55 protein-coding genes and 1 tRNA gene (1 of these 56 running past the window's edge) are annotated in these 57,671 nt (G+C 54.8%); 25 read left to right on the top strand and 31 right to left on the bottom strand.

The genetic code is table 11. The features are described 5' to 3' along the window. Positions 1–261 precede the first annotated feature (261 nt). From infC to M1136_12495, 8 genes are all read left to right on the top strand, one after another. On the top strand, positions 262–774 hold the full coding sequence (gene infC, locus M1136_12460) for a translation initiation factor IF-3 (GenBank protein MCL5076436.1): 513 nt from the start codon (positions 262–264) through the stop codon (positions 772–774). Positions 775–1,030: 256 nt separating this feature from the next. Further along, positions 1,031–1,231 carry a 50S ribosomal protein L35 gene (gene rpmI / locus M1136_12465; GenBank protein ID MCL5076437.1) on the top strand — a complete coding sequence of 67 codons (201 nt, stop codon included), beginning with the start codon at positions 1,031–1,033 and terminating at the stop codon, positions 1,229–1,231. Positions 1,232–1,264: 33 nt separating this feature from the next. Beyond that, complete coding sequence (gene rplT / locus M1136_12470; protein ID MCL5076438.1) at positions 1,265–1,630, top strand: 50S ribosomal protein L20; 366 nt, start codon at positions 1,265–1,267, stop codon at positions 1,628–1,630. A gap of 64 nt (positions 1,631–1,694) precedes the next feature. Beyond that, a complete protein-coding gene (locus M1136_12475; GenBank protein ID MCL5076439.1) occupies positions 1,695–2,486 on the top strand; it encodes an RNA methyltransferase in 792 nt (263 codons plus the stop codon). 285 nt (positions 2,487–2,771) lie between these two features. Beyond that, positions 2,772–3,809, top strand: coding sequence for a phenylalanine--tRNA ligase subunit alpha (gene pheS, locus M1136_12480; GenBank protein MCL5076440.1), 1,038 nt, complete (start codon positions 2,772–2,774; stop codon positions 3,807–3,809). A 10-nt stretch (positions 3,810–3,819) separates the two neighbouring features. After that, positions 3,820–6,336 (top strand): phenylalanine--tRNA ligase subunit beta, encoded by a 2,517-nt coding sequence (pheT, locus tag M1136_12485; protein MCL5076441.1) that lies wholly within the window; start codon positions 3,820–3,822, stop codon positions 6,334–6,336. A gap of 14 nt (positions 6,337–6,350) precedes the next feature. Then, positions 6,351–8,717 (top strand): endonuclease MutS2, encoded by a 2,367-nt coding sequence (locus M1136_12490; protein MCL5076442.1) that lies wholly within the window; start codon positions 6,351–6,353, stop codon positions 8,715–8,717. A 135-nt stretch (positions 8,718–8,852) separates the two neighbouring features. Further along, entirely contained in the window at positions 8,853–9,275 is a 423-nt protein-coding gene (locus M1136_12495) for a zinc ribbon domain-containing protein (GenBank protein ID MCL5076443.1), read from the top strand. Positions 9,276–9,279: 4 nt separating this feature from the next. On the opposite strand, the gene pyk is transcribed toward M1136_12495, so the two are convergent. Both pyk and M1136_12505 read right to left on the bottom strand, forming a co-directional pair. Next, positions 9,280–10,728 carry a pyruvate kinase gene (gene pyk, locus M1136_12500; protein MCL5076444.1) on the bottom strand — a complete coding sequence of 483 codons (1,449 nt, stop codon included), beginning with the start codon at positions 10,726–10,728 and terminating at the stop codon, positions 9,280–9,282. Between the two features lie 10 nt (positions 10,729–10,738). Next, positions 10,739–11,608, bottom strand: a complete 870-nt coding sequence (locus tag M1136_12505) for a decaprenyl-phosphate phosphoribosyltransferase (GenBank protein ID MCL5076445.1) — start codon at positions 11,606–11,608, stop codon at positions 10,739–10,741. A gap of 378 nt (positions 11,609–11,986) precedes the next feature. On the opposite strand from M1136_12505, the gene M1136_12510 reads away from it, so the two are divergent. From M1136_12510 to M1136_12520, 3 genes are all read left to right on the top strand, one after another. Further along, a complete protein-coding gene (locus M1136_12510) occupies positions 11,987–13,453 on the top strand; it encodes a LysM peptidoglycan-binding domain-containing protein (GenBank protein ID MCL5076446.1) in 1,467 nt (488 codons plus the stop codon). Positions 13,454–13,766: 313 nt separating this feature from the next. Next, on the top strand, positions 13,767–14,003 hold the full coding sequence (locus M1136_12515; GenBank protein MCL5076447.1) for a DUF4160 domain-containing protein: 237 nt from the start codon (positions 13,767–13,769) through the stop codon (positions 14,001–14,003). After that, positions 13,984–14,223, top strand: coding sequence for a DUF2442 domain-containing protein (locus tag M1136_12520; GenBank protein MCL5076448.1), 240 nt, complete (start codon positions 13,984–13,986; stop codon positions 14,221–14,223). The genes M1136_12515 and M1136_12520 overlap by 20 nt, the downstream gene beginning before the upstream one ends. 126 nt (positions 14,224–14,349) lie before the next feature. Here M1136_12520 and M1136_12525 read toward each other — a convergent pair whose 3' ends face one another. From M1136_12525 to M1136_12550, 6 genes are all read right to left on the bottom strand, one after another. Beyond that, positions 14,350–17,010, bottom strand: a complete 2,661-nt coding sequence (locus M1136_12525) for a glycosyl hydrolase-related protein (protein ID MCL5076449.1) — start codon at positions 17,008–17,010, stop codon at positions 14,350–14,352. A 73-nt stretch (positions 17,011–17,083) separates the two neighbouring features. Beyond that, positions 17,084–17,644: a hypothetical protein gene (locus M1136_12530; GenBank protein MCL5076450.1), complete on the bottom strand. Its 561-nt coding sequence runs from the start codon at positions 17,642–17,644 to the stop codon at positions 17,084–17,086. 38 nt (positions 17,645–17,682) lie between these two features. Further along, positions 17,683–17,907, bottom strand: coding sequence for a YgiT-type zinc finger protein (locus M1136_12535; protein MCL5076451.1), 225 nt, complete (start codon positions 17,905–17,907; stop codon positions 17,683–17,685). After that, positions 17,904–18,245, bottom strand: a complete 342-nt coding sequence (locus M1136_12540) for a DUF4258 domain-containing protein (protein MCL5076452.1) — start codon at positions 18,243–18,245, stop codon at positions 17,904–17,906. Before M1136_12540 ends, M1136_12535 begins: the two co-directional genes overlap by 4 nt. Before the next feature lie 503 nt (positions 18,246–18,748). Then, complete coding sequence (locus tag M1136_12545) at positions 18,749–19,150, bottom strand: transposase (GenBank protein MCL5076453.1); 402 nt, start codon at positions 19,148–19,150, stop codon at positions 18,749–18,751. 175 nt (positions 19,151–19,325) lie between these two features. Further along, positions 19,326–19,402: transfer RNA gene (locus M1136_12550), tRNA-Pro, on the bottom strand. A 114-nt stretch (positions 19,403–19,516) separates the two neighbouring features. Between M1136_12550 and M1136_12555 the strand changes: the two genes are divergently transcribed. Genes M1136_12555 through M1136_12585 form a run of 7 tightly spaced genes read left to right on the top strand, consistent with a single transcriptional unit; the run spans position 19,517 to position 25,633 of the window. Then, positions 19,517–20,968, top strand: coding sequence for a menaquinone biosynthesis decarboxylase (locus M1136_12555; GenBank protein MCL5076454.1), 1,452 nt, complete (start codon positions 19,517–19,519; stop codon positions 20,966–20,968). A 38-nt stretch (positions 20,969–21,006) separates the two neighbouring features. Continuing rightward, complete coding sequence (gene ubiA, locus M1136_12560; GenBank protein MCL5076455.1) at positions 21,007–21,849, top strand: putative 4-hydroxybenzoate polyprenyltransferase; 843 nt, start codon at positions 21,007–21,009, stop codon at positions 21,847–21,849. A 19-nt stretch (positions 21,850–21,868) separates the two neighbouring features. Next, complete coding sequence (locus tag M1136_12565; protein MCL5076456.1) at positions 21,869–22,864, top strand: MetQ/NlpA family ABC transporter substrate-binding protein; 996 nt, start codon at positions 21,869–21,871, stop codon at positions 22,862–22,864. After that, positions 22,861–23,613 carry an ABC transporter ATP-binding protein gene (locus M1136_12570; protein MCL5076457.1) on the top strand — a complete coding sequence of 251 codons (753 nt, stop codon included), beginning with the start codon at positions 22,861–22,863 and terminating at the stop codon, positions 23,611–23,613. Before M1136_12565 ends, M1136_12570 begins: the two co-directional genes overlap by 4 nt. Continuing rightward, the gene (locus tag M1136_12575) at positions 23,597–24,343 is read left to right on the top strand and encodes an ABC transporter permease (GenBank protein ID MCL5076458.1); all 747 of its coding nucleotides are present in this window, start codon (positions 23,597–23,599) and stop codon (positions 24,341–24,343) included. The genes M1136_12570 and M1136_12575 overlap by 17 nt, the downstream gene beginning before the upstream one ends. Next, complete coding sequence (locus tag M1136_12580; protein MCL5076459.1) at positions 24,318–25,067, top strand: ubiquinone/menaquinone biosynthesis methyltransferase; 750 nt, start codon at positions 24,318–24,320, stop codon at positions 25,065–25,067. Before M1136_12575 ends, M1136_12580 begins: the two co-directional genes overlap by 26 nt. A gap of 8 nt (positions 25,068–25,075) precedes the next feature. Then, positions 25,076–25,633 carry a metalloprotease family protein gene (locus M1136_12585; protein MCL5076460.1) on the top strand — a complete coding sequence of 186 codons (558 nt, stop codon included), beginning with the start codon at positions 25,076–25,078 and terminating at the stop codon, positions 25,631–25,633. A gap of 170 nt (positions 25,634–25,803) precedes the next feature. Here the strand turns inward: M1136_12585 and M1136_12590 are convergent, their stop codons facing one another. From M1136_12590 to M1136_12650, 13 genes are all read right to left on the bottom strand, one after another. Continuing rightward, a complete protein-coding gene (locus M1136_12590) occupies positions 25,804–26,019 on the bottom strand; it encodes a hypothetical protein (GenBank protein ID MCL5076461.1) in 216 nt (71 codons plus the stop codon). 82 nt (positions 26,020–26,101) lie between these two features. Beyond that, the gene (gene ruvA / locus M1136_12595) at positions 26,102–26,686 is read right to left on the bottom strand and encodes a Holliday junction branch migration protein RuvA (GenBank protein MCL5076462.1); all 585 of its coding nucleotides are present in this window, start codon (positions 26,684–26,686) and stop codon (positions 26,102–26,104) included. Beyond that, positions 26,683–27,231, bottom strand: coding sequence for a crossover junction endodeoxyribonuclease RuvC (gene ruvC, locus M1136_12600; protein MCL5076463.1), 549 nt, complete (start codon positions 27,229–27,231; stop codon positions 26,683–26,685). Before ruvC ends, ruvA begins: the two co-directional genes overlap by 4 nt. 13 nt (positions 27,232–27,244) lie before the next feature. Beyond that, positions 27,245–27,994: a YebC/PmpR family DNA-binding transcriptional regulator gene (locus M1136_12605; protein MCL5076464.1), complete on the bottom strand. Its 750-nt coding sequence runs from the start codon at positions 27,992–27,994 to the stop codon at positions 27,245–27,247. 152 nt (positions 27,995–28,146) lie between these two features. Continuing rightward, positions 28,147–28,632 carry a (2Fe-2S)-binding protein gene (locus tag M1136_12610; GenBank protein MCL5076465.1) on the bottom strand — a complete coding sequence of 162 codons (486 nt, stop codon included), beginning with the start codon at positions 28,630–28,632 and terminating at the stop codon, positions 28,147–28,149. A gap of 17 nt (positions 28,633–28,649) precedes the next feature. Beyond that, positions 28,650–29,510 (bottom strand): xanthine dehydrogenase family protein subunit M, encoded by an 861-nt coding sequence (locus M1136_12615; protein MCL5076466.1) that lies wholly within the window; start codon positions 29,508–29,510, stop codon positions 28,650–28,652. Beyond that, positions 29,507–31,252 (bottom strand): adenine deaminase, encoded by a 1,746-nt coding sequence (gene ade, locus M1136_12620; GenBank protein ID MCL5076467.1) that lies wholly within the window; start codon positions 31,250–31,252, stop codon positions 29,507–29,509. Before ade ends, M1136_12615 begins: the two co-directional genes overlap by 4 nt. Beyond that, entirely contained in the window at positions 31,243–33,531 is a 2,289-nt protein-coding gene (locus M1136_12625; GenBank protein MCL5076468.1) for a xanthine dehydrogenase family protein molybdopterin-binding subunit, read from the bottom strand. The genes ade and M1136_12625 overlap by 10 nt, the downstream gene beginning before the upstream one ends. A gap of 35 nt (positions 33,532–33,566) precedes the next feature. Beyond that, positions 33,567–34,511 (bottom strand): ABC transporter permease, encoded by a 945-nt coding sequence (locus tag M1136_12630; GenBank protein ID MCL5076469.1) that lies wholly within the window; start codon positions 34,509–34,511, stop codon positions 33,567–33,569. Beyond that, positions 34,501–35,565, bottom strand: coding sequence for an ABC transporter permease (locus tag M1136_12635; protein ID MCL5076470.1), 1,065 nt, complete (start codon positions 35,563–35,565; stop codon positions 34,501–34,503). Before M1136_12635 ends, M1136_12630 begins: the two co-directional genes overlap by 11 nt. A gap of 23 nt (positions 35,566–35,588) precedes the next feature. Further along, positions 35,589–37,082: an ABC transporter ATP-binding protein gene (locus M1136_12640; GenBank protein MCL5076471.1), complete on the bottom strand. Its 1,494-nt coding sequence runs from the start codon at positions 37,080–37,082 to the stop codon at positions 35,589–35,591. A gap of 105 nt (positions 37,083–37,187) precedes the next feature. Next, positions 37,188–38,210 (bottom strand): BMP family protein, encoded by a 1,023-nt coding sequence (locus tag M1136_12645; protein MCL5076472.1) that lies wholly within the window; start codon positions 38,208–38,210, stop codon positions 37,188–37,190. 136 nt (positions 38,211–38,346) lie between these two features. Then, positions 38,347–39,081 carry a GntR family transcriptional regulator gene (locus tag M1136_12650; GenBank protein MCL5076473.1) on the bottom strand — a complete coding sequence of 245 codons (735 nt, stop codon included), beginning with the start codon at positions 39,079–39,081 and terminating at the stop codon, positions 38,347–38,349. A 119-nt stretch (positions 39,082–39,200) separates the two neighbouring features. Here M1136_12650 and M1136_12655 point away from each other — a divergent pair, with 119 nt between their 5' ends. The 3 genes from M1136_12655 to thiD are packed head-to-tail and all read left to right on the top strand — an operon-like array spanning position 39,201 to position 41,842. Further along, positions 39,201–39,578, top strand: a complete 378-nt coding sequence (locus M1136_12655) for a hypothetical protein (protein ID MCL5076474.1) — start codon at positions 39,201–39,203, stop codon at positions 39,576–39,578. Between the two features lies 1 nt (position 39,579). Further along, positions 39,580–41,031 (top strand): hypothetical protein, encoded by a 1,452-nt coding sequence (locus tag M1136_12660; protein ID MCL5076475.1) that lies wholly within the window; start codon positions 39,580–39,582, stop codon positions 41,029–41,031. Positions 41,032–41,041: 10 nt separating this feature from the next. Continuing rightward, on the top strand, positions 41,042–41,842 hold the full coding sequence (gene thiD / locus M1136_12665; protein ID MCL5076476.1) for a bifunctional hydroxymethylpyrimidine kinase/phosphomethylpyrimidine kinase: 801 nt from the start codon (positions 41,042–41,044) through the stop codon (positions 41,840–41,842). 28 nt (positions 41,843–41,870) lie between these two features. Here thiD and M1136_12670 read toward each other — a convergent pair whose 3' ends face one another. From M1136_12670 to M1136_12695, 6 genes are all read right to left on the bottom strand, one after another. Continuing rightward, entirely contained in the window at positions 41,871–42,638 is a 768-nt protein-coding gene (locus M1136_12670) for a glucose 1-dehydrogenase (GenBank protein ID MCL5076477.1), read from the bottom strand. Between the two features lie 44 nt (positions 42,639–42,682). Next, positions 42,683–43,111, bottom strand: coding sequence for a cupin domain-containing protein (locus M1136_12675; GenBank protein ID MCL5076478.1), 429 nt, complete (start codon positions 43,109–43,111; stop codon positions 42,683–42,685). Between the two features lie 58 nt (positions 43,112–43,169). Continuing rightward, positions 43,170–44,009 (bottom strand): ABC transporter permease, encoded by an 840-nt coding sequence (locus tag M1136_12680; GenBank protein MCL5076479.1) that lies wholly within the window; start codon positions 44,007–44,009, stop codon positions 43,170–43,172. A 21-nt stretch (positions 44,010–44,030) separates the two neighbouring features. Next, the gene (locus tag M1136_12685; GenBank protein MCL5076480.1) at positions 44,031–44,993 is read right to left on the bottom strand and encodes an ABC transporter permease; all 963 of its coding nucleotides are present in this window, start codon (positions 44,991–44,993) and stop codon (positions 44,031–44,033) included. 101 nt (positions 44,994–45,094) lie between these two features. After that, positions 45,095–46,783 carry an ABC transporter substrate-binding protein gene (locus M1136_12690; protein ID MCL5076481.1) on the bottom strand — a complete coding sequence of 563 codons (1,689 nt, stop codon included), beginning with the start codon at positions 46,781–46,783 and terminating at the stop codon, positions 45,095–45,097. Between the two features lie 119 nt (positions 46,784–46,902). Continuing rightward, entirely contained in the window at positions 46,903–47,076 is a 174-nt protein-coding gene (locus tag M1136_12695) for a hypothetical protein (GenBank protein ID MCL5076482.1), read from the bottom strand. Positions 47,077–47,593: 517 nt separating this feature from the next. On the opposite strand from M1136_12695, the gene M1136_12700 reads away from it, so the two are divergent. After that, positions 47,594–48,340: a hypothetical protein gene (locus M1136_12700; GenBank protein ID MCL5076483.1), complete on the top strand. Its 747-nt coding sequence runs from the start codon at positions 47,594–47,596 to the stop codon at positions 48,338–48,340. A 12-nt stretch (positions 48,341–48,352) separates the two neighbouring features. Continuing rightward, positions 48,353–49,429, top strand: a complete 1,077-nt coding sequence (locus M1136_12705) for an aspartate-semialdehyde dehydrogenase (GenBank protein ID MCL5076484.1) — start codon at positions 48,353–48,355, stop codon at positions 49,427–49,429. On the opposite strand, the gene M1136_12710 is transcribed toward M1136_12705, so the two are convergent. Genes M1136_12710 through ssnA form a run of 3 tightly spaced genes read right to left on the bottom strand, consistent with a single transcriptional unit; the run spans position 49,400 to position 52,662 of the window. Continuing rightward, on the bottom strand, positions 49,400–50,437 hold the full coding sequence (locus M1136_12710) for a polysaccharide deacetylase family protein (protein MCL5076485.1): 1,038 nt from the start codon (positions 50,435–50,437) through the stop codon (positions 49,400–49,402). The two genes, M1136_12705 and M1136_12710, sit on opposite strands and share 30 nt — an antisense overlap. Then, entirely contained in the window at positions 50,434–51,213 is a 780-nt protein-coding gene (yqeC, locus tag M1136_12715; GenBank protein MCL5076486.1) for a selenium cofactor biosynthesis protein YqeC, read from the bottom strand. The genes M1136_12710 and yqeC overlap by 4 nt, the downstream gene beginning before the upstream one ends. Before the next feature lie 15 nt (positions 51,214–51,228). Next, entirely contained in the window at positions 51,229–52,662 is a 1,434-nt protein-coding gene (gene ssnA, locus M1136_12720) for a putative aminohydrolase SsnA (GenBank protein ID MCL5076487.1), read from the bottom strand. Positions 52,663–52,961: 299 nt separating this feature from the next. Here ssnA and M1136_12725 point away from each other — a divergent pair, with 299 nt between their 5' ends. Next, positions 52,962–53,648: a class I SAM-dependent methyltransferase gene (locus M1136_12725; GenBank protein MCL5076488.1), complete on the top strand. Its 687-nt coding sequence runs from the start codon at positions 52,962–52,964 to the stop codon at positions 53,646–53,648. 5 nt (positions 53,649–53,653) lie between these two features. Here M1136_12725 and M1136_12730 read toward each other — a convergent pair whose 3' ends face one another. After that, the gene (locus M1136_12730; protein ID MCL5076489.1) at positions 53,654–56,119 is read right to left on the bottom strand and encodes a glycosyltransferase family 39 protein; all 2,466 of its coding nucleotides are present in this window, start codon (positions 56,117–56,119) and stop codon (positions 53,654–53,656) included. Positions 56,120–56,282: 163 nt separating this feature from the next. Here M1136_12730 and M1136_12735 point away from each other — a divergent pair, with 163 nt between their 5' ends. After that, on the top strand, positions 56,283–57,671 hold the 5' portion of the coding sequence (locus tag M1136_12735; protein ID MCL5076490.1) for an APC family permease. It continues 141 nt past the right edge of the window; only the first 1,389 of its 1,530 coding nucleotides appear in the window; it begins with the start codon at positions 56,283–56,285; the stop codon falls past the right edge of the window.

Raw genomic sequence — 57,671 nt, forward strand, 5'->3', positions numbered from 1 at the left:
AATCTTAGCCAGAACCACCGCTCGCTTGTTCTCCTTCTTGCTCAACGTCACCATCTCCGTATTCATACTTTAATGGTGACATATTCACTGAACAGTTAACAGGTGACAGAATCATAGACCATTCACACCCGCACACGCTGCGTTTGACTTTGGGGTGATTGTATGTTATATTTGTTAACGTAATTCTGTAAAATGCGAGGTGATGAACACATTTCTAAAGATCTGCGGACTAATGAAAAGATTAGGTCCAGAGAAGTCCGTTTGATCGGGGAAGCTGGTGAGCAATTGGGTGTGCTCCCATTGGCAGAGGCCTTACGGATAGCCCAGACACATAATCTAGATCTGGTCGAGGTAGCTCCTGGCGCTATCCCGCCCGTTTGTCGCTTACTCGATTATGGCAAATTCAAGTACGAACAGACCAAGAAGGAGCGGGAAGCGCGGAAGAATCAGAAGATGGCTGTGCTAAAGGAGGTTCGGCTTACCCCTAGAGCCGGCGAGCACGACCTCCAATTTAAAACACGTACCATCAAGCGATTTTTGCAGAGCGGTGACAAGGTTAAAATCACCGTAAGGTTTAAAGGACGCGAGATGGCTCACCCCCAACTTGGGCGACAGGTCTTAGATACAGTGACAGGGTATTTGAAGGGAATCGCGGCCATCGAGCGTATGCCGATGATGGAGGGGCGAACAATGACGATGATTCTTGGCCCTGTTGCTACGACCAAGGTCCAAGTTCCCCGTGTTGATGCACAGACAGCCGAAGCAGTAGTTTAAATAGCCGCGTTAGAATTCTCCTTCTATCTTTAGGCGACGGCCGCAGCGGTTTATCACGACCCCAGACGGTGTGAATGGGGTGGTCTAGCATTTAAGTGAAGAGGAGTCCCCCTCGTTCAGGGGATATTGTGTTGAGCCACTGACCAGGGTTGGTCGGTGGCTTGCCTTGTGCACGTCAGTAGCGTACCCCCTCACCAGGTGAGGGGTTATGGATTATTTTGGTTTATAGGATGAATAATATCTTGAGGGGAATATAATGCCTAAGATGAAAACACATAAGGGTACGGCCAAGCGTTTCGCCTTGACCGGTACCGCTAAGCTTATACGTGCCAGGAGTAATAAGAGTCATCTCCGCCGGAAAAAAACGGGTCGCACCAAGCGCGAATTTGATGAGATGTTCTCTGTGAGTACGCCAGACAGGCGTCGTATCAAGCGCCTGTTGCCCTACGGTGTTTAAGGAATACCCAGGGATAGCGAGGAGGTATCACCATTGCCAAGGGTAAAGAGGGGAGTAACTGCCCGCAAGCGCCATAAAAAGGTTCTTCAACTGACGAAGGGACATCGAGCGACGAAGCATTCCCTTTTTCGACGGGCACACGAATCTATGTTAAAGTCATTGACCTACGCTTATCGGGATCGACGAGCCCGCAAGGGGGATATGCGCCGCTTATGGGTCTCGCGGATCAATGCGGCGGCTAGGCTGTTAGGTTTAACATATAGTAAGATGATGCATGGGCTTCAGGTAGCCGGCGTGGCGGTGGATCGCAAAATTTTGGCCGATTTGGCGATTAAGGATAAAGGGGCCTTTGCTCGCCTTGCTGCGGTAGCAAGGGAGAATTTGGAACCAGCCACTTAAATCTGTGATCACCAGCGTCAGCAATGAAAGGGTTAAATGGGTCCGCTCGCTTTACCGGGGAGAGGTGCGGAGGCGCGAGAGGTGTTTCGTCGTTGAGGGTGTTCGACTTGTCGAGGAAACCTTTCAGGCCGGAATAACACCAGTAGCACTTTTCTTTAACAGGGAATTATTGGCGAGAACAGCACGAGGCCGCAACTTACTGGAGATCACCGAAACAGGCACTGGCCTGGAGGTGTCGGAGCGAGTTCTCCATGCTATTGCGGGTACAGTCGCTCCGCAGGGTATCGTGGCTGTATTACCTTTCCCTGCCTCCCATAGGGTCAAGGAAGACCTGGGAACCTTGGTGCTGGTTATCGATGGATTGCATGATGCGGGGAATTTGGGCACAATCCTCCGGTCAGCCCTGGCAGCTGACGTCCGAACCGTCATCCTTACGGCTGATACGGTCGATGTCTATAGCCCAAAGGTGGTCAGAGCAGCGATGGGTGCCCATTTCCACCTGGGGTTGTTGGTCGACTGGGAGTGGGAACAGATCGCTACACTATTATGCGGATGGACGCTCTTAGTGACCAGCGCCCAAGGGGGGAGACCTTATTATGAAGTAGATTGGGCGCAGCCTACGGCTATGGTTATCGGCAGCGAGGCTGAAGGTGTTAGTGCGGAGGCATTGCGGCATGCCCATGGATCGGTACACATACCGATGGCTGGACAGGTGGAGTCGCTGAATGCGGCGGTGGCAGCAAGCATTATCTTGTTTGAAGCCTACCGCCAGCAATCGAAGCAAAAACAGAATAGAGAGGCTGTGACGAAGAGGGTAGACGGTAAGGCCGGGCAGGGAGAGCGGATCATCGACTGAAAGTTCGCTTACGTGACCTCCGTTGAAGTTCACTTCTGAGCCGACAGTTGAACAGTCTCTGGTGCCCAGCCGCTGGCGCCAAGACTGAGTAGGCTGCTCTGGAGGCTCACCATTATCGAGCAGTACACGCAGTACACAATGAGCGGATCCGGTCGTCTGGAGAGCAAGCGCTATATCCAGGTGGGGGATCAAGCAGGGTGGTACCACGGAGTAAGAGGGCTGTCACTCCGTCCCTGATGGAGTAACAGCCGTTTTCATTTTCAGCTATTTGCGTGGGGTGATTCTATGTTAGATGAGCTAATATCGCTCAAGGAACGAGCCCTGGCTGATTTGGCCCGTGTCAGCGAAGCGAGCCAGGCTGAGGCGTGGCGAATAACTTATCTCGGTAAGAGAAGCCGCCTAACCGGAATATTGCGCTCCCTGGGATCCCTGCCGGCGGCTGAACGCCCCAGGGTTGGTCAGGCGGCCAATGCCTTGAGGGCAGAATTAGAGCAAGAATTGAGGGGAAGGTTAGATCAACTCGAGGAAGTGGCACGGGCTAAGGCAGTGCTTGCCGAACGAATTGATGTAACCTTGCCGGGACGTCCGGTCCAACTCGGTCAAATCCATCCGATCACCCGTATCATCCAGGAAATCTGCGCTGTATTCGTCCAAATGGGCTTTCAGATCGTCGAGGGGCCGGAGGTGGAATGGGATTACTATAACTTTGAGGCGTTGAATATCCCTAAAGACCATCCAGCCCGGGACATGTGGGATACCTTCTATATCGCTGCAGAGGTCCGGCCTGGGGAGATGCTCTTGCGCACTCATACGTCACCGAACCAAATTCGGGTTATGGAGAAGACAAGACCACCGGTGCGGGTGATCGTGCCGGGCAAATGCTATCGCTATGAGGCGGTAGACGCCTCCCACGAAAGCATGTTTTATCAAATAGAGGGATTGGCTGTTGACACCGCCCTCACCATGGCCGATTTGAAAGGGACGCTCACCACTTTTGCCCGCGCCATCTTCGGCGAAGAGCGGCGTGTTCGCTTTCGCTGCGACTACTTCCCCTTCGTCGAACCTGGGGTGGAGATGTCTATTGATTGTTATCTATGCCAGGGAGCCGGCTGTCGCCTCTGTAAACAATCGGGCTGGTTAGAGATCTTGGGAGCGGGCATGGTTCATCCAGGGGTATTGGAAAGGGTTGGTTACGATTCTAAGACGTATAGCGGCTTTGCTTTTGGAATGGGACCGGAGCGAATAGCCATGCTGAAGTATGGCATAGACGATATACGTCTATTCTATAGCAACGACCTCCGCTTCTTGCGGCAATTCAGATAGGAGGGGGGCAATGAAGATCTCCTGGAAATGGTTAAGCGACTATATAGACCTTGTACTTACTCCTGAGGAGCTAGCCGAACGGTTGACAATGTCTGGAACTGAGGTGGCTGCGGTGACCCGCTTGGGTGCCACCTGGGATAAGATTTACGTTGGCCGCATCGTTGAGTTGGTACCGCATCCTAATGCCGATCGCTTGCAGCTGGCCACGGTGGATTATGGTGGGCGAAGTCTCACCGTGGTAACGGGAGCGTTTAATATTAAGGTTGGTGATAAAGTGCCCCTGGCCTTGCCCGGCGCGAAATTAATCGATGGGCATTCGGCGGAGTATCGCCAGCTCATCTTAGAGCCAACCAGCATTCGTGGCATCTTCTCCGAAGGTATGGTCTGTTCGGGGAAGGAGCTGGGACTATCCGAAGATCACGAGGGGATCCTCATTCTTGATCCTCAAGCCAAAGTTGGGGCTGAACTCAGCGAAGAGCTGGGCGATATCATCCTCGATTTGGAGATCACCCCCAATCGTCCCGACTGTTTGTCGGTGATCGGGATTGCCCGAGAGGTAGCTGCCCTGACGGGGCAAAGTCTACAGGAGCCTAGAGTGGAGATAAGGGAGACGTTAGGGCCCATAGAGGGGTTCGTCAATGTTGAGATCGCCGATCCGGACCTGTGCCCACGTTATGTGGCCGGTCTGATCGCTGAAGTTCATATCGCCCCTTCTCCTCGGTGGATGCAGGATCGTTTGCGGGCAGCAGGGCTAAGACCGATAAACAACATCGTCGACATCACCAATTACGTTATGTTGGAATGGGGACAACCTCTCCATGCTTTCGACTATGAGAAGATCGCTGGGAACAAGATCATTGTCAGAAGGGCCAAGACAGCAGAGCAGTTGGTGACTTTGGATGGTGTAGAGCACCTGTTGACTGCGGAGATGTTGGTCATTGCTGACGCTGAGCGGGCAATAGCCCTGGCCGGCGTAATGGGTGGAGCCGATACTGAGGTTACCGAGAAGACCTCAACCATCTTATTAGAATCAGCCAACTTCGATCCGCTGAGTATCAGACGAACTGCACGATCCCTGCGCCTGTCGAGCGAGGCTTCCAGACGTTTCGAAAAAGGACTATCCCGAGAGCAGCCTTTGCCGGCCTTGCGCCGTGCCATCCAACTAATGCAACAGTTGGCCGGGGGTCAGGTAGCTAAGGGTGTTATAGACAGCTATCCCGCTAAATCTGCACCCAAACAGATTCTACTCACAGAGGATGAGATAAGGCGCATCCTTGGACTCAGCTTCGGTTTGGAACGTACCGCAGCAATTCTGCATTCCCTTCAGTGTGAGACCAGCGTACAAGGACAGGGGCTACTTGTTACAGTGCCGAGTCATCGTACCGACATCTCTCTGCCGGCCGATCTGATCGAGGACGTGGCGCGCATAGTCGGCTACGAGGCTATCCCAAGCGTGATGCCTGCCGGTCGTTTGCCAGACCCATCCCAGAACAGAGCGCTATATTGGGAAAACGTTGTACGTGATGTACTGGTTGGCTGTGGCTTTACGGAAGTGATCACCTATTCCCTAACCAGTCGGAGGCGCTTGGAGAAACTTGTCCCCACCGAGCCAGCGAAGATGGCGGTCCCGGAATGGATGACCGATTTACGCTCTCAGATCGAGAGCAGGGTAATGCCGCTGCATATGGAGCCGCTGTCCTTAGTTAATCCTTTGAGTATAGAGATGGAATGCCTCCGTACGACAGCGATAGTCAGTCTCCTGGAGACTTTGAGCGATAACTTGCGCAATATCGACAGAGATATATTCCTTTTTGAGGTTGGCCGTATCTATCTGCCCCGCCCTGCTGATTTGCCCGAGGAAAGACGTGTACTTACTATGGTCATGGGTGCTTACCGCTCCGGACGGGATTGGGGCACACGCGAGGAGATAGACTTCTATGATCTGAAGGGAGCCGTTGAGACACTTTTGAGCCGAGTGGGCCTGACTGATTACGGATTTGTTCCAGTCATCCAGCCCACGTTTCACCCTGGGCGGACAGCTGCGATCATATCGTCATGGGGAGATGTCGCCTCAACGAGGAGCATAGAAGAACACCAGGTGATAGGTGTTCTGGGAGAGGTGAGTCAGGAGGTACAGCGAAGATTTGATCTCTCACAACGTACTTTCCTCTGTGGGATCGATTTGGATCGTGTGTTTGCCATTGCTTCTCCCATGCGGATGTATCGACCACTGCCCAAGTTCCCACCGGTAGTGCAAGATGTAGCCATCGTCCTGGATCGAGATATTCCGGCGGGACGTGTTGCCGCGCTTATCAGCGAGGTTGGCGGCGAACTGGTGCAGGACGTCGGACTATTCGACGTTTATGAGGGCGAGCCGATCCCTCCAGGTAGGAAGAGCCTGGCTTACCGAATCACATATCAAGCGAGCGATCGGACGCTTACTGATGAGGAGGTAAAGACGGTACATGAACGGATCGAGAGAGCGCTGATTAAGAATCTTGGGGCAGAGCTGCGAGCCCCATCGTAGGGATCCAGTGCACCATGGATGAGCGAACACTGGAAATATTAGAGTTTCCTAAAATTAAAGGCTTATTGGCGCGGCACACCTCCTTCTCAGCGAGCCGTGAGCTGGCCCTTCATTTGCACCCATCCACCGACCTCGTGCTGATCGAGCGTTGGCAAAGGTTGACCGGAGAGGCTCGCTACATCTTAAATCTACAGACCGATTTGCCAATCGGCGAAGCGCGCGATGTGAGAGAGCACATACGCCGTGCCTCGCTAAGCGGCGTCCTTACCCCGGCTGAACTTCTGGATATATTGGCTACTTTACGGAGTAGCCGACGAGTGCGGATGACGATCAGCAGGTTGTCTCTTAGATGCCCCACCTTGGCAGCCTTGGCCGCGCTACTGACGGATTGCCCCGCTTTAGAAGGTGAGATAAGTAGATCGATCGGTGAGAAGGGCGAGGTCCTTGACGAGGCGACGCCATTGTTACGGCAGATTCGGGCTGAGCTGAGAATTGCCCACGAGCAGGTTATACAAAGGCTGAACCAGCTTCTCCACTCTCCGAGCTATCAGCAGGTCATCCAGGAGCCAATCATCACCTCGCGGGATGGTCGTTATGTTATCCCGATCAAGACTGATTTCAAAGGGCGATTAAAAGGCATCGTCCATGATCAATCGTCCAGCGGTTTAACCCTTTTCGTTGAGCCACTCTCAGTCGTGGATCTCAATAATCGCTGTCGAGAGTTGTACCTAGAGGAGCAAAGAGAGATTGAGCGTGTCCTACGGCGCCTATCCGAACATGTGGCGGCTCACTCCCCCGCTTTAGAGGGTAATGTGGAGGCCTTGGCCGAGATCGACTTAGCTCTGGCTAAGGCCGAATATAGTGTTGAGATCGGGGGTGTTGAGCCGAAATTTATCCCTGGGGAAGCCAAGGATAGTCGGATAGCCTGCCAGCTTAGCAATGCGCGGCATCCTCTTTTGACCGGGACAGTGATTCCTATCACTGTGCGCCTGGGCGGGGATTTCAACGTGCTCGTCATTACCGGCCCTAATACAGGAGGGAAGACCGTCGCTTTGAAGACGGTCGGTTTGCTCGCTATTATGGCCCAGGCCGGGATGCATATCCCGGTGGATGAGGGGTCGCAGCTGCGCATATTTAACCACATTTTTGCTGACATCGGTGATGAGCAGAGCATTGAGCAAAGTCTTTCCACCTTCTCCTCACATATGACACATATCATCGCTATCTTACAACAATGCGACAGCAATTCCCTGGTGCTGCTAGATGAGATAGGAGCAGGCACTGATCCAGCCGAGGGGTCGGCTTTGGCCAGGGCGATACTTTCCTATTTGCTCAAATGTGGCTCGTTCACGATTGCTACTACGCACTATTCGGAGCTGAAGTCCTTCGCTCATGTCACACCTGGAGTCGAGAACGCCTGTGTAGAATTTGACCTAGAAACACTTGCTCCCACCTACCATCTGACTATTGGGCTTCCTGGTCGTAGCAATGCTTTGGCTATAGCGATGCGGCTTGGTCTGGCCCAGGGGGTGATCGAAGCAGCCAGGAGCTTTGTTAATCCAAGCGAGGCTCAGGTGGAGAGTCTGCTGGCAGAGATCCAAGGCGAGCACCACATGGCGAAAGCAGAGACCGAGGCCGCACGGACAGCCCTGAGAGAGGCAGAGAGGCTCCGTCAGGACCTCCTGGCCCAATTGGCATGTCTTGAAGAGGAGCGGACGAGAATCATCGATCAGGCCCGATCAGAGGCGATGGCTGAAATTCAGGAGGTCAGGGCCCATCTTCGTCTGATATTATCCTCCGCGGAACATCCCTCCAGGCAGGAGGCCTCCCTTGCTTTAGAAGAGGCGAAGCGTCTACAGAAGGGGTTAGAGTCCCGCCCACAGCCTAAAGTAATGGAGCAAACAGAGGGTGCGAAGGCATGGCAAAAGGGTGATAGAGTACGCGTGCGAAATCTAGGTAGGATTGGCGAACTGGTCTCAGAGATTGACGATGAGGGTAAGGTTACAGTGAGATTGGGGAGTTTCCATCTCCGCGTCTTGCCCTCCGATTTGGAGAGGGCAGCAGCGATGAGCGAGATGGTGGATAGCCACCCGTTGACTAAGAGGCTCATCATTGAGACGAAGCGAGAAGCGCCGTCACCCAAGCTCGATCTGCGTCGCTGGCATATAGACCAGGCGAAGGCTGAGCTTGAAAAATATCTTAACGATGCCTTCGTGGCTGGCTTGCCTCTCATACGTATCATTCATGGTAAAGGTACGGGGGCCTTGCGCCAGGCGGTGCGCGGGCAATTGACGGGGCATCCTTTAGTGAAAGATTTCACTTCCGCCAGTCCTCGTGAAGGTGGTGATGGAGTAACTATCGTCACCCTAGCCGATTATTGAAGATGGATCGCCACGCAGCCCTATTAAGCCGGGGCATTTGGAGAGCAGGGAGTGTTTCTGGAGGCGTTACGGTAGCCCTTGTCAGCTGGTTGGCGCTATGCTATATTGGGCTGGAATTTTTAAGGAGAGGTACCTATGCCTCAGGGGCTGGAAACGATCCTTCAGATAGTTGCGGCTATGATTGGCGCCTATATAACCGCCCTCTGGTTTTGCCTAGTTGTCTGGACCTTTCGCGATATACAAAAGCGAACCAATGACGTTCTGGTTCAGGTCCTGGCGACCCTCCTTGTTCTTCTCTTCAATCTTCCCGGGCTATTGCTATATATCATCCTGCGACCATCAGAGACGTTGGTGGAGGCCTACGCTCGATCAGTCGAGGAAGAAGCGCTGCTACAGAATATCGAAGAGCGGCAATCCTGTCCCCAGTGTAAGCGTCACGTTGAGCCCGATTTCCTGATCTGCCCTGCTTGTCAAACGGAGCTGAAGCGTCTTTGTACGAACTGCGGGCGACTGCTTGATCTCAGCTGGAAGGTCTGCCCCTATTGTGCTGGACGGTGAAGGCTCAATGGCTGTAGGCCGATTCTTCCCCTATCACGTGGACCTTAAGTAGATTGGTGCGCCCCATGCCTCCTAGAGGCACGCCGGCAGTGATAACGGTGAGGTCGCCTTCTGCCACAAGCCCCTCGGAGACGGCTGCAACAACGGCGTTGCGAATCAGCAGGTCCGTGGCCTCAAACTGAGTCACAGTCAGCGGTTCGACCCCCCAGACGAGGGCTAAGCGCCGTTGGGTGTGTAGATTAGGTGTAACAGCGATGATCGGGGTCTTGGGACGATTACGCGCCACCATGCGAGCAGTATAGCCAGACTCCGTCATCGTAATGATGGCCTTCGCACCGAGCTCAGCGGCGATCTCCACCGTAGCCTGGCTGATAGCGTCCGTCACTGTTTCTGCTACGGTGTCACCGACCATTTTCAGCCTCTCCGCAAAGGGAAAGACCTCCTCGGTTTTGGTCGCTATTGTGGCCATCATTTGGACAGCGAGAATGGGGAATTTGCCCAGCGCTGTCTCCGCGCTCAACATAACAGCGTCTGTGCCATCAAGGATGGCATTGGCCACATCGCTTGCTTCGGCGCGGGTGGGTCGGGGTTGTTCAGTCATCGAACTGAGCATTTGGGTCGCGGTGATGACCGGCTTGCCGGCTTGATTACATTCTCGAATGATCATCTTTTGGAGAAGGGGTACCTCTTCAGGGGCGGTCTCCACCCCCAGATCGCCACGGGCCACCATAACTGCATCAGCCGCAGCAAGAATCTCCTTGAAGTTCCTGATCGCTTCATGCTTCTCTATCTTGGCCACGATGGGGATATCGGCTCCTAAAGTGGAAAGATGGTCGCGGAGCTGGGCTATATCAGAAGCGGAGCGGACAAAGCTAAGGGCGATGTAGTCTACGCCCTGTTCAACGCCAAAGCGCACATCCTGGCAGTCCTTATCAGTGAGGGCGGGGATACTCAGGCTCACGTCAGGCAGGTTTATTCCCTTGTGGGGCCCTAGCGGCCCGCCATTTACCACCGAACAGCGTATGTCAGTATTCGTTGTCTCGATCACCTTAAGCTCCAACTGTCCATCGTCGATGAGGATAGTATCGCCAGTCTTGACGTGCTTGGGGAGATGCGGGGCTGCGACCTGTACAGCTGTGGCGTCGCCCGGCACCGGACGGGTAGTCAAAGTGAACTCGGCACCGTTGTCTAAGACTACCAAGGGTTGTTGAAGGTCGCCAGTACGGAGGCGTGGTCCTTGCAGGTCCTGAAGTATGGCCACGATGCGTCCTTCTTCGCCGGCCAGACGACGAATCAGGGTGATATTACGGGCGTGTGTCGCCAGGTCACCGTGAGAGAAGTTAAGCCTGGCCACATCCATGCCAGAACGAATGAGCTGCCGGAGGACATCCTCGGATTGCGAGGAGGGTCCGATGGTGCATACGATCTTGGTACGCTGTTTGAAAGAAAGCATTGTAGACCTCTCAGCGGACGATATATAGTATGACTATCACTGAGATCAACCATAAGGCTACGTCTATCAGCAATGGTTTATCCTTCAGTAACATTTCCTCCGGACTACCGCCAGCATTCTTGATATGGACAAGGTAAAGGTAGCGAAAAGCGCCGTACAGTACGAAAGGAATGGTGAGCATCATTGAGTTATCCTTGGGAAGGTTCTCGGCAGAGAAGGTGTATAAAGAGTAGGCCATCAGTGTTGAGGCCGTGACGATGGTGATTATCTGATCCAGCAGCTGGGGGCTGTACTCCTGCAGGATCGGGCGATGGTTCACAGCGGCGTTATTCAAAAGGATCAGCTCGTGTCGTCGTTTGCTGAAGCCGAGAAAGAGAGCCCCTAACACGGTGCAGACATAAAGCCAGGGAGAGATAGGCACATGGATGACGACGGCTCCAGCGGCCGCCCGTAGAACAAAACCGACCGCGATGGCTAAGACATCAACCAGGACCAGATGTTTGAGCACGAAGCTATAACCGAGCATCAGTCCTAAATAGATCGCCGCGATCAGTCCAAACCATAGGTCCAGAACAAAGGCGGAAGACAATGTCAGGAGGATGAGGATCAAGGCGGTGGTGGCCGCGGTGCGGGGGCTGAGCCGACCGGAAGCCAAAGGGCGGTGGCGCTTAAGGGGGTGGGCCCGATCCTGTTCAAGGTCGGCCAGGTCGTTGGTGATATACACGGCGCTCGATAGTCCACAGAAAATGATAAAAGCGGCCACGGTGGTGAGAAGCAGGCTGGGCTTGGAAAGGTTGAGAGAGAAGATAAGGCCAAAGAAGATGATGAGGTTTTTGGTCCATTGCTTAATCCGCATAGTTAGCAGCAATTCCTTAAGCATAGAAGACACCCCTAACATTATGGCTCGTCAAATATAGTCCAAAGACTGGGATAGGTCAATTACCTGTTGGCTGGATTTTCAAAGGATATAGACATCTCACCATTACTCCGCAGCTGCGGCTGTCTGTGGCGATAGTGCAGTGCCTCTGGGCAGAGACGCGGGTACTATGGTGCCTTGCTTGGCATCAAAATGATGATCTTTGTATATATACACTACTTAGTCACAAATTTGGGGCGTGGGGGGTTGACGCCGCCGCAAGGCTGGGCTATAATCCTGCCAACTTCTTAAAGGGTGACCTAGACGCTTTCCCCGGGTATTCTCAGCCAATGTGGCAGGGGAGGTGCCGTAATCGCCAGGCTATCTATAGCAGCAGACATAGTGGCGAATGCCCCGTCTGCGGTAGGGTACACGCTGGCTGTTGACTCCGTCGTTGCTCTCGTTCCACCACGTTACTTCTCACATATATTGGTGGTCATTGTCGCTGTGCTCATCACCATGGTGGGAGGACTCCAACGTTCGACCAGCCCCTTTGGCTCGCTGTCCCTCGCCCAGATGGCCAGCCTTCCTTCGGCCTTCATCGATCCTTCCTCTAAGGCGGAAGAGGCCTTAGTCAGGCCGCCCTCGCTGGTTACCAGCCTGGTTAATCGTCCGCGAGAGAAGATCATTACCCACAAGGTACAGTCCGGCGAGACGCTCAGCGGTCTGGCGGAACAGTATTCCATCACTGTCAACACAATTAGATGGGCCAATGGGTTAGGGGATGGTGATGAGCTCTCCGTTGGACAGGAGCTCGTCATTTTGCCTGTTTCAGGCGTCCTGCACACCGTGCAGCCGGCGGAAACCATAGAGGAGATCTCCTGGAAATACGAGGCGAGCGTCCAAAGCATCATCGAGTATAACCAGTTGACGAATCCGGGGCAGCTGCTGCCGAATGACAAGCTGGTGATTCCTGGGGGGCGTCCTCGGGAGGAACCCCGACCACAGCCATCGGCTCGCTCTGATCAACGTCCAGCGGACAGCACTGCGCCGGCTGCCGAAGCGGTCAAACAACCGTTGCAGCCCTTTGCCTACGAGGTCGTACCTGGGGACACGCTGAGCGCCATCGCGGCTAAGTTTGGGGTGGGCGCCGAAAGTATAGTTTGGGCCAATGGTATCAGTCAAGCGGATGTCTTGCAGATTGGGCAGAAGCTGACCATTCCCCCCGTTTCTGGTGTTTTACATAAGGTGCAAAGTGGTGAGACTCTGAGGGGCATCGTGGATAGGTATGGGGCGGATATGGGTCGCGTGGTCGAGGCGAATGTCCTTCAGGAACCCTATCTCTTGCTTCCGGGACAGCAGCTGGTCATTCCTGGTGGGCGAATGCCTGCTCCACCGCCACCTGCCCCAGCCGTGGCTGCTAGGCCAGCCCCTGCTGCCGCGCCAAAGCCTCCTCCACCGCCGGCTCCTGCCCCAGCCCCAGCACCGTCCAATGGGGAGTGGAACATCGTGGCCATCGCCTCCAAGTTCCTTGGCTATAGCTATGTCTGGGGTGGACATTCCCCGAATGTCGGCTTCGATTGCAGCGGGTTCGCCTGGTACGTTTACAAACAGGCTGGCGTCAATATCCCTATGCACGACCTCTGGGGACAGCTACAAGCCGGCCCGCGCATTAAGCAGGCGAACCTCCTGCCAGGTGATCTCGTCTTCTTCGAGAACACGTATACCTGGGGACTTTCCCACGTGGGTATCTACATCGGTGGGGGACGCTTCATTAACGCCAATAATGAGCGGACCGGTGTTCGTGTAAATAGTCTCGGTGAAGCCTACTGGGCCGCTCGTTACTACGGGGCCAGTCGCCCCTGGTAGACCTTGATAACAATTGCGAAATCACCTACAGGGTTAGGCACAATTTGCCTACTACACCACCGGCAAGTAGCAGAACCACGAAAGTCCGAATGTAGTAAAAAGCGTAACGGCGAACTGCGCCTACCGATGTATGGTAAAGTCGACACACCGTCGGTGGCGCGCTGTACTCGCCCAACACCGCCGCTTCGTAGGGGCAGTGGTCCAGTGAGCGACCATAACCGCTGAAGGGCACTTGCCAGCAGAGGATGCGGCGGACTTCGCCAACGAGGGGAACGTTATACGCAACGTTCGCTAAAAAGAGGTATAATTATCTATGCCAACAGCGTTAAAGGTTGGTCGATTTCGATTTTTCTTTTTCAACAATGAGGGTAGTGAAGCTGTACATATTCACGTTGAATCAGATGATAAATATGCTAAGTTCTGGCTTGAGCCTGTACAGCTTGCAAAATCAATAGGGTATGGTGCAAAGGAATTGAACGAAATAAGGAAGTTAGTTTTAGAAAATGTAAACTTTTTTAAGGAGAAATGGTGTGAGCACTTTGGTAGCTAAAACCTCGGATGCGATGGCATCCGATGTATGGTTTGACGCTGATATGATGTATATTCGTCTTTTGGATGGGAGAGAAATTGGTGTCCCTCTTGAGTGGTTTCCCAAATTGCGTGATGCAACTAATGAACACAGAAAAAGATGGCGGCTGATTGGTAGAGGTGTTGGGATACACTGGGACGAATTAGACGAAGATATTTCGGTAAACGCATTATTAAAATGATAGTGAACACTGCGTATAAACTAAAGTAAAAGACTTCGTTTCGCTTCGTCTGAATCCGCGTGCGGTGGACTTCTTTTACATCTACTATTATTTGTGCGGTGCGCTTCACCTGAGCGGCAGCTGCATCTAAATGTTGCAGCGAAGGGTCACGATGCGTCGTGGTGGTACGGTGAAGACGATCTCGGCTGGCCCCGCCGTTTCGATCCTCCTCGGTTCGCTTTCATCAAGACGAACAAGATAGACCTCCTTAAACGGTTTGTAAAGACTGAGGCGTCCTTCCTTGTCTCTATCACTGATGTTAAAAAGGCGTATGATCAAACCGTCTCCATCTTCAGTCTTCTTCAAGCAGCTAAGGATGAGCCCATCGCCCTCCAGCCTCAGGAAGCTCAACTCGGTGGGTAGAGTACCATTGTGATATGGCGTGGCCACAGCCAGTAACGGTACCTTATGTTCCTCGGCTGATTGGTAAACGCGGGCACCCTCCCAATCCCCGCAATGTAAGCGGATGGCGTACTCGAATTCATGTTCGCCCAGGCACTGGGCGCCGGGCGTAGGGCAGCCCGGACCGGCGTGTCCCGGGCGGGTCAGGAGATCGTCACGTGAGAGCCAGCCAACGCTGCGGAGCAGGGTTAGGGCGATCGTTATCCCTTCGTCGGTCTGGATAGCCTCGTACTCAGGAAGTCCCGTGCTGAGGACGGCCAAGCCCACCTGACCATCGCTGACGTCAACGAAGGAGGCATGGTGATTAGTTCGGCTGGGAGGCTCCGCCCAGCCTCGACCGGCCGGCGGTCGCATCTTCCTCGCCACCACGGCAAAATGTCCGGCCGCTTGAACTGCATCAGCCATAATACCCGATGAGAAAAGTACCCTCAGGCGGTGGTTCCTGGCCCGATTGTGCACCCTGGTGTGAAAGTCGATGCGATCCACCTTGGGATAGAGGCTAACCTCGCTGATGATGGGACAATCCACTAGGTGGTCGCTGCGCCGGGATCGATCGGCAGATATCCCCTCTGGCAGTCTCAGGTTCAAGCTGATGCTCAGAGCCCTTCGCCCTGGACCGCCGGTCAGCAAGTGCACTTCGGCTACCTGGTGGCGATTGGTGATGACCTGGTGCTTAGGAGCCGGAGAGTAATTGTATTCATCGCCAGCATCTTCGGCGTCCTCGAAGAGGTGCAGCCCGCTAAGAGCATATCCGCTGCGCTTGTCCTCTACCTGCAAGGTGCCATCGCTGTTGGCGCTCACGACGTAAAATTCGTTCTCGATATAAGGCGGTAGGCTCTCCAATTCATCCGGCTTGAACTTCCCTTGGCCGCCAGGGTCACGCCGGAGCACGTAGGTCTTATAGCCAAGGGCGGGCACGTTCTCAACCACAAAAGACAGATCCAGGCGCTCGATGGGAGGGGAATCCTGGGATGGCCGGTATGATTTTCGGTTCAGCACTTGGCAGGGCAGGCGTTTTCCGGAGTGGTCGAGGACTATCCAGGAGCCTGGGGCAGGGCCTCCTGTGGGCAGCTCAACCTGGGCAAGGACCACGTCGCTACGCCTCCATGCGAGCGGATTGAACACTATCAGTCCGATTTCGCCCTGTGGTAACTCATTCGTATCTATGCGGGAGGCCAAGTAGTTTAGGCTCTCCTGGCGCAAGGTGGTAGCCATCTGTTGGGCCTGAGCAAAGCGGTTCATCATCTCGGCGTACACCTGATCAACGACACAACCACAGATACTGTCGTGGGGATGGTTCTGTAGGACCAGTTTCCAGGCGTGCCGGAGGAGAGCTTCCGGATATGGTGCCCCTTCAAGCCAGGCCAGGGCAGAGAAGGGCTCCGCCCACCTCTCCAGCAAGGTCTGTGTGCGCTCGTTCTCCTGTTTCAGGTTCATGCGAGTGCTAAGGACCCCGCCTAGGAGAGGCGCATAGCGCGCTGCCCTCAGCTCTCCCCGTTTCTGTTGCCACCCGACCGCTTGTGGCCTCACCCTATCTAAGAAATCTGTGTAAGTTCCCAGCGTGACCTGGGTGTTTTCCAGATGCTGGTTGAGATAATCGACGAGCTCTGGCAAGTGGGGTTGGGGTGCGAGGTGGTCGCAGCCATTGTTGAAGAGAAGAAAAGGCGTACGCGCGTATCTGGCCAGGTGATCGATCAGGCAACGTGCTTGGTCGAGGGCCATCTTCTGATCAGGTGAGGTCTCGGTGGGATCGCTGAGGACCGAGGGATAGCCTAAATTGGCGGCGTTACAATAGCCACCCAACTGATGGATGGCCAGCACAGTCGTCCCATCCGGAGCGGCCCAATGGAACTCTGTACCCAACCATTCGCCTTCGTCTCCCAGCCCCCGGGTGAAGATGACGTTATCTATGCCGAACCCCTGGAGTATTTGGGGCAGCTGGGCGATGTGTCCAAAGGGATCGGGGAGATAACCGACCTTCATCGTTTCACCAAACTGCCCGGCTATCCTGTGTCCCAATAACAGGTTACGGATCAGAGACTCGCCGCTGACCAGGAACTCATCGGGCATAGCGTACCAGGGTCCGATCTGTAAACGGCCAGTCTGGACGAGCTGGCGGATCTCCCCTTCTTTCTCCGGCCGTATTTCCAGATAATCTTCTAAAATGATGCTCTGTCCATCGAGGACGAAGGCTTGGAAACGAGGATCAGAATCCAAAAGGGACAGAAGGCCGTCCATGAGACGCACGAGCTTGAGGCGAAACTGTTGAAAGGGTAGGTACCACTCTCGGTCCCAATGGACGTGGGGAACCAGGATGACCTGGAATTTCGGTGCTCTTCCTTCCATCGTTTCTTTTAGCCAGGCAAACAGCCGGCCGACTGCCGTAAGTCTCGTGGTTGGCGGATAAAGCTGTTCTCGCTCAGAGACGGGGTTTACAGATGATCTCTTTTACTTTTAGATCAAAGAAGTGCTGTGTATGAGCGGGCTTGATGACCAGGGCGGTATCGGCCCCGCGTCCTGTTCCGCCGATGGCGATGACCTCCTCGTCGGTGCGCACCAATCCGGCATCGGCGGCCATCAAGACGATCTCGCAAGCCACCTTCGTTCCCTCACCGAAGATGCGCAGCGCGTTGGCTATCAGTTCCTCCAGCTCATACGTATGGAACTTCTTGCGCACGGCCCTGCCGATCCCGCCAAAGGCGTGCAGGCAGGTCAGGACCTGGACGCCATTCTTGATCATAGCCTGTCTCTTTTCCTCAGGAACCTCCTGTTGGTTTGGTTCCCGGAATCCGGTACAGTGAGTTACTACGACCAGTTTCAGTCCCTTAAACACCTCAGTGGCGGCCAGTCCAGTGTCTCCGAACGTGGTCGCCACAACGATAGTCTTTATACCGAGCTCGCTGGCCCGTTGCCTGGCCAAGCGCAAACATTCCGCTGTATTCTGAGGGCCGGTTTTTTCGAAGTAGGTGATCTCAGCCATTTCCCCTTCCTATGGAAATAAGTCCCCGAAGTGCCCTCTTAAGCATACTCATAAAGAGGAACTGTCCCTGCCGGAAGGGTCGTCGTTCGCAATAACGTTTCAATCCGACGTGCCGTTTCTGGCTTTAGAAGTACGTCTCCACAAACTGAACAAACCTCTGCTGGGACGTGGTCAATAACAACCACTTGACCATGATAGCGTACAGTGTGCACAATCTGCCGCTCCTCATATTCACCAGGGCAACCCTCAATACTGCATTTCATCTCAATTGCCTCCTTTGTGTGGGTGTTACCCACTTTGGCGGTCTAGGTTCATAGACCGTAATGATAATAAGCGCTGGCCGCGCTGTCGTACACACGATGTGTAGAGGACGGGTGGCACGGGTAAGACCATTGAGCAGACAGCATGCTCCTCGGCGGTGCTCGGGGTAGTTCTCCAAAATTTGGCCTGTAGCAATAGCTTCTAGGGCTTCATCAAGTGTAATATCCTCTCCAACCATTTCTTGCTGAGCGTGTTGGGTAATACGAATGTTCTCGACCACAGCCTGAGCACGTATTCGCTCTAGCATCACCTCCAAATTGCTAACATCAAATTCACTCATTCTACCGGTGCCTCCTTCAACAAAGGGGCATTTCAGCTAACGTTTCCAGCATATACGACTTTGCGAGCCAAGGGAGCAATATCCCAAAGGGCAAGGGCGGTAGCCCGCAGCGTATATGCTGTGTTAGGCGAAGACATTTTACCTACAATTGTACCCTTTGTTCATGCGTTTTAATACTCAACAATCTTTCAATTTCTCTTCGCATATTGTAATTATCCGAAGGGTTGCCCCTATGAATCGAATTTGACAACCCAATTAGATTCCTTGAGGCTTCTATGACTGCACTTCGTTTTAGCACAAGCTTAAGAAATTCAAAAAAATGTACCACCTTAATAATATGAGTTCTTGCAATTAGTAGACTTGCCTGCTGACGTAATACTCTCGATGCTTCGTCCATATCATCGGGTTTACCAGTCCCAGGATTAGAATATCGATTTGCATAAAGTATTAAAGAATAGATGGTCAAGTCCCACCGCTCCTGTAAAATCATCGGTGGTTACGGTTTAGGCTGCGGTGCGTGCCTCTTTTGGTTTCGATAATGTGCCTACAGCCTCCATTTTGTTGCGACGTTCCAGATACTCTTGGTGAAGTTGTTCTCGCAATAGAGTCAGCCGCGTCCGGTCGAGTTCTGTCATCCTGACCCTGCGCCACCGCTGATTGGCCCGCATTAACGATGCGTAGCACAACTTGAGACAACTCTTCTCGTCAAAGAACCTCGGGATCGTCTTCGTTCTCCGTTGCTCCTCCTCTATCGCTCGCTCTGCTAGGTTCGTCGTTCGAATGTACTTGTGATGATCCGGCGGGCAGCGCAGGTAAGCTATGCAAGCCTCGAAGTCATCTAGGAAGATAACCATCGCCGACGGATACGTCGCCTGCCACTTCTTCACCACCGCATCAGCTACCAAACGCGGTGATGTCCTACAACACCTGTAAAAATGAATGGCGTTACAGTATCCTGGTGGTGCTGCTAAAACCGCAGCCCTTGGAAGGGCAGAAAGGAGACCGCAATACCATGCATAGAATGCCACCATCACGGCGTATTGGGACTTGACCAACAGCCCCAGATTCGATTTTAATGGTTGGTCGGGGTGGGCAGACTTGAACTGCCGACCTCATGGTCCCAAACCATGCGCGCTAACCAACTGCGCTACACCCCGCCGTTCATAGTATAACCAGCTGCGGTTTCAGCGTCAAGGCGAATGGGACTGGCTTTGGGTTGCGGGGTAGTGCATGGCCATGCTAACATGCTCCTCGATTGAAGGAGCTTCAGTATGGTCTTCCGTGATTTGCACGAATTCATCTCTTTCCTGGAAAGTAAGGGGCAATTGCGGCGAATCAAAACCCCTGTGCGTTGCGAGCTGGAGATCACCGAGATCACCGCTCGTCTGACTAAGCAGAATGGGCCCGCTCTCCTTTTCGAGAACGTCATCGGTTATGACATCCCCGTTTTGACCAACATCTTCGGCTCTCCCCAGCGACTGGCCTGGGGGCTGGGCGTGGACAATTTGGATGCTCTGACCGATAAAATGAGGGGGCCGCTGAGCTACATCAGTGGGCCTTTTCCCTCATCGCTACTCGACAAGCTACGGGCTCTGGGAGATCTCGCCCAGCTCTCCTCCTACGGGCCCAAAATGGTCAGTTCTGCCCCCTGCCAGGACGTTGTGCTGCTGGCCGATGCTTCTTTGGACGAACTCCCTGTCCTGAAGTGCTGGCCGCAGGATGCGGGACGGTTCATCACTCTGCCCCTGGTTATAACGGCCGATCCAGAGACCGGACGGCGCAATATGGGCATGTATCGTCTTCAGGTCTATGATGGGCGGACGACGGGTATACATTGGCATCGGACCAAAGGTGGGGCCGAACATTATCGCCGTAGCGAGCAAAAGAGACGTCGCTTTGAGGTGGCCGTAGCGTTGGGGGCGGATCCAGCAACGATCTATGCGGCTACCGCCCCTCTTCCCCCAGGGATAGATGAACTCCTCTTCGCTGGATTCCTGCGGGGTGAGGCTGTAGAGATGGTCAAATGTAAAGTGTTGGACCTAGAGGTTCCGGCCCAGGCGGAGATCATCCTGGAGGGATACGTCGATCCAGGCGAGCGGCGAACGGAGGGTCCTTTCGGGGATCACACGGGATACTATTCGCCGGCTGCCGAGTATCCTGTGTTTCATCTCCTTTGCCTCACCCATCGTCACCAGCCGATTTATCCGGCTACCATTGTGGGGAAACCACCAATGGAGGACGCCCATCTGGGCAAGGCGACGGAAAGGTTGTTCTTGCCCTTGCTTCAGATGATGCTGCCGGAGATGGTCGACCTGAATCTGCCGGTGGAAGGGGTGTTCCAGAATCTAGCCATCGTCTCCATCAAGAAAGAGTATGCGGGCCAGGCGAAGAAGGTTATCTGTGCCCTCTGGGGAATGATGCAAATGATGCTGACGAAGATCATCATCGTGGTGGATCACTATGTCAACGTGCATGATCTCTCGGAAGTCATTTGGCGTGTAACCGGCAACATTGATCCGCGCCGTGATCTATTGATCATCGATGGACCACTCGATGACCTCGATCACGCCTCGCCCCTACCCCAATTTGGGAGTAAGTTGGGCATCGATGCGACAGCTAAGTGGCCAGAGGAGGGACATCCACGGGTATGGCCTCTGGAGATAAGTATGGATGAGGAGACCAAAAGATTGGTAGATAGTCGATGGGGGGAATACGAGATTTGAGGGAATCCCGGGTGACGGCCACTGGCCTTAGCGCTAAAATGTCGCTTCTACTGGAAGCGGTGAAGTTTGAACACACCATCTTCGCTCTGCCGTTCGCCTACTTGGGGATGACCTTAGCAGCAGGCGGGCTACCCACTTGGCATCAGTTCTGGTGGATCACTATGGCTATGGTGGGGGCGAGAACGCTGGCTATGAGCAGCAATAGAATAATCGATCGTGAATTTGATGCGGCTAACCCCCGCACCGCCCAGCGGGCCCTTCCCAGAGGCTTGCTCTCGTTCTACGAGATGCTGGCTCTCGGCCTGGCCTCAGCGGCTTTGCTTATCGTCGCCGCCTGGCAACTGAATGATCTTTGCCTCAAGCTCAGCCCATTGGCCATAGCCATAGTGGTGGGATACTCCTATACGAAGCGCTTCACCTGGGCTTCGCACTTCATCTTGGGGATGGCTGATGCCCTGGCACCGCTGGGTGGTTGGTTGGGAGTGAGGGGTACGCTGGATTGGCCAGCCTTGCTTCTCGGCTTCGCCGTCGCTACCTGGATAGCCGGTTTTGACCTGCTTTATGCCTGCCAGGATGTCGATTTCGATCACAAGGCTGGACTCTGGTCCGTGCCGGCTCAGTTTGGTGTCGCCATCGCCCTGAGGCTGTCAACGGCCTTGCACGTCCTCACCTCCGCAGCATTGTTAGCTGTAGGGTTAATGCTCTCCCTCGGCCTAATATACTTTCTGGGCTGGCTCATTGCGACGGCCCTTTTGCTCTATGAGCATCGCCTGGTATCGCCCGACGATCTTTCTCGGCTCGATGTGGCCTTTTTCAACGTCAATGGCTACATCGCTATCTGTGTCTTCGCCTTTACCCTCGTTTCCCTCTGGTTGAGGTAGCTCAAGGGGAAGTTTCTGGATGGACTTGATACTCAAGGAGGAAAGATTGAAAGAAGGTAAATCAACGGTCTCTGTCATCATAGCCTTGGGGCTCCTTCTCGCCTCTGGTGGCATCCTTCTTGGCTGCGCTCCCAGCGGCGGTGAGGACATAAATCTAAAGATTGGGATGTTGCCCATCGTTGATAGTTTGCCCTTCTACGTGGCCGAGAAGGAAGGCTATTACCGGGCCCATAATGTGGCCGTGGAACTGGTTCCCTTTGCCAGTGCCCTTGAGCGTGATGCGGCGCTACAGGCTGGTCAGATTGATGGACAGCTCAACGACCTTATCTCTTCAGCCCTGTTTAATCGAGAGCGGGATCAGGCTCGCATCGTTTTAGTCACGTTCAGAGGAAGTAGACAGCAGGCGATGATCTCCATCCTCGCCGCCGGAGATAGTCCCATCAAGTCAGCCGCTGACCTGCGTCAGGCGGAGATCGCCATCTCCAAGAACTCGGTGATCGACTACGTCACTGATCAGCTGCTTCTCTCCGCCGGACTTAAGCCGGGTGAGGTGAAGAGAGTAGAGGTGAGTAAGATTCCCCTCCGCCTGGAGATGCTTATCAACAAGCAAGTAGCCGCGGCAGCGCTGCCAGAGCCCTTCACCACGCTAGCTCGTCAACAAGGGGCGAGGGTGATCCTCGATGACGGTGAATCACAGATAGGACAGAGCGTTCTCACCTTTCGACAAGAGGTCCTGAAAAAGAGGCCGGATGTGGTCAAGCGTCTGATTCAGGCCCAGCAGGAGGCTGTGCGCCAGGTGAATGCTGATCCGGAAAAATATCGTGAGCTGCTCGTGGAGAAGGCCAAGGTACCACCAGCGGTTAAGACCATATATCAGATACCCCGCTTCCCTCTGGCCAGCGTGCCAACGCGGAGCGAAATAGCACGGGCCACAGATTGGATGGTCGAAAAGGGATTATTGTCCCGCTCCCTTGCTTACGAAGATATGGTCAACGATAAACTCCTATCCAAATGATTGAGATCAAGCAACTCAGCTTCGCTTATTTCCCTAAGGTCCCCCTTTTCGAGGATTTCAACTGGTCGGTGCAGCAGGGCGAGGCCTGGGCGGTGATCGGTCCTTCTGGTTGTGGGAAAACCACCCTCCTCTATCTCATCGCTGGCTTGCGCTCCCCGAACGGCGGTTCTATCGTGGTTGATGGGTATCGGGTGATACAACCACGGGCATCTACTGGGTTGATTCTGCAAGACTATGGTTTGCTGCCCTGGGCCACGGCAGCGGAAAATATCGCCCTGGGATTGAAGATCAGAAAGGCACCCCCCAGGATGTGGTCGGACCAAACGAGGGATTGGCTCCAAAGGCTGGGGCTTGAAGAGGTAGCCAAACAGTATCCAGCCCAACTATCCGGTGGGCAGCGCCAGCGGGTGGCCATCGCCCGTACGCTGGCCGTGAATCCGGATTTATTGCTTATGGATGAGCCATTTAGCTCCCTTGATGCCCTGACTCGTGAGAGCATGCAGGACCTGGTCATCGAACTGGGCATTGAGGGGAATCTGACCACAATCCTGGTTACTCATAATATCGAGGAGGCCGTCTTTCTTGGCCAGAAGATCTTGGTGCTCCCCCCACCCCCAATCCGTACGGCGAAGGTTATCAACAATCCTCAGGCCGGGGAGCTGGATTATCGGGGCCATCCCGAGTTCTATGCCAAATGTAATAAAGTACGTCTTGAAGTGGAGAGGATCAACGATGGCCAGAGGCGGTAAATTGGCTCTTTTTCTAGGTTTACTTTTGCTCATCTGGCATCTGATGGCCCTCGTGGTTGATCGTCCGATCTTGCCTGGACCGTGGACCGTCTTCGCTGCCTTCGTCCAGGCGTCCTTGAACGGTTTGGGATGGCATGCGCTGGTGAGCAGCTATCGTGTGGTGGTCAGCATTCTCTTGTCTGTCATCACAGCCGCCCCCCTTGGACTGGTTTTGGGTCAGGCTAAAAACTGGGATCGTCTCGTTTCACCATTTGTCTATCTGACTTATCCAGTTCCCAAGATCGTGTTACTGCCCATCGTTCTGCTCTTTCTGGGCATCGGCGACACCTCGAAGATTTTTCTCATCTGGCTTATCCTTTTCTATCAAGTTTTGGTTGTCGTGCGTGATGCTTCCAATGCGGTGCGGCCAGAGCTGGCCTATTCGGTGCGTTCCCTGGGAGCCAGGCGGGGCCAGTTGCTTCGTTACGTCTATTTTCCGGCCTGTCTACCGGCCATCCTGACGGCGCTGCGCGTTAGCATTGGTACGGCTATAGCCGTGCTATTTTTCACCGAGTCTGTAGCCACGAGCTCTGGCCTGGGCTATTACATCCTCGTGGAGGGTTGGGGGAGGCAGGCCTACGCCGAGATGTATGCCGGTGTCCTGGCCATGGGCTTATTAGGTTTAGTCATCTACCTATTGCTAGATGTTCTCCAGAGGGCCCTCTGTGGTTGGGTCGATGTCGGACGTTAAGGATCAATCCTTAGATCAACCATACGCTCAAGGTAAAGAGGCGTATGTGCGGGCGATGTTTGCCCGCATTGCGGCCTGCTACGATCTTATGAATACCTTGATAACCTTTGGCTATGATCAACGCTGGCGACGGTTGGCCGTGCAGATGGCGGCTATACCCAAGGGTGGGACAGTAATCGACGTGGGCACTGGCAGTGGCGAGCTATCCCTCGATCTGGCCCGCCATAGCCCGGCCGGACGGATTGTGGCTGTCGACTTCTGCGCAGACATTCTGGAACGGGCCCAGCGGAAGGCGATAGTCAGTGGATCGCAGCATAAAATCGTGTTCCAGATAGGGGATGCTTTGAACCTCCCCTTCTCTGCGGATGCGTTCGACGCTGCCATCAGCGGTTTTGTTGTGCGTAATCTAACGGACATCGCCCAGGGGTTTAGGGAGATGCGTCGCGTCATACGTCCGGGCGGGCGAGTGGTCTGCCTGGAGTTAACCAGACCTAAGGCCGGGATTTTCGCCTTCTTGTTCGGGTTATACCTTCATCGCCTGGTACCGATCCTGGGCCAGCTGGTCGCCGGTGATGGTTCAGCCTACACGTACTTACCACGTTCAATCATCACCTTCCCCCTCGCTGAGGAACTGGCTGATATAATGCGTGCGGTGGGCTTGAAAGAGGTCAGCTATAGGCTGCTGGCGGGAGGGGCCATCGCCATCCATGTGGGGATAAAATAGATGCGCTGATGTTTTGGAATCGTATTTCGGCTTTGCTCGCTGCTCCCGGAGTGATCATCCACGAGCTGGCTCATTACCTCTTTTGTCAGCTCGCTGGAGCACCCATTCATAAAGCTGTCTTCTTTCGTTTAGGCAATCCCGCGGGCTATGTTGTCCACGGTAGTCCCAGGCGCTTTCGGGGCCATTTTGCCATCGTTGTCGGCCCCCTATTGATCAACTCCGGCCTTGCCTTCATCCTTTTTCTTATTCTAGTCGCCATGTGGGGCGGGTTTGGTGCTACGGGCAACCCACCGAGCGGGCTATCACTCTGGCTATCACCTCTTCTGCTCTGGTGTGGCCTCTCCATCTCGCTGCATGCCTTACCCAGCCGTGCCGATGCCGCAAGCCTTTGGCAGATGACCAGGCATCAGCTACATCTGGGTAATCTATCGGCTATTTTGGGTTATCCGGTGGCCGGGGCCATCTACCTGGCTAACCTGCTCAAGTTTCTGCGCATCGACTGGGTTTACGCCGGGATCCTGCTCTGGCTGGCTATTGCCGCAGCCTTCCGTGTTCGCCCCTTTTGAGTCGTTCTATGCCGCTGATGGGATGACATTCCTCACTGACACCGTTGGCGATGGTGTAGCGGACGGTGGTTCGGCAACCCTGCTAGTGTCTGGTTATGGCGATAGGGAGCGAACCATCGTAAAGGTAGGGAAACGAGGGTGGTGCCTTGAGCGGTCGTCCTCTAAAACAATTACTTACTCTTCAGCCCAGCCTCGATGATTTCATCCACGGCGATCCACAAGGCCGCCAGGAAGGCAGCGATGGCGCAGAGAAGCAGTGTCGATGGGGCCGCGGCCAGGAACCTGGTGCCAGCCAACCCCTCCGCTACAGCCAATAGCGCAAAGATCAGCCCGATTAATGCGGCCACCCTTCCCACCCACAGATGAGTGGTCTCTCTTGGTTGCATTTCAGATACACCTCCTCAGATTGAACTGGCACCACCCTCATTTCTCTACCTTTAAGACGGTTTGTCCAGGACTGTATCCATCTCAGCGATGGGTGAAGAAGCGTAGGGCTAAAATGATCCTCTCCTCTATAGTCAAGGTGTGATCGTCTGGCAAGGAACGTATGGCCGCCTGGGCCTCTGAAGCGCTATAGCCGAGGTTGGTCAGGGCGGCCAAGATATCCGCATCGGCCGGGGCCACGATGGATAGGGGGGCAGTTAGTCCTTCGGCAGCTACCTTACCCTTCAGCTCTAAGATGATGCGTCCGGCCATTTTACGTCCGATGCCAGGAACGCGGGTCAGAAAATCAGCATTCCCTGAGGCGATGGCTATCTGGAGGTGTGGTACGGGGACGGCCGAAAGGATAGCCGTGGCCGCCTTGGGGCCAACGCCGGAAATGGTGAGCAGCAGCTCGAACATGTGCAGCTCATCCTCTGTGGCGAAGCCATAAAGGGAAAGGTTGTCCTCACGCACATAGAGGTGAGTAAACAGATGTACCGCTTCACCGATGGACCCAATCTCCCGCAGGGTGCTGGTGGGGGCATATATCCGGAAGCTCAGACCGCCGACATTAACAATGGCGTATTCGCCGGTTCGGGTCTCCAGGACACCACGCACGCAGCTGATCAAGAGGCACCTCCGCCTTGTCGTGCTTCTAGCGCAGCCTGCTGCTGTGTGGTATGGAGATGGCAGATGGCCAGAGCCAGGGCATCAGCCGCATCGTCTGGTTGGGGGAGGAAATCCAACCCCAGCAACAGGCGCACCATTTGTTGGATCTGCTCTTTACGAGCCCGCCCATAGCCGACGATAGCCTGCTTGATCTGGAGGGGCGTATATTCGCTCACAGTCAATCCGCAGTTGGCCGCGGCGAGCATCGCTACGCCGCGGGCCTCACCGACGGCCAAGGCGGTGCGGATATTTTTGTTGAAAAAGAGCTCCTCCAGAGCGACCTCATTCGGCTGATAGCGCTGGATCAGCCCCAGCAACTCCTGATAAAGGGTTCGCAGGCGGTTGGCGACAGGGAGAGTAGCTGGTGTAGTGAGGGTGCCATAATCGATCAGGCTCAGTTGCTCTCCCTGGGCCTGCACCAGCCCATAACCCATCGTGGCCGTACCGGGGTCGATTCCCAGTACGATGTGTTTAGCCATAAGTCCAGATGAGGGTTCACGGCTCATTTCTCTCGCGCCCTCAGCTGGCATACTTCGCTAAAGCACTTTCTGCAAAGTCAACGTTGCAATACACACGCTGTACTTCGTCCAGCTCTTCGAGCTTGTCCAGCAGTCTGAGCACTTTCGCCGAGTCGTCTTCATCCAACTGAAGCATCGTCTGGGGGACCAGGGCATTCTCAGCGGCGATGATGGCTATCTTCTGCTCCAGCAGAGTGCGGCGGACCCTCTCCAGATCAGCGGGCTGGGTATAGATTTCAACCACGTTATCCTCTGTCTTGATGTCTTCGGCTCCGGCGTCGATGGCCAACAGGGCCACCTCATCTGTGTCTATTCCCTTTGTCTCTACGGTGATGACACCGCGCGGTTCAAACATCCAGGCGACACAGCCGGACTCACCCAGGTTGCCCCCGCCGCGGGCGAAGACATTGCGAATCTCGGCCGCTGTTCGGTTGCGATTATTGGTCATCGCCTCGACGAGGATGGCCGCTCCGCCTGGTCCGTACCCCTCATAAAAGATCTCCTCAAAGGTGGCTGCCTCCCCTCCACCAAGCCCTCGCTTTATAGCGCGCTCGATGTTCTCATGGGGCATATTTGCTTCCCGAGCCCGCTGAATGGCCAGCCGCAAGCGGAAGTTCGCCTCCGCATCGCCACCACCCTGCTGGGCCGCCAAGGTGATCTCGCGACCGAGCTTGGTGAAAATCTGACCCCTTTTTGCATCAGCAGCGGCCTTTTGGCGCTTTATTTGAGCCCATTTGCTATGTCCAGACATCGTTTTCTCCTCCGTCTTAGCGGCCAGATACGCTCAAGCCAACATCCACCAAGCGATAGTTACACCATAATTATAACATTTAGGCGGAGAGGTTGTCAGATGATGATGGTGAGGGCATTTTGAAAATGAGGAGTGCAGTTGCGGATGCTGGATTAGCCGTCTCCAGATTCGTCCAGTGAGAACTCTCCTCTGGCGACAGCCTCGATGGCTTCGATGATGCGCATATAGCCGGTGCAGCGACAGAGGTTGCCTGAGATGGCTTCTCGGATCATCTGGCGGGAAGGGTTGGGATAACGATCTAGCAGGGCCTTAGCGCTGAGGAGCATGCCTGGGGTACAGTAGCCGCACTGTACAGCTCCATAGCGAACGAAGGACTCCTGCAGAGGATGCAACCTGGTAGCACTACCTAACCCCTCTATCGTCAGGATTGAGCAGCCATCCGCTTGCGCCGCCAGCACCAGGCAGCTATTGACTGCCTGTCCATCAATGAGCACGGTGCAGGCCCCACAATCCCCCTCCTCACAACCTACCTTCGTCCCGCTCAGATGCAACTGCTCCCGGATCACTCTCAGGAGAGTGTCCGTTGGTGAGATCTCAAGAATGTGGCGGTGGCCATTGACGGTGAGCTCGATCTTCATTGGCCTTGTCCTTAAAGTTATTTTCGGAGGAGGCGATTTACAGCCTCGCGCAAGGCTTCCTCTACCAGGGCTGACGTCACTCTCCTCCTGTATTCGGCTGAAGCCCGCACATCGCTGATCGGCGAAGCCTCTGTCGCGGCCATCTGGGCTATCTTTTCTATGGACTCCTTCTCCAGTGGTTTACCTATGGCCCAGTTCTCCGTCCGGCACGCCCGGAGAGGTACCGGAGCTACAGAACCAAGGGCGATGCGTATCTCTGCAATGATGTGGCTTTTGATCTTTACGGCTACGGCGGCGCTGGCGATGGCGATGGCCAGGGCACTGCGCTGTCCCAGTTTGACGAAACGGCTGCCCCATCCATCGCCCAGGAGAGGAAGGATGACGGCGGTAAGGAGCTCCACGGGTCGCCGGTCGGTCCGTTTTGGACCTCTTAGGAATTCTCTTAACGCTATTTCCCGTGAACCGCTCAGGCTGCATAAACGCACATTGGCGTTATGTACCAGGAGGGCAGGAAGGGTATCCCCAGCGGGCGAGGCTGTGACGATATTGCCTCCCAGGGTGGCTCTATTCCTGATCAATGGTGAGCCGACGGTGGCGGCTGCCTCGGCCAAAAGCGGCGCCGAGCGACGTATCGCCTCTGTGTAGCAGAGGTCGGTCATCGTCAGGGTCGCACTGAGGGTCAAAGACGAATCCCGGCGTTCGATTCCTCGTAAGGCCCCTATCCGGGAGATATCAAGGATCACCTTCGGGCGGATCAACTCCCGCCGCAAGGAAACGACCAGATCGGTGCCTCCGCTGACGATGGCGCAGTCCTCCCCATATTCGGCCAACGTCTTAAGGGCCTGTTCCGAAGAGGTAGCCTGAATGAATTCCATCATACCCTGATGTTGATAATGCGGTGTTGGACGACATCAACAAGTCCCCTATCCGTGATGCCTAGCTCGGGCACGGTGGGCAGAGAGATGAAGGAGAGCGTCATAAAGGGGGCCGGCAATTGACAACCGAGCTCGGCCGCCGCCTGGTTCAAGCGCTGGGATTGCGCTATCACTGTTTCTGCCTCTTGATCGCTCATCAAACCGGCCAGCGGTAAAGGTAAAGAGGCCAGGACCTTTCCTTTCTTCACCACGACGAAACCACCCTGCATTTCCACCAGGGCGTTGATGGCTGCAGCCAGGTCCTCGTCGTCGCAACCGACGGCGATCAAATTATGGTGGTCGTGGGCTACCGAAGAAGCCAACACCCCCTTCCTTAAACCGAAACCTCTGACAAAGGCGATGGCCACGTTGCCATTCTTTCCATAACGCTCAACGACAACAAGCTTCAGCACATCCTTCTCAGGCGAGGGCCGTACGGCCCCACCCCGTACGGGTAAGGTGGCTCTCTCTTCCCTGTTGATGATCTGGTCGGGGTAGAGAGCGATTACCCGCACGTCGGCCTCTGTGCCATCGCTGGGGAGGATAAAGCTCTGGGGAGTTATCGGGCGCAGCAGTTTGACTGTGTTCCGTAGCCAGGACGGATAAGCAGAGGGCGCTAATGGCCTCACCAGACGGCCGTCTTTGGCTACCACCCGTCCATCAACCAGCACATAGCCTGGTTTCAGGTCCCTCAGATTCTCTACCAGAACGATATCGGCCAGTCTCCCTGGGGTGATGGAGCCGATCAGGTCAGCGAGACGGAAGTGCTCGGCAATATTGAGGGTAGCCATCTGGATGGCCTTGGTTGGTGGAACCCCTTCCTTGATGGCCTTCTTGACGTTATAGCTGATGTGTCCCTCGCTGCTTATATCGCTAGCGTGTTTGTCATCGGTACAGAAGATCAGGTGGCGGTAATCGAAATGGCCCTCTTGCACCCCTCTAAGGAGGGCGCTCAAGTTTCGTTCCGTGCTCCCTTCGCGAACCATTATCCGCAGTCCCAGGCGCAGCCGTTCGATCAGCGACTCAGCGGTGACGCACTCATGGTCGTCGGCGATGCCGGCGGCCGTATAGGCGTTGAGTCGTGATCCCTTCAGTCCGATGGCGTGCCCGTTGACGATCTTCCTGAGGGAGCGAGCTGCCTCTATCTTTCCGAGGTACTCCTCCTGAGGAGGAATGATCTTCGTGGGATCCATCTCCCCCAGGCTGACTGCTTCTTTCCAGCATAGCATCTCCTGCACCTCAGACAGCCCCAGGCTTGCTCCTGTAGTTTCCAGGGCAGGAGCGGTCGGCACCCGAGAAGGAACCTCAAGAAACAGGCGTAGAGGGACTCCTTGGACACCGGCCAGGAGGGCACGCACACCCTCAAGTCCAGCCACGTTAGCTATCTCCATAGGATCGATGAAGATGGCCGTTGTCCCCTGGGGCACAATCAGGCTGGCTAGCGCCTCAAGGGTTAACATCGTCGCCTCGATGTGCACGTGAGCGTCCATGAGGCCAGGAATGGCGTATAAGCCGGCGCAATCAAGTGTTTCCATTGCTGGCAACGGCTCATCCGAGCAGATGCTGGCGATATACCTCCCCTTTATGGCGATATTCGTCTGATATATCTCCTCGGAGTAAACGTTGACTAAGCGGCAGTTTTTCAAAAGCAGATCACAGGGCACCTCACCAAGGGCTGCCCTGACCACGTCGGCTATCATTGGCATAAGTTCTCCTCTTGAAGGGCAATGAAAAGCGCCTCAGCCGTCATGGGCAGGGACTGCAGGCGTACCCCGGTGGCATCCTTTATGGCGTTGGCGATGGCTGCAGCGGTAGCCACTGTTCCTATTTCGCCCAAGCCTTTGGCGCCGAAGGGTCCAGTAGGCTCCTCTCCCTCCACAAAGATGGCCTGCACCTCCGGGGCATCGATGGAGGTCGGGATGATGTATTCTGAGAGATTAATGACCCAGCCCTCCCCCTTGCGCCGAACCTCCTCATACAGGGCATAGCCGACGCCCATCAACACGCCACCCTCTATTTGTCCAGCAGCAGTGGCAGGGTTGATGATGCGGCCCGCCTCATGGATAGCGCTGATTTCTCTTACGATCACCTTCCCCGTCCGCGGGGCGACCTCGACAACGGCCACCTGGGTGCCATAACTATAAACGACGTGGGGAAGGCCGATTCCGAATGTGTCCTTTGTCTCAGCTGGATAGGGAAAGGTAAAATGCCCTATCCCCGAGACCGAGCGCCCCTCACGTTGAGCTGCGTGCACGATTTCCTCACTGGAGAGGCGTTGCTCAGGGGCAGTCGTCTTCCAGACGACGCCTGCTGTGTAGGTCAGCCCTTCTTGCTGTACCCTGAGTATCCTGGAGGCTTCAGCCAGCAAGTTCGCTTTGGCCTCACGTGCGGCCAGGAGAACGGCTGAGCCCTGGACGTAGGTCAATCGTGAGGCTGAGGCCGTGCCAGCCTTTGGCGTCTGCGCCGTATCAGCCACGATCACGTTTATTTCGTCGTAGTCCAGGCCCAGCTCTTCGGCCGCTATCTGGATCATCGCCGTAACCGAGCCTTGCCCCATCTCTGAGCCTCCCAAGCATAACTGTACCCCGCCCTTCGCCGACCAGTCGATCCTGGCTGTGGCCTCATCCGGGATACCGAAGCCAAAGCCCGTCGTCATTACGGAGCAGGCCAGACCGAACCCGTAGCGTTTACCATCGACTCTGCTCTTCTCCTTATAGCGAGCTGCCAATCGCCTTCGCTCACGCTCAGCCATCTCCAGGCAGGCAGCGAGTCCGACCTCATGTTTCAACCGAATACCGGTAGAAGTGGTATCTCCCTTCCGCCAGATGTTCCTTTGGCGAATCTCCAGAGGATCGATACTCAACCTCTCGGCCAGCATATCAATGATGCTCTCACAAGCGAAATTGACCTGCGGGACACCAAAGCCGCGCATGGCCCCGGCGATGAGGCAGTTCGTGTAAACGCAATAGGTATCCACGGCGATGTGGGGGATATGATAGGGCCCACTAGCCATCTCCGCCATAAGGGCGACGATGCCTGGACCGAAGGAGGCGTAAGCGCCGGTATTGGCGAAGATGGTCGCTTGCAGAGCTGTCAGACGCCCTTGAGTTGTGGCCCCAACTTTGTAATAGAGGGTGGCAGCGTGTCGCTTGGGATGTGAGAGAACAGATTCCTCTCTAGTGTTGACGAAACGAACCGGCCTGCGGGTCTGGTAAGCTGCCAGAGCGGCCATTATCTGTAAGGCGATATCGTCCTTACCTCCGAAGGAGCCGCCGATAGCCGGGTTGATCACCCGAATTTGTTCCAGGGGCAGGTTCAGTGCTTGAGCGATCTGCTCTTGGTCCTTGAAGGGGTTCTGGGAGGGGGCCCAAACAGTGATCTGATCATTATTACAGATAGCCACAGCCACCTCTGGCTCCAGGTAGGCGTGGTCAACTGTTTGCGTTCGAAAGGTGGCTTCGAGGACGAGGTCGGCTGTGGCGAACCCTGCGTTGATGTCCCCGACATGGATCTGGCGGTGGGAGAGGAGATTACCGTCTGAGTGTACTAGAGGGGCGTCCTCCCGCAGGGCTATCTCGGGGTCGAAGACGGCTGGTTGCATCTGGTATGAGACCTTGATCCGTTTGAGTGCCTGGCGGGCGATCTCCTCAGTCCTGGCCACGATGACAGCTATCGCTTCACCCTGGAATCTAACCTTCTCGAAGGCTAGAATCGGCTGGTCTGGAACCATCACTCCAAAAGCGTTCCGCCCTAGTATATCTGAGGCAGTGAGGACAGCCACAACTCCTGGACAGGCCCTCGCCCCAGAGAGATCTATGGAAAGGAGATGGGCGTGATCGTGAGGCGAGCGTAAAACCGCCCCGTATAACATGCCCTCAAACCAGAGATCGCCAGCGTATTTTGCTTCTCCCTGAACCTTTGGTCCGGCATCCCATCGTGCTATTGGTTTAGCGATCGCCCGATAAGGGCTGGTGGTCGTAGTCATAGACGACTCCGTTATTTCTCAGGCTGGTATATGAATTATTCTCCTCCCCTTCGATAGGGCAGGGTAAAGGCGCTAGGAAATTCGGCCCGGCGCGAGACGCCGATCAGGACAAGTATAGTTAAGAGATAGGGCAGGGCCAATAGTATCTCACTCCGGATGGGGACGCCCATGGCCTGGAGCCCGAGCTGGAGAGCATCGGCTCCACCAAACAGTAGGGCTGCACCTAGCGCTCGGTATGGGTTCCAACGACTGAAGATGACAACAGCTATGGCGATAAAACCACGACCTGAAGTCATTTGGGGTAAGAAGGTGTTCAAATAACCCAGGCTCAAAAAGGCTCCCCCAATTCCGGCCAGAGCGCCCCCGATAGCCAGGCTGAGGTAGCGGATGTAATATACGTTGATGCCTCGCGTATCGGCTGCAGCGGGGTTCTCGCCTACAGCACGCACTTTGAGTCCGAAGGTTGTCTTAAAGAGGATAATGGAGGTGACGATAACCAGCAGAAATGATATATAGACAAGGATATTATGTCGAAAGAGGACCGGGCCGAGCACAGACAGCTCGCTCAGCACAGGGAAAGAGAGGTCTGGAAAAGGCTGGATTGTCGGTGGTAACCGATGGATGCCAACTATCTCCCGGAAAAGGAGGGTAGAAAGACCTGTACCCAGAATAGTCACGCCGATACCGGCCACAACCTGGTTAGCCCCTACGGTGACGACCATGAAGGCCATCACCAGCCCCATGATGATACCAGCCAGCATACCTGATAATACGCCGAGCCAGAGGTTACCAGTATAAAGCGTACCGATGAACCCTCCAAGGGCTCCCATCAACATAGTCCCCTCCAGCCCCAGGTTAAGGATACCAGCCTGTTCGGTAATTATCTCACCGAGGGCGGCATAGAGTATTGGTGCGGCTAATCTGATGCTAGCCGCCAGAAGCCCAACAGCGAAGCTCAAGGTGAGGAGCTTATCCAGCAACAGCAGACCTCCGGAGAGTGAAAATGGTCCTGGCCAGAACGAAGAGAATGACTAAACCCTGAATGACACTGACGACAGCGAAGGGGGCGTCCACTGCTCGTTCCATAGCGTTACCCCCAACGACCAAAGCAGCAAATAAGAATGAGGCTAAGGCTATCCCTAGGGGGTGTAATCCCCCGAGAAGGGCGATGACCATCCCTAGATAGCCGTAGCCACCTGAGATCTCATCGAGCAGACGATGGTGAATACCGAATATCTCCCCCCAACCAGCGATACCAGAGAGACCTCCGGAGAGGAGCATAACAAAAATGATGTTCCAAGATACATCGATACCTGCATATTTGGCTACCACTCGGCTTCCCCCCACAATTTCGGTGCGAAAGCCCAGCGTCGTCCGCCAAAAGAGAATCAGGACCACCATCAGAAAGAGGGCCAAGATGAAGGCTACATTAAGACGTGTGCCGGGTATAATTTTAATCAGATGAAGGGATGCTGGGAGAAGACGAGATTGGGGGAAATTAAACCCGTGAGGATCCATCATTGGTCCTCGTACGAGGTAGCCGAGGAAATAGATGGCGACATAATTTAACATCAGCGTGGTGATGACCTCGTTGACCTCAAGTTTAGCCCGCAGGATACCGGGGACTAAGCCCCAAACGGCGCCTCCTACGAAGCCGGCTACAAGGGTGAGGGGCAAAAGGACGAGCGGTGGCAGGCCAGCCAGCGTGAGCCCTACCCACGTAGAAAGGATGGCTCCCATAACCAGCTGTCCCTCCGGTCCAATCGTCCAGATCTCGGCCCTGTAAGGAATGGATACCGCCAGGCCCACGATAAGGAGAGGAGTCATCTTGACCAGCGTCTCGGCCATCCTATCAGTGCTGCCGAAGGCCCCGCTTAACATGGCCAGATAAGCCTGCACGGGGTCGTTGCCACCTATGGCCAATAGGACTGCCCCTATAACCAAAGCGCAGGCTACGGACAGGAAGGGTGGAAGGGCTCCTTTAAAGATACCGCCACCTAGCCGTGTCAACTTTGTTTGGCTCGCTACACTCAAGGCTGAATCTCCTCAGAGGGGTATTATTGGTGTCTCACACCGGCCATCATCAATCCAATCTCCTCCATATCAGCGTGCTCAGCCGGAATGATGCCTATAATCTCACCTTCATACATGACGGCAATCCTATCGCTGAGGGTCAAAACCTCTTCCAGATCGGCTGATATAAGGAGAATAGCCATGCCAGCCTCCCTCTGCTTGATCAACTGTTGGTGAACGTATTCCGTTGCTCCAACATCCAGTCCCCGCGTGGGTTGGTCGGCCACCAGGAAATTGGACGTTATCGTTAACTCTCGGCCCAATATCAGCTTCTGCTGATTACCACCTGAAAGGAACCTGACTGGTGTGTTATTCCCCGGGGTTCTGATATCGAAATTCTTGATTACTCGATCGGCAAACTGATTGATCGTGCCAAAGCTAAGCAAACCATTTTGAGAGAAAGGGCGTTGATTGAAGCTCTTCAAGACAACGTTGCGACCCACACTGAGATTTAGCAGCAAACCGGTCTTTTGTCTATCTTCAGGTATATGTCCTACTCCCTGGGCGATGTATTCTCTAGGGGAGAGGTTGATCATGTCCCGATCGTTGATCCTCAGGCGGCCAGATTCGACCCGGCGCATACCCGTGAGGGCTTCCGCCATCTCTGCCTGACCATTGCCATCTACACCAGCAATTCCTAGGATTTCGCCAGCGTGAATAGAAAACGAAACATTGTTCACAGCCACCAACCCCCGATCGTTCCGGACCTTTAATCTCTCCACCTCGACCACCGTCTCCCCATCGCTGGTACGCCTTTCGGGCTTGGCGAAGGTTAGCTCGTGTCCGACCATCATTCTGGCCAATTCCCTTTTATTCGTAGCTGAGGTCTCAATGGTCGCTACAACCCTGCCAGCCCGGAGTACGGTGATACGGTCAGTAATGGCCATTATCTCACTCAGCTTATGGCTGATGAAGATGACCGCCTTACCCTCGGTGGCCATGGTCTCCAACATCTTGAACAATTCCGTTGTTTCCTGGGGGGTCAGGACAGCCGTTGGCTCGTCCAGGATCAATATCTCAGCGCCGCGGTAAAGAGCGCTCAGGATCTCCACTCTTTGTTGCTGTCCAACAGATAGCTGCCCAACACGGGCCACTGGATCAACCTTAAGCCCATACCGTTCAGCTAAGGAGCGGACCTGCTCTTTGGCAAGCTCTGAGTCCAGGAAGGGGCCCCTGGAGGAAGGCAAGCCCAGGATGATGTTCTCGGTGACAGTGAAGGGTCGCACCAGCATGAAGTGCTGGTGAATCATACCAATCCCTAACTGAATAGCATCCAAGGGTGATCTGAGGCGAACGTCCTGTCCTCCGACAGCAATCTTCCCCTCGTCTGGGTGATATAGGCCATACAGTATGTTCATAAGCGTGGTCTTGCCGGCCCCGTTCTCACCGAGCAAGCCGTGGACCTCGCCGCCCTTTATCGTCAGGTCGATATGATCGTTAGCCAGGATACCGGGGAACCTTTTAACGATCCCCCGCATTTCCACAATTGGGGTAGGGTCGTTCAATAGACTCTTCCATCCTTCTACTAAGGGCTGAACTGAAGGAGCCAGGAGGGCTCCTTCAGTTCAGCCGGGTTGGGGTACCTATTGCTTGAACTCGGGGATCTTGATCTTGCCGGAGATGATGTCCTCCCTGGCCTGTTCCACTTTACTGATGACGTCCTTGCCCACCAGCTTCTCGTTGAACGGTGAGAGAACGAGCCCCTTATTCTTCAGCGTAAGCCAGTAATGCTTGTTGCCAAATGTGCCCGCCTTGATATCATCGATCATCTCGGCGAAGCTGATAGACCAGTCGTACGCTACGCTGGTCACCGCTTGGTCTGGAGCCAAAGGACGCTGATCCATCACCACCCCGATGACTTTAGTGTTCCTCTCTTTAGCTCCCTGGACGACGCCCAGTCCGACACCGTCGCCGGTAGTCCAGAGGACATCGGCGCCAGAATCGATCATGCGCAGGGCAGCCTCCTTGGCCTTGGCCGTATCCCTGAAGTCGCCAGTGTAGACCTCCATTATATCAATATTGGGCTTGGTCTGCTTGGCAGCATACTTATAAGCCTCTTGCCCACGATGAATCTCAGAGACGTCCACCCCACCAATCACACCAATCTTGTTTGACTTCGTCAGACTGGCGGCGAGGACGCCAGCTAGGTAGCCACCTTCCTCCAGCTTAACGTCATATACACCGACGTTTGGAGCCAATTTGTAGCCTGTGCCAAGGGCGAAGTGAACCTTGGGGAACTCGGCGGCAACTTTAATGATCGGCTCCTGGAACTGAAAGCCGTGCCCAATCACCAAATCATAACCACGCTGCGCATAGTCTCGCAGGGCTGGTTCTATGTCGGTTACATTATAAACATTCTCGACATAGCTCATCTCCATAGCCGCCCCCATCTGGTTCTTTAGCTTGCGCAACCCCTCATAGGCGGCCTGGTTCCAGGAGAGGTCATCGATACGGCCAGGGAGGATCAGAGCCACCTTAAGTGGTTTAGTCCCACTCGCCGCCTTGGTTGCGGTAGGGGTTGGGGTACTGGCAGACGTGCAACTGCTAAGGAGTAGCGAGGTTATCATCAGAAACAGGACAAGCCAAGATAGATATCGTCCTTTCATATTGTTCCTCCTAATTGTATTTGTTATCGCCTTGTTCGGGTCATCCCCCTCATGGTCGAAAGTCGGTAACCAGTTCCACTTATCGTCCAGTTCACAACATAGCTTCACCCCCAGAATGATAGTTAGCAAACGATGGTTAGACCTTAGTGCGCACGACCTTAAAGCGAAGGAGTTTAGGAGCGTAGAACTCCTCAGAGTAGAGGATAGCGATATCGTTCTCGTTAAAGCCGACCTCTTCGAATATTTGAATCGGTGTGCCTGAGGGACACTGGAAAATCTCCGCCAGCCTATCCCTGGCTACCTCGGGTATTATCTCCGTTATTTCGTAACTGACCGTCTCCCCACAGACCTGTTCTAAGAAGGTGAAGATGGGCTCCTTCAGCTGGGCTAGATCATACTCTCGACGGACGATGGCCGTGGGAACCCTATCTATGCAATAGATGGCCGGAACACCGTCGGCCAACCAGACCTTCTCTGTCTTCAATACTTCGGCTTCTGGGGGTAGCTCCAGCCTTTCGGTCACTTTGGGGCTCGCCTTCTCTATGGCCAGCTCAAGCAGGATCACCTCTGGCTTATAGCTGTTGTCGAGAAGCAGGTCCCAGAACTCCTTCTCTATATCGAGGCGGGCCGCGATCTTAAGCACCTTACGGTTGATGAACGTTCCTACCCCTGGTCGTCGTATAACGAAGCCAGCCTTCTCCAGGGAGGTGAGGGCATCCCTAACAGATGGCCGACTGACCCCTAATTCCCTGGCGATGGCCTCCTCAGCCGGCAAACGATCCTGCGCTCTGTAGCGTCCCTCTCTTATCTCGTGGAACAGGAACTCCTTAATGCGATCTGGCAAGGGTTCAGTCACAAAGGTGTAGTTCATCGCTCGATGCCTTCCGGTAAGACGTCTTACTGCAAGAATAATACAAGTTGCCCCTCTTGTCAAGATCGCTGTTCTCTACTAATATGATCTTGGACTCATTCCTAATGTTGAGGGTGCCTGTGAAATCCCTAAGTCTGCTCCTCCTGATTTTGCTGACAATTGCCGGCATTCTCTCGCTTGGGCTTTTCTCTGCCGGGGCATGCAAATTCTTGGGACGGGAACCTGCCCTCGTTTATGCCCAGGGCGAATTGGGCAGCTTCATCGCTATGGTCAAGCTCAGTGGTACGCGGGGGCAGACCAACTTTGGCAGCAACATCTATATGATGCCAGGCGGGGGCGGCCAGGCTGTGCAGATCACCCCGTTTACGGCACCCATCCTGGCTTTCGACCCGGCCTGGTCAGCGGATAGAACCAGGGTAGCCTTCTCCTCCAACTATGATGCGGCCCTCACCCTCGCCGAAAGGAATATTATGGTTATGGATGCGGGGAGGGACTAACATGCGGATGATCACGGGGTTCTACGTCGCGCCCCAAGCCCCTGGGCCAACGGGCATCATCCAGGGTCGGGTGGTGCAGGCGGATGGCCGCCCTCCCACCAGTGCCGTGGTCTTCGCTCAGGGATGTCAGAACTCCACCACGACCGACGCCATAACGGGTGAGTTCACCCTGACTGGTGTGCCTTTAAGTGCCTTATGGGTGCGGGCGCAAGGCGACTCCACGAGCTGGGGTGGTCATATCGGCCCGGGCTTGGTGCAGGGCTATACGAGCGTCCAAGCCCAAAATGGGGTCTTTCCTCAGGTCACCATCACCGTCGGACCGGAGGGGCAGAAGTTTGAGACCCCGTCCTGGTCTCCTGATGGTACCAGGCTGGCTATCATGCAGAGCATATGGAGCAAAACCTGGGATGGCTCCAAGTGGGTCGTTAATTCTGCCCCGACTGTGCGGGTGATCGACCTAAACAATAACATCCTGGCCACAATGCAGGTGTCGGCCGGCGATACGGTATGGACCCCCGATTGGTCACCCCTCGAGGATAAGATCGTTTGCTTTGTGACCGGAACGAACTGGGGTCATATCGGAATCTGGGTATTCAATGCCGATGGAACTGGAGGACAGCAGATACTGGCCGACCCTTACGGTCTGTTTTACTCCTATTACGATTTATATCCCACCTGGTCACCTGATGGCCGGAGGATCGCCTTTGGACGCCTATGTATGCCTGCCTCGGCCGATTTCACCGCGGCCTTCTCCGATATCTACGTCATTAACGCCGATGGCAGTAACGCCGTAAAACTGACCCGAAGTAATCCAGGCACAGATGCAGAGAGGCCACGCTGGTCGCCGGACGGTAGCCAAATCGTTTATCAGGTTGGAGAGGGAGGAATAACCCAGGAACGGAACAACTATAACCTCTGGGTGATGAACGCTGATGGCACGAATCCCAGGGCGCTGACCACTGATAACGTGAGTGGCCACCCGGCCTGGGGAGGGGCAAACATTATCGATGATGTTCATCCTCTCGTCCAGTACGATGGCGCCTGGAACCGCGGAGCCCTCGGCATAGGTGCCACGGCCAACATACGAGATACTCTCCACTATACCAGTCAGGCCGGAGCGAGCGCCACCTTCGCCTTTGCCGGTACACAGATACGATATGTCGCCCAGAAAGGTCCTAACCGAGGAATAGCCAAGATCTACCTTGATGACAAAGAGGTTGGACTGGTAGACCTCTATAGTAGTACAGTTGCCGATGCGCAGAGGGTTTATGAGAACGATCAACTGAACTATGGTCGGCATACCATCAAGGTGGTATGCAGCGGAACCAAGTCTGCAAACTCGACTGGTACCATCGTCACCCTGGATGCCTTCGAGCTGGGCACGACCCAGGTGCCTCAGTCGACGGAACATAAAACCTACCTGCCCCTTGTATTTAGGGATTACCAATATTAGGAGGACAACGATGAGAACAGCTATGAGCATCGCTGGCTCAGACTCAGGGGCAGGCGCCGGCATCCAGGCCGACTTGAAGACGTTCGCCGCCTGCGGTGTTTATGGCACAACCGTCATTACGGCCATCACCGCTCAGAACACCATGGCTATAACATCCGTCCTGGAGCTTTCTCCCGACCTTGTGGCAGCTCAAATTGAGGCCATAGTAGGTGATATTGGGGCTGATGCGGTGAAGACCGGTATGCTGGGGAATGCCAGCATCATAGAGGTGGTAGCGGCCAAGATCGAGGAACACCGGCTAACCAATCTGGTGGTGGATCCGGTGTTGGTCGCCAAGACCGGCGACCAACTCCTCCAGGAGGAAGCCGTCGCCACTCTGTGTGAGCAATTGATTCCCCTGGCGCTTGTTCTTACACCCAACCTGTCTGAAGCGGCCGTGCTGGTGGGCAGGGAGCTGCACACTCGGAATGATAGGCGCTGGGCAGCAAAAGAACTGATATCTATGGGGGCGAAGAACGTGGTCATTAAGGGTGGGCATGATCCGAAGCAGGCCAACGATCTATTCTACAATGGTAGAGAGTTCCGCGAATACCGAGCCAGGCGCATCCAGACACAGCACACCCACGGCACTGGCTGCGTCTTCGCCGCGGCCATAGCTGCCTCCTTGGCGAAGGGAGCCGAGGTTGAGCAGGCTGTAGCTATAGCCAAGAAATTTATTACGAAAGCTATCGAGTATGCTCTCCCTCTTGGTCACGGACAAGGGCCGGTCGACCCCTGCTATAAATTCTGGCCCCGAGGTCAAAGATCATAGACCATTCACTTGGGGCATCTGACGAAGGTCAGTCGAATCGCAGGTAGGCGAGAAACCCACCGTCGATGACTATGGTTGCACCCTGAATGTACCCACACTCGTCTGAGGCCAGAAAAACGGCGAGCGCGGCCACCTCCTCTACCCGGCCTGTCCGTGCCAGAGGGACATTTTTGGCGATCATGTTTCGATAGGTCTCATTGGCGAGGCGGAGGGCCGTCTTTTCAGTGCTGATGGTGCCTGGGGCTATGGCGTTCACGAGGATGCCATAGGGCGAAAGATCTACAGCCATGGCCATGGTTAACAGCGGAATTGCCCCTTTCGCTGCTACGTAATGCGCCGCATTCTTCTGCGCCCTAAAGCTATTAATGGACCCTATGTTGATGATCCTTCCCTTGATCTGTTGTTTGACCATCAGCCTCCCGACGGCCTGGGCGCAGAGGAAAGTCCCCGTTAGATTAACATCTAGGAAATGTTGCCAGAGTTCCAGGGGCATATCGAGAATCGACCCGTTCACCCCGCTGACACCGGCATTGTTTACCAAGATGTCGACGCGACCATAGCGCTGCTGGCAGGCTTCGACCATGGCAGCGACCTGTTCCGGTTTGGTAATGTCCGTCGGCACGAAAGAGGCTTTGCCCCCGGCTTCCTCGATCTCGTGGACGGTCCGGGCAGCCGATTCAGGATCGCGCTGGGCGATCAATACAGCGGCCCCTTCAGCAGCAAAGCGTCGGGAGATGCCCCGGCCTATCCCTCTGCCGCCGCCGGTGATAATTGCCACCTTGTCATCCAGCTTCATGACGAACCTCCAAAATTCTAAGGATTGCTCTGCACTTTTCGCAACTAGACATCAACCCGCCTGGACGATGTCTGTGTATCTGGAAAGGTGGGGGCCAGCGCAGGTGGAGGAGCGGCAGCGAAGATGAACACCAGGGGCTCTGTGCCATTGTTCTCGATGTTGTGTCTGGCACCTGGCGGGATGAAGAGTGCGGTTCCCGGTTCCAGAGAGATGGCTTCCTCCTCTACGTAGAAGATGCCTCGCCCAGAAACAACATATACGGCCTCTTCAAAGTTATGAATCTTAGCCCAGGTGACCGATCCCGGGTTGTAGACGGAGGTGCCGAGGATCATATTCTTGGTCCCTGCCCGCTCCGGTGTCAACAAGTCACTTACACGGCCATCTCCTCGATGCATGTAGTTCGTTGTATCCAGGAGGCGCGGGCGCACATCAGCAAGCCGCACCGCCCGACCCCTTAGTTCTTCCCTCGCCATGATAGGACTCCTTTCATCGTGAATATGTGCTGGACCTGCAGCTCAAATCGGGCCTCTTCTACCCCCTTCGTAGCCGCGGGTTAAGGGCAACGTTCACAGCATCACCCAGGAGATTAAAGCCTAACACCAAGAGGAAGATAGCGAGTCCTGAATAGATGGAGAGCCACCACGCAGAACGAGAGAACTGGCCTCGGTACAATATCTGTCCCCAGCTGACGTGATTGGGGTCCCCTAACCCTAAGAAGCTCAGGCTTGCCTCCACGATCACAGCCGAAGCCATCTGCAAGGTGGCATTGGCTACTACTGGGGGCAGGGCATTAGGGAAGATATGCCTTAAAAGAACACGCCAGCTCGCCGCTCCGTAGCTTAACGCCGCCAGGACATACCCTCGGGCCTTGATTTGAAGCACCTGGCCTCGCATGATACGGGCGTTGGCCGGCCACATGGTCAGGGCCACGATGACAATCGCGATCGAGATGTCGCTACCAAAAAGGGCTACCGCCAGAATGATCAGCATAAGTGAGGGGATCATAAGGAAAATCTCGGTGAGGCGGGAAACGACATCATCCACTAGTCCACCGAAGTACCCTGGAATGGCGCCTAGAAAGATGCCTACTAACCCAGATAATCCAGCCACACCAAGCCCGAACAGAAGCGAAACCCTGGTGCCCCATACGATCTGACTCAGGACATCACGACCGAAAGGATCGGTGCCCAATAGGTGCTCGCGGCTAGGAGACACCAACCTTGCCGTGGTCAATTCGTATGGATCAGCAGGCGAGATGAAGGGAGCAGCCAGAGCTACAACCGTCCAGCCTAGCACCAGGGCAAGGCCCAGGACAGCAATCTTTTCCCTTCGCAGCGTGATCCATAACGCACCAAGGAATCTACCGATCATATGACCTCAATACTCGACTCATTACCGATAGCTTACCCTGGGATCCAGCCACAGGTACGCAAGGTCTGTAAGCAGACTGGCCAAAAGCACAGATATAGAGACCACGACGTATACACCCATCAGTATAGGGTAATCTCGGGACAGGATGCCATTGTACATCAGGGTCCCCATGCCCGGCCAACCGAATACTGTTTCCACCAGTACGGTACCAGCAACGACGAACCCTAGCTGAAGACCGGCAAGGGATGTTGTAGGAATTATGGCGTTCCGCAGCACGTGGCGGTAGAACACCTGTCTTTCGCTAAGGCCCTTGGAACGGGCTACAGCTACATACTCCTCATGCAAAACATCGATAGCACTGGTGCGGGTAACCCTATAATATGGGGGCCAATAGGCAAGGATCAGGGTTGTAAGGGGCATGATGAGATGGTGGAGAACATCCATCACGTAGGCAAAGCCCTTGTAAGTTTGGCCAATGCTCACCATCCCAGATGTGGGTACCCAATGTAACCTCAGCCCAAATAGCAGGATCAAGAGGAGACCAAGCCAGAAGACGGGGACGGAGTAAACGGCAGAGGATAAGGCCGTCAGGAAGCGATCCACATTGCTGCCATATCTCTGGGCGGCATAGGTGCCAAGGACGATACCAACAACGATAGCCCCGATTTGGCTGCTGAGCACTAAGAGGATCGTCGCTGGCAGTCGGGAGAGGATGAGCTCGGCCACTGGCCGGTCGTGGCTCAAAGAGCGCCCCAGGTCTCCCTCAGCTAGACAGCTGAGATATCGCCAGAGCTGCACCGTGAGCGGCTGGTCAAGCCCATACTTTTGCCGCACGGCCACTATATAATCGAGCTTGGCGTCTTCACCGGCCATAATCACCGCTGGATCACCGGGTGCAGTGTGGATGATCAGGAAGTTAATCAGCACGATCATCAACACCACTGGAACGAATTCCAGCAGACGGCGCAAAATGTAGCTAGTCACTTTTTATTATGAATAGCCTTTGAGCCAAGGCGTAGCTTGGTGCAATGTGGGCCATTGCACCAAGCCAACAATCACTGCGGCCCCAGGCAGTGCCTGATGGTCTATCGCTTCGCCATGTGCACAGCGCTGAGGTCGTTGTACTTGAGTCCTTTCTTCAGGCCATCGGGCTCCATCCAGAGACCTTGGCAGTTACTGCGCAGCAGATAGACAAAGGAGAACTCGACCATGTTGACCCGAGGCACATCATCGATGATGATCTGCTGAATTTGAAAGTAGGCCTCCTTTCGCTCAGCCTGCGTCTTCGCCTCGCGTCCTCTCTTGAACAGATCGTCTACCTGTTTGTTGCTGTATCTCATAGCGTTGCGGAAGCCGCCTGTCCCCACATAGTGCACCCACTCGCTGGGATCGGGCCCCTGGTATCCCCCGGAGAGCGTGAGCTGGAACTCATAGCGTTTCAACACCTTTTCGGTATAGGCGCCGAACTCCAGGGTTTCTACCTTGGCCTCGACACCAATCTTCTTAAGCTGTGCCTGGATTACTGTGGCCACATTGTCTAGTCCATTGGCCAACGGAGCCACCAGGCTGACGCGCATACGCACGCCGTCAGCGCCTCTGGGGAACCCGGCCTTGTCGAGCAACTCCTCAGCCCTCTTTGGGTCAACCGATGGTTGCTTGGCAGCTGTGTTGAATGCCCAAGTGATAGACGGTAGATAGGCGTAGCTGGCCGCCTTATAATAGCTGCCATAGGCCTTTTGACTGACATCTTCACGATCCACAGCGTAGGCGATAGCTAGGCGGGCATCCTTCTTATTGAACGGCTCAGTGGTGACATTGAAACCCAGCCAGAAGAGGATGGGCACGGGCCAGGAGATGATGCGGATGTTGGGGTCCTTCGCCAAGCGCGGCCCCTCAGTGAGCGTTTCGAGCGTGGTGAGATGAATCTCACCCGCCTCCAAGGCGGCCAACCCTGTGGGGTAGTGGGGGATGAGACGGTACACGACCCTGTCTAGATAGGGTCGCCCCTTCCAGTAGTCTTTGCTCGCCTCTACAGTGATACTGGAGCCTTTCTGCCACTCGACGAACCTGAAGGGCCCTGTTCCTACGGGCTTGTTATAGTAGGGGTTATTCGGGGGGTCGGTATTCTCGTACAGGTGTTTGGGCAGGATCATGAAGGACCAGATGTGTGCCAGGTCGGCAAGAAAGGTGGCATCGGGGTTCTTGAGGGTAAAGACGACGGTGTTGTCATCAGGGGTTGCCACGCTGGCCACGTTCGCCACTCGGGATGCGGTAGCTGCACCCTTCGTCTGTTGGATTGATTCTACGGTCCACTTGACATCGGCAGACGAGAATTTCTGGCCATCATGCCATTTAACATTCTTGGCCAGGGAGAAGGTGTAGGTCTTCCCGTCAGGGGAAACATCCCATTTCTCGGCGAGATCGGGGACAATCTCCCAATTACCATTGTAGGCGACCAGCCGATTGAAGACTACAGAGGCTACGTAGAACATCCAGGCATCGAAGACATAGTTCGGGGTGAGAACTCTTGGTTCGGTCAGGAACTGCTCCACCAGGGTGCCCCCAATTGCTGGGCCAGGGACAGGGCTAGGAGTCGGCGGTACGCGGGTGGCCGTTGGCGTCGGTGTCACTGCGACCGGCGATGGGATACAAGCTGAGAGGAGGGCTGCTATGCTAGATGCGGAGAGCCCCATGGCTGTAGCTCGCACGATGAACTCTCGGCGGCTTATCTTCCCTGAGGTGAACAAACTTTGTAACCTATCGACTTCCTCCATTGTTCTTACTCCTCTTCTTTGGGCCGATTGAAAAACCGACTCTTAGGCTGATAGGCTGACTATCTCTATACGATACGCGCTGTCATCACCTCCTTTATGTGCTACTTCCTGGGCCTCGTCTAGAGAGTCCCATGCATGAACCGATGCCCACCGGAGAGGAACATGACCATGACCGGAGCAAATACAAAGACGGTGGCTGCCTTGACTACATCCCACTCGGCGCCCTCCCTACTGGCCTGAGTACCACCAGCCCAACGGGCACGGTAGGCATCGGCCAGGGAATTGGCTCTCATCTGCGACCGGACATAGCCATGTCATCCGTTTACCACGCCCTCTCGTATCTGGAAATTCCATCCTTTATTATATCATTATATCCTAAATATCTCCACATGTCAAAAACCGTTGTGAGAGCGTTGAACGACATTGAGCACGTACACCTCTCTTCTCATTACGTAGCTCATTTCGGACTCAAATAAGGCAGTGTTCGCCGTATTTAGCCCATTTCTAGGGCTTTCTCACCTTGTAGTTGCCTCCAGACCCCTTGTTTAGCCCATCTTTCCGCCTCCTTGTTCCTTTTGGACACAGGTAGGGGCGACCGGCCGGTCGCCCCTACCTGGCTACACCACAAATCACCCCACGGAACCCTATCCCACTCAACAACCGCACCATCTCGAAGAGTCTTCGACCGCTTCAAATTCAGCACCATCACCGTAAAAAGGCTCTGTCGAACGAAAACAATATCTTGCTAATAATCTTCTCTCGTTGTATACTGTGCCAAACCCCAGTGGCTAAAACGGCAGGGAGGTCTGGATGAATAATATTAAGTTAGCCGTGATTCTTATCTTTCTCTTGGGGTTGCTTACCGCCTGTTTCCAAACCTCCACTGTTACTCCAACTCCCACCATGCCGGTCCCCTCTCCTACCAAAAATGAGGCCAAAAGGATGGAAGCGATCAAACTGCTGGAAACAGCTCTGAGTAAGATGGATAAAGCCGCCAGCTATCGCTTCACCATCTCCGCCACCCACCACTATACTTACGAAGGACGTCCTAGCGAATGGAAATATGAGGGGCAGGGAGCCATCATCTGGCCGAATAGGTTCCAATGGACACTATCTGGCCAGGCTGATGTGCTCAAGACTGTCACCAGCGTCGATGGTAAGACCTTCTGCGCCGACTCCCGTGGCGAGCGTCGGGACTGCACTTTGGCTTGGGGTGGGATCGGACCGGGCAGTTCCCCTTATACCCTTATTGTCTACCTGCGAAATTTCGGTACTGTCTCTGATCTCGGCGTACAGGTGTTGGGGGGTACAGAGCATCAGCACCTCGCCTTCTCTCCTGTCTTGGCCAAGGTAGCCGCCGTCGATGCTACACATGCCAGGGACATGGCCAAAGTGATTGCCGTCGATGGTGAAGTTTGGATCGACAAGATAACAGAGCTTCCACGTCAAGAAAGAGTGATCGTCAAGTATAAATCACCTACTGGTCAGGAAGAGACAGCCGATACCACCCTCACCTTTCTTGATTACGGCAAGCCCATCGAGATCAAACTACCGTAGGAGAGCGACGGTTTGCGGAATTATAATGTGGCCATAGTTGGCGCCACTAGACTTGCTGGGCAGGAGTTGCTTAAGGTCCTCAGGCAACGTCACTTCCCCTTTCGAGAGCTTCGTCTATTCTCCACTAATCAAGTGACGGAGAGGCGAATCGTGCCCCGGCCAGGGGAGCCGGAAATAGAGGAATTAGATTCTCATTCCTTCCGAGGCATCGACATCACCTTCTTCTGTACGGAAGCAGACAGCAGTGCCGCTCTAGCCCCTATTGCTGTCCGCTCTGGGGCGACAGTCATCGATAGCAGCTATGCCTTCCGGATGACGTCGACCGTGCCTTTAGTGGTGCCTGAGGTCAACCTGGAGGACCTGCAAGGACATGCCGGACTCATCGCCAATCCCAGCCCTTTGACCGTACAATTGGTTATGGCCTTATATCCTCTCCATAAAGTTAACCCACTCAAACGGGTAATCGTCGCTGCCTGCGAATCTGTCTCCGCTGCTGGTGCCGTGGCTGTCGAAGAGCTCAGTACCCAAACTAATCTCATCCTGGAAGGGCGACCGGTCATTCCCCATGTCTTTCCCCATCAGATCGCCTTCAACCTCTTACCAGAGGTGGACGTCTTCTTGGATAATGGTTATTCACGTGAAGAATGGAGTGTTATCCAGGAGATGAAGCGAATCATGCATGCTCCGGATTTGGCCGTCTCGGCCACCGCTGTACGGGTACCGGTCTACGTTGGACACTCCGCTGTTCTGCACATCGAGCTGAGCCACGAACTGGAACCTGACGAGGTTACGGCTATCCTGACAGAAGCCCCCGGTATCCGCATCATGGATGATCCGGCCGTCAGCCTCTACCCGCAACCCTGGTCGGTGGCTGGACAGGATGAGGTTTGCGCCGGGCGCTTACGGCAGGATGTTTCCCATCCTCATGGGATCATCCTCTGGGTTGTAGCTGATAACCTGCGGAGAGGGATCGGACTGAACGCTGTCCAAATCGCTGAGGCGCTGATTGAGCGTGGCTGGCTTCGGCGTCAGCCTCCACCGTACAGTACCGATCAAACGTTAGGGCAACTTGCTCACGAATCCAGCTAGAGAATCCTTCCCACTAACCCGTACCCGCCGCAAGGCATAAACCTGAGGGAAGGAATGATTGAAACCAAAGAGGGTTGAGACAGCCCCTCGATAACCGTTGGCTTGCAAGATGGTTATCGCCCGTTGGTTGAAGCGGCCGGAGGGATAAGCCAGGAGCCTGACTGGCTTTCCCACCTCTCGTTCGATAGCTGCCTTCGATTCCTTGACCTCGCGCTGGATAACGGTGTCTGAGGCGACGGCCAGATCGGGATGGGTGACGCTGTGCGACTCTATGGACATACCTCCTTGACTCATCTCTCTTATCTCTGTCCAAGACATATACCCCTTATGCCCCACCAGACCGCTGATGATGAAGAAGGTTCCCACGAAACCATATTTGCGTAAAAGGGGATAGGCGTGGGTGTAATTGTCTTTATAGCCGTCATCGAAAGTCAAGATGATCGGTTTTGGGGGGAGCGGGATAGCCAACTCAAGATGGGCGATTAATTGATCCAGATAGATGGAATGATAGCCATGTTCAGCCAGATAGCGTAGCTGGGCTTCGAAAGTGGCTGGGTGGACGGAGAGCTCAAAGCGATAAGCCTCGGCCGGATCGGCTTCTGCAATATGATGATACATCAAGATGGGTACGGCTACACCCGTTTTAGCTGGCTGGTGAGGGGCCGCCTCCGGATTGATCCTCAGCGGAGAAGCAGCTGGAGGGGTAGCCAGCGCTGTTGGCGTAGCGGTGGGGGTGGCCATCACTGCCGATGTAGCGGTGGGAATTGGAGTAATGGCTATCGTAGCCGTGGGGCTAAGCACTGCGGGAGGACTAACGGTGGGAGTGATCATCGCTGTAGGGGGAGGCGTTAGGGGTGGTGAGGAGATCACTGTCGGATACACCCTTTCCGTCTTAAGTGTAGCTCTGCCCCACTGGTCAGTGGTCTTCTGCGGGCCCGGTCCCAGACAGGCGCTGCTACTTAACAGAAGTAAGATGAGAAGATAAACGAGGCGCTGTTTTGATCTCATTTGTAGCTGGACAACACTACCTCGATGGGGGCTAGTCCCCTGGCTGAGCCAAAGACAACCCGCTCAGCCAGGCCGCTCTCCAGGACGAGGGCAGCCACTTGCCTGGCGATGGTACAGCTACCCTCGTCCTCGACCATGTTGATGAACGGGACGTATCTCGACCCGGGTGGTAATCCCTTTGCCCCTCCCTCCATATGTATAATAAGCTTAGCCACAGCCTCCGCGCTGAGGATGCATCCCGAAGAAAGACCGGTCACGGCCATCACCTGCTCCAGACGATGAGCCACTTGCGGGGTAAGGGGTTTCCCTATCGCTCCTACCGCCACAACGAAGACGACCAGACCGCTGCAAGGGGGAATCACCGGTTCATAAGCAGCTGGGGCCTTAATCAAGTGCCCCGCTGCCCCATCGGCCTCGACCAGCACGTTCGATACCTCAGGCAAAGCGGCGATCTCGGCGATCAAGGAGGGATCCAGTGACTGCAACTTGCGCCGTTGTCCCTCTGAGCGGTAGCCAGTGGCTACCGTGAGTGAGTGATAGCGTCTCAGACCTTCCCGAATCAGGCGAAGCATCTCCTCAGGCCGCTCAGCCAGAAGCAGATAATCTGACTCCTCAAGGGTCGGCTCATAGATAGCCGTTGTCGTAGTGGTGATTACCCTCTTGCCTTGTTCAACTAACTCCCTGGCTAGCCGAAACATCACCGTCGTCTTGCCACCGGCGCCGGTGAAGGAGATCACTTCCCCATCGCTTACGTTAAGAGCACTGACTAGCGACATCGGCAGATGGGGTAGCTAGAGTCTGGCCCAGACTTGGGGGGCCAGCTGGCGGGCTCGCGCCGCTATCCGCTCCTCATCGAGGGTGAGCAACTGGCGATCTTTCAGCAAGATTTTGCCGTTGGCGATGGTGGTAACCACATTGCTCCCGTCTATAGCGAAGATCAGGTGCCCACCAGCGTTGCCCTTATGTAGTGGAGTAGGGGGGTCATAGTCGAGTAAGACTATATCGGCGTAGGCTCCTGGACTCAGCTCACTGAAAGGATACTTGGCTGTCGAAACAGCTGGGGAGAGGGACTTGGGAGGCCAATGAGGTAGCTCAAAGTGACTGGCTGCGGTGGCCGCGTTGTGGTGAAAAGCCATCGCTAAAATCTGATCGACCCCCAGAACCCGCGGGTCACGTTTGGCCAGCTTAGGTAAAAGGTAACCCACCTTCATCTCTTGGAACATATTCATGCTGAAACCATCATTGCCCAGGCCAACCTCAATCCCCCGCCCAAGCATCTCTAATACGGGAGAAACACCGACAGCGTTATTCATATTGGAGCGTGGATTATGAACAACACGTGTACCCGTCTCTTTCAATATTTGCATTTCGGACTCGTTGATATGGACGCAATGGGCAGCGATGGTCTTGGCACCCAGGATGCCCGCCTGGGCCAGACGTTCCACCACCCTTCGCCCACTTATCTTCAGGGCTTGCTCTACGTCGGCCATATCCTCTGCTACATGGATGTGAAAGCCAGTCCCAAGGGGCGCGGCCGTCTCCACGCATTTGGCCAGCGTCTGGTCTGAAAGGGTCAGAGAGGCATGCAAGCCAAAGGTAGCTCCGAGGAGGCTGGTTCTGTCCGTTTCCTTCCCCGCTCGTCTCGCCTGCTGCACTTTCTTGATGAACCGCTCATTTTCCCTTATGCCAGCGATAGCTCTTTCCTTTCCATCGCGATCAGTCACTTCATAACAGAGGCTGCAACGCACCCCCGCCTCTTGGGCAGCCTCGGCGATTACATCAAGGCTGCCATCGATAGCGTTGGGGCTGGCGTGGTGGTCGATGATAGTTGTACAGCCGTTCTTTATCGCATCCAACAAGAAGATATAGGCACTGTAGCGGATATCCTCGGGGCGGAGAGCTTTGTCTAAACGCCACCAAATCCGTTCTAAGATCTGGGGGAAGTTGGCTGGTGCCTCGCCGGAAAAAGGCATCCCTCGGGCGAAGGCCCCGTAAAAATGGGTATGTGCACAGAGCAGGCCGGGCATCACTACCTTGCCCCCTGCATCGAGTACCTCCTCCTCTGGATGTGCGGCGCGGAGCTCAGCGGTCGTTCCAACAGCAGCAATAACGTTGTCCTCGATCAGGATAGCGCCATCGGTGATGACGTCGTTGTTCTGGTTAAAGGTAAGTAAGGCGCCATTGGTGATAAGCATCGTCTCCTCCACCCTCATTTTTGGTGCCATTGTATCCGCCAGCCACCTGTTCGTCAAGCATCACCTCTCGGTAACATTATCATTTGATTTGACAGGGCTGGCGGAGGCTAATTAAAGAGTCTCCTCCCCCCTCTCCTGCAGAGGGGTAGTCCAGAAGGGGCATCCCCTCCTTGGAGGGTTCTAGGGCTCCGCCCTAATCTCCCCTCCCCCTCCCCGAAGTGGGAGAGGGGGACTGAGGGGGGTGAGAGCACCCTGAAGTGATATTGCAAAAATAGCTAGATTCCGCATAATGAGCTGGTGGGAACGGTAAAGGGAGAAAGAGGGCATCTGTGGCGGTTACCTTTGAGACTATAGCCTCTGGGTACGATGAATGGTATAAGGCACCTCTGGGAGCGCTCTGCGATGACCTGGAGAAGCGAGCTATATTTTCCCTCGCCGGGATTGAACGGGGTGAGTTAGCCCTGGACGTGGGCTGTGGGACAGGCAACTATACCCTAGAGTTGGCCCGAAGAGGGGCGAGGGCGGTAGGGCTTGATTCTTCTGAGGCGATGATCACCATTGCTTCCCGAAAGGCGAGGGCTAGAGATCTACACGTAGACTTCATACGCGCTCGGGCCGAGGCGTTACCCCTTGCCTCCGAAACATTCGATGTGGTCCTCAGCGTGACGACTCTGGAGTTCATTACTTCTCCCGATCTCGCTATAGGCGAGATGTGGCGCGTTCTGAAGCCCGGTGGGCGCCTGGTGATAGGCGTATTGAACGCCTGGAGCATCTGGGCTATCGGCCGAGCCCGGCGGAAGGATAGCCTCTACGCTCAGGCCCACTTCTTCAGCGCGCCTGAACTGTTGCGCTTACTCCACCCCTACGGCGAGGTCTCCTGGGAAGGGGTCATATTCTTCCCTCCCTGGCCGTTCATCGCTCGGGGTCGCTTCGCCAAAATCATCGATGATCTTGCCTCCCTGGTGGCGAAGCCGCTTGGAGCCTTCCTGGCGGCGCGGGTGGTGAAAAGGGGTTGAACGGTTCATCTCTTCAGATGGAAGCGGTATAGGGGGATCACCTGACCAAGCACCCGTCCTTCTTTATCATAGACCACTAAGCCCTCTTTACTTTCAGCGTCGATCAAGGCTACTTGCAGGAGATATTCGCTGTCTGATAGTCCAGTCAGAGGACCAACGGTGTAGATATCCCTAACGATCTCTCCTTGTTCCCAGCGAGTAGTGCTGTATTGCCGATCCACTGGAGCGGTGGTACGGACGAGGCGAACGTTCCCTTCCTGATCAAGAACCTGAACATTGACCAGGTAGTGGCGCGCGATGGGTCGTTCAGCCAGCCAGAACAGGGTAAAGCGCAATACGCCTTCGTCAATAAGGCTATTTGGCTCCAGATTGTAACCCAAGAGGGTGATTTGATCCCCCATACGGTAGTAGGCAGGGTGTTGAATATCAAACGCTTCCAAAGGCATGGGGGTAACTCTCCTCACCTCTATGATTCCTGGGATAAGCAGACGATCACCGCTTGGGCGACCGCTTTCGTCCAAAATGGGGAGCCGCTTCATAGTTGTCCTGAGGTAGAGACCGATCTCTATAGCGTAGCGTCTCGGTGGAGTGCCCGGTAATACTCGCAGATCATAATCATCCTGAAGTAGATCGCCGATCCGCCACTTAGAGGTAGGATAGTGAACGCTGATCGGCACCTTATCCATCTGACCCCAAATGTGTTCACCTTGGTTGAGGATATGGACGAAGACGGTGTAGTTTTGATCCATCTTAGCCAGTGCTTGCCAGTAGAGGGTTAGGCGAATGGTTTCTCCAGGGGCGGGGTGTGCTGAAGAGAGGCGATAGCCCAGTAAAGCGATCTTTGTGTCAAAGTTAGCTTTGAGGTGATACTCTGGGGATGGCTCGACGGGGAAGTGGGGCTTCGTCTCAAGCGAAAATAAGAGCAGGCTGATGCCGTGAAAGTAGCGGTCTACCTCCAGGCGTGGGCAGGCAGCCAAGAACTGGTTGAGGACCAGATTGCCAGGATCAGCCTCCAGGTTTTGCCAGAGAACAAGCCAGACTCGCCCATGCCCTGAGGTTATCTCATTCAACTGCGATAAGGATTCGTTGGTTATTGGTCGTTGCAGGGAGAGAATGATGCCTGGCGGTAGGGGGTATCGCGGCACCTGCCCCCTGTAATAGTAGTCGAAGGCTGGTAGGGCATGCCCACCCACAAGGATGATGACGTCATCAGGTTGCTCATGGGCGACGATGTAGCCAGCCACCGACCGGAAGTCGTCACGGGCGTACTTCTCGATAAAATAGTAATTGTAAAGGCTATAGCCTGACGTAGCTGTGATCAGAAGGATGACTAAGGCGAGAAATAAATTCCAAGCAATCCGCCATCGTCGCCTCACCGGTTCGACCATTGGGAGACAGGTGGCGATCAAGATGTAGTAAGCCGGAGTGATGGGCAGAAGGTAGCGGGGAGCGAACTTCGGTCGATCCTGCGTCAGGATCAAGGTCAGCAGGATGGGGATGAATAGACAGAAAAGGAGAAAGGTCAGGCTGCGCTGCCCCCAGACGGTGGATTCCTGGCGCTGCTCGCGATGGTGCGGCGGCCGCCTTAACCTTTGCCAGAGCCAGGAGAGGGGAAGAAGGGAGAGAACGATTAAGAAGATGGCCGCTAACCACATATCTGTCCCCTCCTCCAATGGTCCTATGCTGAAGGAGAGGAATATCGAGCGCAGGATAGGAAGCGGACTTATCGATCCTTCGTAGTAGGTGGCATTAATCTCATATTGTCTCCATATGAAGGGTAGCCAGGGGATTGTGGCCAGGGCCATCGTCCCCTGGGCCACACCAGCTGTTAATAGCCGTTTGCCTGGTAGGCCGGATCGTCCGCCACAGGCGGACCAAAGAAAGAAGAGGCCTTCAGCCGCTAATACTAGAGCCACATAGAAATGGCTGTAGAAGCCAAGGATGCCGGCCGAGACGTAGGCGATCCAAGAGGATGCCTGTCTTAGGTGGGTTATTGCTTTCTCCTGCCTGCTAGTGTTTTCCGTTTCAGCCGGTTGTGGGGCAAACAATGCAGAGAAGAAGAGGTAGGCCGAGAGTAGTGCAAAGAAGGCCCCCATCGTATACATACGTGTCTCTTGCGAATACCATATTTGGAAGGGAGAGATGCTGCTAAGGAAGGCGGAGAGGAAGGCCACCTTTCGACCGAATAGTTTGTAGCCCAGCTTGTAAGTGAGAGGGACAAGGAGCAGTCCGAAGAGCAGGGAAAGAAAACGCAGGGAGAACTCGCTGCGTCCAGTCAGCCTCAGCCAGAAGTGTAAACAAAGGAAATAAAGAGGGGGATGCTCGCTGTTCGAAACAATGTTGAGCAACGAGGGCAGGTCATGGGCCGCATAGTAGAGACTGACAGCTTCATCATACCAAAAGCTCTGATTGGCCAGCTGAAACAAACGCAGGGCGAAGCCCAACAAGATGATGAGGGCTATAATAGGCATGGGACACTTATCTCAAATAGATCTTTTGGACCCCAGTTTAGCATAGTTCCAAAATAGGCCACAAGGGAGGGTGGATATATCTTGTTGAGCAGACTCGACATCTTCCCTGCAGAGGTGCTATGATGGTGCGCGGCTATGAAACTGCTGTTGATGAGGGTATCCGTTGGAAGAGGGTTCACTAGAAGCAGAGCGTCTCCGTGGCCGCCACCCAGGGGACCTTTATATTCGTAGACGGATTCTCCACGTAAGACGATTGCGACGGGCTTTGGGGGTGCCCGGTCTTTTCAGCAGCGCCTATGGCAATGTTGGCTCTTCCATCTATTATGCGCTGGGAGTCGTCGCCCTTTATGCCCTGGGATTAACCCCTGTCGTGTTCGTATTCGCCGGCCTTCTTTTCGCCTGCACAGCTCTCTCTTATGCCGAGGGAACGGCGGCCATCCCTGAAGCGGGTGGCTCTTCCAGCTTCGCCCGGCGAGGCTTCAATGAACTGGTCAGCTTCGTGGCCGGTTGGGCCCTGATGCTGGATTACATCATCACCATCGCCATTTCTGCCTTTGAGGTGCCAAACTACCTGGCTGTCTTCTTCCCAACCCTCAAGACGTGGCCTCTTAATAGCTTCTTTGGCATAGTTGTTGTGGCCATCTTAGCGGTAATCAACGTTATTGGAGTGAAGGAGGCTACTGGGGTAAATATCGGTTTGGCTGTCTTGGACCTGGCTACGCAAGCCATCCTCGTCGTCATAGGCATGTTACTCCTCTTCAGCCCGCAGATACTACTTTCTAATATTCAGCTGGGCGTAGCGCCCACCTGGCACCAACTTCTCTATGGCATCTCGATCTCAATGATCGCCTACACCGGCATCGAGACGGTCTCCAATTTGGCCGAGGAATCCAGAAATCCGGGGCGCGATATCCCCCGCTCGGTCAATCTGGTCTTTGTCGCTGTCCTGGGAATGTACTCCTTCATCTCTGTGGTCGCCTTAAGCGCTATGCCCGTCATGCAGCAGCCTGATGGAGGCTGGAGCACTGAGCTGGGCACAAGGTGGTTACAAGACCCCGTCATGGGCATCGTCCATCACCTGCCCGCTGGCTTCAGCGCCGTTTTGGGAGCGTGGGTTGGCATACTAGCAGCAACTATTTTGATCATCGCCACGAACGCTGGCATCCTGGGGTTATCGCGCCTGGCCTACTCTATGGGACAGCACAAGCAGTTACCACCCCTTCTTAGCCAGGTGCACCGTCGTTTTCACACACCCCACAGCGCCATCATTGTCTTCGCCCTGGTGGCCGCTATCTTAATCACTCCTGGCAGCGTTGAGCTGTTGGCTGATCTTTATAGCTTTGGGGCGATGCTGGCCTTCACCTTCGCCCACATCTCGATCATCGCCCTGCGAGTAAGACATCCAGATATGCCCCGACCGTTTAAGATTCCCTTCAATGTCTCTCTGAGGGGTAAGGACATACCGCTCACGGCCATCGTTGGGGGATTAGGCACCTTCAGTACGTGGTTAGTCGTGGTCTACAGTCACGAGTTTGGTCGAATCGTCGGCTTC

The sequence above is a fragment of the Chloroflexota bacterium genome (assembly GCA_023475225.1).
In the GTDB taxonomy this organism is placed as follows: Bacteria; Chloroflexota; UBA6077; order FW602-bin22; family JAMCVK01; genus JAMCVK01.

Excerpts from the sequence above, each read along its gene's own strand:
- M1136_12730 (MCL5076489.1), bottom strand. The coding sequence starts at position 56,119 with ATGCCTATTATAGCCCTCATCATCTTGTTGGGCTTCGCCCTGCGTTTG.
- ruvC (MCL5076463.1), bottom strand. The coding sequence starts at position 27,231 with ATGAGCCGTGAACCCTCATCTGGACTTATGGCTAAACACATCGTACTG.
- M1136_12570 (MCL5076457.1), top strand. The coding sequence starts at position 22,861 with ATGATTGAGATCAAGCAACTCAGCTTCGCTTATTTCCCTAAGGTCCCC.
- M1136_12540 (MCL5076452.1), bottom strand. The coding sequence starts at position 18,245 with ATGAGTGAATTTGATGTTAGCAATTTGGAGGTGATGCTAGAGCGAATA.
- M1136_12690 (MCL5076481.1), bottom strand. The coding sequence starts at position 46,783 with ATGGAGGAAGTCGATAGGTTACAAAGTTTGTTCACCTCAGGGAAGATA.
- thiD (MCL5076476.1), top strand. The coding sequence starts at position 41,042 with ATGAGAACAGCTATGAGCATCGCTGGCTCAGACTCAGGGGCAGGCGCC.
- M1136_12670 (MCL5076477.1), bottom strand. The coding sequence starts at position 42,638 with ATGAAGCTGGATGACAAGGTGGCAATTATCACCGGCGGCGGCAGAGGG.
- M1136_12615 (MCL5076466.1), bottom strand. The coding sequence starts at position 29,510 with ATGATGGAATTCATTCAGGCTACCTCTTCGGAACAGGCCCTTAAGACG.
- M1136_12625 (MCL5076468.1), bottom strand. The coding sequence starts at position 33,531 with ATGACTACGACCACCAGCCCTTATCGGGCGATCGCTAAACCAATAGCA.
- M1136_12610 (MCL5076465.1), bottom strand. The coding sequence starts at position 28,632 with ATGAAGATCGAGCTCACCGTCAATGGCCACCGCCACATTCTTGAGATC.
- M1136_12605 (MCL5076464.1), bottom strand. The coding sequence starts at position 27,994 with ATGTCTGGACATAGCAAATGGGCTCAAATAAAGCGCCAAAAGGCCGCT.
- ssnA (MCL5076487.1), bottom strand. The coding sequence starts at position 52,662 with ATGGCACCAAAAATGAGGGTGGAGGAGACGATGCTTATCACCAATGGC.
- M1136_12490 (MCL5076442.1), top strand. The coding sequence starts at position 6,351 with ATGGATGAGCGAACACTGGAAATATTAGAGTTTCCTAAAATTAAAGGC.
- M1136_12515 (MCL5076447.1), top strand. The coding sequence starts at position 13,767 with ATGCCAACAGCGTTAAAGGTTGGTCGATTTCGATTTTTCTTTTTCAAC.
- pyk (MCL5076444.1), bottom strand. The coding sequence starts at position 10,728 with ATGCTTTCTTTCAAACAGCGTACCAAGATCGTATGCACCATCGGACCC.
- M1136_12675 (MCL5076478.1), bottom strand. The coding sequence starts at position 43,111 with ATGGCGAGGGAAGAACTAAGGGGTCGGGCGGTGCGGCTTGCTGATGTG.
- M1136_12530 (MCL5076450.1), bottom strand. The coding sequence starts at position 17,644 with ATGGCTGAGATCACCTACTTCGAAAAAACCGGCCCTCAGAATACAGCG.
- pheS (MCL5076440.1), top strand. The coding sequence starts at position 2,772 with ATGTTAGATGAGCTAATATCGCTCAAGGAACGAGCCCTGGCTGATTTG.
- M1136_12585 (MCL5076460.1), top strand. The coding sequence starts at position 25,076 with ATGTTTTGGAATCGTATTTCGGCTTTGCTCGCTGCTCCCGGAGTGATC.
- M1136_12640 (MCL5076471.1), bottom strand. The coding sequence starts at position 37,082 with ATGCGGGGGATCGTTAAAAGGTTCCCCGGTATCCTGGCTAACGATCAT.
- ubiA (MCL5076455.1), top strand. The coding sequence starts at position 21,007 with ATGTCGCTTCTACTGGAAGCGGTGAAGTTTGAACACACCATCTTCGCT.
- M1136_12710 (MCL5076485.1), bottom strand. The coding sequence starts at position 50,437 with ATGAGATCAAAACAGCGCCTCGTTTATCTTCTCATCTTACTTCTGTTA.
- M1136_12700 (MCL5076483.1), top strand. The coding sequence starts at position 47,594 with ATGAATAATATTAAGTTAGCCGTGATTCTTATCTTTCTCTTGGGGTTG.
- M1136_12535 (MCL5076451.1), bottom strand. The coding sequence starts at position 17,907 with ATGAAATGCAGTATTGAGGGTTGCCCTGGTGAATATGAGGAGCGGCAG.
- rpmI (MCL5076437.1), top strand. The coding sequence starts at position 1,031 with ATGCCTAAGATGAAAACACATAAGGGTACGGCCAAGCGTTTCGCCTTG.
- M1136_12555 (MCL5076454.1), top strand. The coding sequence starts at position 19,517 with ATGGTCTTCCGTGATTTGCACGAATTCATCTCTTTCCTGGAAAGTAAG.
- M1136_12650 (MCL5076473.1), bottom strand. The coding sequence starts at position 39,081 with ATGAACTACACCTTTGTGACTGAACCCTTGCCAGATCGCATTAAGGAG.
- M1136_12495 (MCL5076443.1), top strand. The coding sequence starts at position 8,853 with ATGCCTCAGGGGCTGGAAACGATCCTTCAGATAGTTGCGGCTATGATT.
- M1136_12680 (MCL5076479.1), bottom strand. The coding sequence starts at position 44,009 with ATGATCGGTAGATTCCTTGGTGCGTTATGGATCACGCTGCGAAGGGAA.
- M1136_12660 (MCL5076475.1), top strand. The coding sequence starts at position 39,580 with ATGCGGATGATCACGGGGTTCTACGTCGCGCCCCAAGCCCCTGGGCCA.
- ade (MCL5076467.1), bottom strand. The coding sequence starts at position 31,252 with ATGCCAATGATAGCCGACGTGGTCAGGGCAGCCCTTGGTGAGGTGCCC.
- M1136_12575 (MCL5076458.1), top strand. The coding sequence starts at position 23,597 with ATGGCCAGAGGCGGTAAATTGGCTCTTTTTCTAGGTTTACTTTTGCTC.
- M1136_12590 (MCL5076461.1), bottom strand. The coding sequence starts at position 26,019 with ATGCAACCAAGAGAGACCACTCATCTGTGGGTGGGAAGGGTGGCCGCA.
- M1136_12505 (MCL5076445.1), bottom strand. The coding sequence starts at position 11,608 with ATGCTTAAGGAATTGCTGCTAACTATGCGGATTAAGCAATGGACCAAA.
- M1136_12525 (MCL5076449.1), bottom strand. The coding sequence starts at position 17,010 with ATGGAAGGAAGAGCACCGAAATTCCAGGTCATCCTGGTTCCCCACGTC.
- M1136_12695 (MCL5076482.1), bottom strand. The coding sequence starts at position 47,076 with ATGAGAGCCAATTCCCTGGCCGATGCCTACCGTGCCCGTTGGGCTGGT.
- yqeC (MCL5076486.1), bottom strand. The coding sequence starts at position 51,213 with ATGTCGCTAGTCAGTGCTCTTAACGTAAGCGATGGGGAAGTGATCTCC.
- M1136_12645 (MCL5076472.1), bottom strand. The coding sequence starts at position 38,210 with ATGAAAGGACGATATCTATCTTGGCTTGTCCTGTTTCTGATGATAACC.
- M1136_12565 (MCL5076456.1), top strand. The coding sequence starts at position 21,869 with ATGGACTTGATACTCAAGGAGGAAAGATTGAAAGAAGGTAAATCAACG.
- pheT (MCL5076441.1), top strand. The coding sequence starts at position 3,820 with ATGAAGATCTCCTGGAAATGGTTAAGCGACTATATAGACCTTGTACTT.